The sequence below is a fragment of the Halogranum rubrum genome, assembly GCF_900114455.1.
GTDB lineage: Archaea > Halobacteriota > Halobacteria > Halobacteriales > Haloferacaceae > Halogranum > Halogranum rubrum.
Map to the genome: position 1 here is coordinate 396,336 of NZ_FOTC01000001.1, position 57,671 is coordinate 454,006.

The following is a 57,671-nucleotide window of genomic DNA, read 5'->3' on the forward strand; positions in this document are numbered from 1 at the left end:
ACGTTAGAAGTCGACGGTGAGCGGCTGATCGAACAACGTCCGCGTATCGAAGGAGTCGTCGAAGACTTCACTCGGGATCTCTCGCTCGATAACGAACTGCAGGTCCGAATCACCAACGGCCCGGTCGATACCCAACTTATGGAGACCACGGTAGGGTCATGGGTATATGCTGATGCCGTCGACGACCGGAATGGCGCCTACGAGATTGTCGGTGTCGATAACGTCACTTCGACTAGTGCAACGCTCAAACTCGGCGATCAGACAACGGTCAAAGAGTATCGTGACCCGAGTGACCTCAACGCTGGCTACGAGTACATCCTCGAAGAGAATGGCGAGTTTGTTATCCCTCTCAGTACTGAATTCGAGTAGTAGGGAACTCTTCACTTCCACTGTTGAGTGAACTATAATCCGATGAAAAGTGGCCATGCAAGGACGCAGACCCACATTACGAGTCCAACTTTCGTTGACTGGGACCACGGGTTCTCGACTGTCTGATTCGATGCGCTCGCTGCAACGAATCCGATGACCCCGAGCACCACGAGCCGATGCAAGACGACCGCAATCGGTAACACCTCGATCCCGATCGATTGGTAATCAAGGACGAAGCCAAGTCCTAATCCAAGAATCGCGATTCCAGCCCAGTCGAATGGTTCACCGCCATGAGAGAAGAGAATAGTAACGACCGGAATCCCGACAGCAAAAACGAGATAGCCCATCCCAGCGACGAGTTTTACCGGGACGTTCGGAACCGTCGTCTCGGCGAGAATACTAGCGCTTCGGACGATAAGTGGTAACGATAACAGCGACACCAACAAGAGCGCACTCCGTTGGTGAACCTCATCGGAGAACCCTTCCGATACTTGTTCAACTGTCGTCTGCCAGTTGTTTCGCCCTTGGATGGATCCAAAGAGCAGCAGTCCAGCTGAGAGCATACCCACGGTGGAGAGCGGCCGCAGATCAATAACTGATGCCCAGCCGTCAGCGTCGGAGGCGCCACCGTTCGCAAACCGTTCACGGCTGATGTCGGCAGTGTACGACGCACCGAGATATTCCGTTTCGAGATGATGCTGCGCTATTGATAACGACCCAACCGTGTGTCGAAGCCGAAACCAGTCCCAATGTTCGTGATGCGCCTGAATCGCCGTCCACCGCGCACCCTCGCTACCCCCTTCATAGAGACGGAGATGGTGGCGTGAACCGAAGTACGTCCCGTCGTGAAGCTGGGCTGTCTCGGTCATCCAGCCCCCTGCGGGGCCAGGTGCTGCAATATAGGTGTATCGCGTCGCACCAGTCGTGTCACGCCACCTGATGTCTCCTCCGTTGACCACGACGGGCTCGCTTTCATCACCGATTCCTTGCCAGTCGTTGGTCATTGGTTCTAACTCTTTGTCCCCGTGGCCACTGAGCTGTGTGATTACGCGTGAACTTTCACCGCGAACAACGGCGTTGATTGGCAATGTGAGTGACTCAAATGACTGCTGTCGACTGGTGAACGGCCAGAGTTTCACATCGCTCTCTTCGGAGACGGAGACGAGTTTTACGTCGTCTGGTCCCTTCATGTCCATCTCTTCTGCGGAATGGGGTGCAACGAGACTTGGGTCGACGGTGAGAAGGACAAGAAGAACGATTACAGTACTGACCACAGCTAATCGACGACGGGAGTGAGGACGCGAGCCGTGCATCTCTATGTCAACATTCGGTTCTAAAATTATTAATTTAACTACAAATATACACTACATCTCCATACTCAAGGAGCGACCGAAGGGAGCGAGTAGGGAGGGGATACAGCGGCGTCATCGAAACAGGAAGCTCACCACTCAAGTACGAGTCATACGACGAGCGGTAGGGTGGGGTAGTTCACCAGACACATCTGTGTGCTTGTTGTACTTTTCCAGAAATTCTCGAATAACGTATGAATATGCCTTTGTAGGCGCTGATTACTTACCATACTTGGTTGCATGAGTGTTCTCATGCCAAGAACTGCGTACTGTTCCTTCTGTGACCAAGAACAGGATGTCGTCGCTACAGTCCCCTGGCAGTCGGATTCATGTGCGACATGTGGAAACGACATTGAGAAGTCAACACAGTCAGCGACCGAAACGTGAGCTTGTGTGGGCCATGCCACTGAGGACTCAGTTCTTCGGGATTGCTTCTACGATGAATTCGAAGCGTGCTCCACCACTTGCACTCTCTGTCACCTGCAGGTCCCATCCATGCGCGCGCACAATCGCCGCGACGATAGCGAGGCCAAACCCGGTTCCGGAACCTAACGAAACGCCGTGTTTGAGTACCTCCTCGCGCTGGTCGACAGGGATACCAGTGCCATCGTCTTCAACGTAGAATCCCTGCTCGACCGAGAGTGGACCGACTGTAATTGTGACGTCCTCACCACCATGTTCAATGGCATTTCCATAGAGATTCTCAAAGAGCTGTGTCACACGACTCCTATCGCCCATAACAATTGGAAGGCTCTCACCAATGTGCACCGTCGCAGTGTCTGTCTCCACGAACGTCCAAGCCTCGCGTGCTGCTTCGGCCACAGCAATTTCGTCCCCCTCAGTGACGGTTGTTCCCCGCTGTGCTAGCGTCAAAAGGTTCTCAAGTAGTTGGCTGATTCGGTCATGTGCTCTTTCAACTCTCTCGAAATGTGCTGGTTCAGGGTCTTCTTTGGCAATCTCCAGAAAGCCTTCAGCGACGCTCAATGGACTTCGAAGGTCATGTGAAACCCCATGGGCAAACTCGGTCAGCCGGTCATTTTGTTCTCGAAGCGTTGCTTCACGCTCAGCGCGCACCATCGCCGCTTTTACTGACGCCCCCAAAATCCGAAAGAGATCAACCTCTCGGTCAGAGAACTCTTTGTATTGGTTCGATCCAGTCATCAAGATTCCATAGTGGCCAAGTGGGACGATGATTTCACTGCGAATCGCTGTATCAGGATTGTATCGCGCTGTGTGCTGAGTAACGTCGTCATACACACGCACGTCTCCTGACACAAACACCTCCCACGCAAGCCCCTCACCAGCTGCAAACGCTGGGGCATGACCGAGGGTTTCGAGGGAAGACTCACATTGTGCAACCGGAACCAACGCGTGCTGTGTCCGATCGTACTTCCAGAGCCCGGTCATATCCAATTCTAAGACACGGTCTGAAGCAGCCACAGCAATTTCTCCGATCTCGTCGAGTGAAGATGCAACAGTCAGCTGCTGTGCTGTCTGCTGTAACGCTCGCAACTGCCGCTCGTGGGTTTTCTGCGCAGAGATGTCCTCAATGACGACAATGATACTACTTACAGTCCCATCAGGCCCTTCGATTGGTGCTGTCGATAAGAGTATATCTAGTTCAGTGCCATCTTTCGTCTGGCGAGTAAGTTCTTCTCCGTAGATTCGCTTCCCAGCCAAGGCCTGATCCCGATGTTTCATGAACGTCTCAACTTCTGCGTTCGAAGCGGACGGAACAAGCTCCCCAACGACCTCATCCGCAGTCCATCCAAATATTTCCTCGGCACCTCGGTTCCATCGTACGATGGTTCCTTCTGGATCAATTTCGAAAATCGCGGATGGTGCGGCTTCGATAAGCGACTCTAGTCGTGTGTTTGTCTCCTTGAGCTGTTGTTGATCCTGTTCTCGCGTCAACTCGGCACCGATCAACTCTGAAAGTAGCTTGACGAAGGTCCGTTCGGCCTCATAAAACTCCTGCACCGGTGACGCGACACTTGCGAATGAGAGCGTCCCATAGCGTTCGTCATTGACCGAGAGAGGGACACCAATGTAGGATGCAGGTTCAAACGTATTCGTCTCGGGGGTGAGTTGATGCCCCGAATTTTCAGCTGTCTCTACAAATGAGTAGACATCGTTGCGAGCGAGCACCTCTGCACAGGGAGTTGTCGCAAGGTCAAATTGATCCCCCACAGCAATCGCTGTCGTTGGTGCGTGGACTGCACGGACGCGATACTCAGTCTCTTCGACGGCTGAGACGAGCCCAACTTCGAGATTCAGCGTATCGCACCCGAGTGCAAGCATTCGAGATAATTGTGTTGCTGTCGTGGCCTCAGTGTCCGCCATTATCTCCTGTAGCACTCGAAGTGCGTCTCGTTCAGCCTTCAGTTGGTCGCGGGTTTCGTGTTGTTCTGTGATGTCACGGGCGACGACAAGTGTCTCAGTTGGGGATTTTACACACGACTTCAGTCGCACATCGAAATGCCGGGTACCGAATGCTGTCTCAAAGTCGATCTGAAGGTCTGCATCGGAGAATACTGCACTCTCGCTGTCGCCGGGTGTCTCACGCACCTCAGAGACAGCTGTCTGGAACGCATCAACTGCTTCATCTGCCACTAGTCCCTCGATGAGGTCAGCGAGCGTTCGTCCCTCTAGTGCAGCTGGATTCGAGTGGCCAGCGATCCGAGCGGCTGTCGGATTCGCAAACTGGATCTCGTATGTTTCGTCGATTACGAAGACGGCGTCGTGAATATTGTCGAGGATGGCTTTTGCTCGGGTGAGACTCTGCGTTTGCTCTTGTTTGGCCGTCCGGCGCCAAAAGACCGTGAGGCCATTGCCATCGGGAAAGACATGGGACTCGATCCAAGAGTCGAATGGAGGGCCAACGTATGAGTCGCCCGAGACAGCAGTAGCACTGGACATTGCATCTCGGTAGACCGCTTCAAGCTCAGAGCCAACCAGTGAGGGAAACGCCTCCCAGAGATCCTGTCCAATGAGCTCTGACTGAGTGGCACTAAGCCCGTCTGCCATCGTTTGATTGACGTACTGAATCTGCCACTCACTGTCGACCGCATAGATGCCATCTGTGGCCCGATCTACCATCTGCTCAAACTGTCCGAAAGTCGCCTTCGTCCGCTGTTTTTGGCGAGCAGTCTCAACCAGCGTCTGAATCCGCACCGAAAGTCGAGCGGCAAAGTGCTCTATCGGTAAAATCGAAACATGGTCTATCAGTTCACCGGTCGGGATCTGCTGTTGCTGGTTGTCAAAATCGAGTACGTAGATGATGGGACAATAGCGGTTGTCAACACTGTCCAGTAGTTCGCCTTTGAGTTCATCCGAGAGTGATGGACCGACAACAACGCAGTCAACTGCAGACGTAGCGAGAACGTGCTGTGCTGTCGAGATCTTTTCAGCAACAGTCAGCTCAATGTGGTCGCTGACAGCCGCCAGGAGCGTCTGGACCCTTTGTGCGGACTCTTGGTCCCCGCTCACATACAGAGCACGTATTGGGGGTCTGTCATCACTACGTTCCGGATCCATATATTCCACTCTATTCATTCAGGATGTTTAACTATTCTCCTAAAACAGATTGTTTGTTAACCACACTACGTTTGGTGGTTTTTCAGCTGAAGAGATGTCTGAGTTAGCGCAGTGACCTTCACTGATGGAGGGCAGATTCTGTACTCAACTTCCCCACCGAAGACCGAACTCCTCAAAGAATATGTTGAGATACAATCACACTGGATCTCTCACATAAATGTTTCTGGGCACATGATTACTATACACCAGTTACAATACTAGTATTGGCAAGTATTGCTCAAGGGATACATACCAAACACTGCTATACTGCCTCATAAATTTTGCCCTGAAATATGCAGATAGATACACACCTCATAATCGAATAATAAACGATTCACACTTCGAGATGCGTCACTCTACAGTCACGCTTTTGGCAAGATTCCGCGGCTTATCGATCGATCGACCCAGTCGATTGGCCATGTGGTACGCCACAAGCTGCAGTTGGACGTTCGCGAGTAGCGGTGCCATCTGTTCGTGTGTCTCGGGGATTTCGAGGACAGCATCCGCATAGCGCGCTGCGTCCGATTGGCCATCAGTAACGACGACGACGGGCGCATCGCGTGCTTCGACCTCTTTGATGTTGCTGATGGTCTTGTGAGCATTCTCGCCGTTGCCAGTGACGACCGCAAACACCGGTGTGTGCTCTGTGACGAGTGCAAGTGGGCCGTGTTTTAACTCGCCTGCGGCAAACCCCTCGGCATGCTCGTAGGTGATCTCCTTGAACTTCAGGGCGCCCTCTAAAGCGACTGGGAAATGTGTGCCACGGCCGATGAAGAAAAACGCGTTTGACTCAAGGAAGTCATCGACAACTGCTTCAGCGTTCGAATTATCCAAGATTGCTTGCACATTGCTCGGGAGGTCTCGAAGTGCCCCAATGAGCTCACGGTCAGCCGTCTCCTCAAGCAGGTTCTCGACGAGGAGGGTTGCACCGATTAGTTGCGAGGAGAACGTCTTGGTGGCGGCGACGCCGATCTCGGGACCGGCGCGAATGTAGAGGACGTGATCGCACTCTCGAGCCGCACTACTGCCGACGACGTTTGTGAGTGCCAGCGTTTCGGCCCCACGAGAGTTCGCATCTCTAAGTGCACTCATCGTGTCTGCAGTCTCCCCGCTTTGCGTGATTCCGACGACGAGGGTATCGTCCGGAATGGGTGGGTTGGCAGTCGCATATTCACTTGCGAGATAGGCGGTAGCAGGGATGCCCCCATCACGAAGCAAGGCTGCTGCATACATGGCTGCATGATAAGAGGTTCCACAGGCGACGAACTGAACCGAGCGTGGCGTTTCGAGATCAGTGAGTTCCTCGACAGTAATGTGTCCGGCGAGCTCGTCGACGCGCCCGCTGAGACACTGGCGGAGGGACGTGGGTTGCTCGTGAATCTCCTTGAGCATGAAGTGGTCATACCCGCTCTTCCCTGTCTGTTCGGCACTCCACTCAACAGTCTTGACGTCTTTCTCGACTCTGTGGCCATCCTTGCTGACGATGTAGTCGTCTTCGGTGAGCGTGACGAACTCTCCATCGTCAAGATAGACGACATCACGCGTGTACTCCAAGAAGGCTGGGACGTCCGAGGCGAGGTAATAGCCCTCTTCGCCAATGCCCAAGACGAGTGGTGAATCTTCGCGAGCCGCGAAAATCGCGTCCTCACCTTCGATGACACAGGCAAGGGCGTAGGACCCTTCAAGACGGTCGACCGCTCGCTGGAAGGCACGCTCGGGGTCGTCGCCGGCTTTGAGGTTCTTCGCGACTAAGTGCGGGACGACTTCGGAGTCAGTATCACTCGAGAAGATAACGCCCTCTGTCTGCAGTTCATCGCGCAGTTCTTGGTAGTTCTCGATGATGCCGTTGTGGACAACAGCCACCGAATTGGACTCGTCCGTGTGTGGGTGGGAATTGCGGTCCGAAGGTGGGCCGTGGGTACTCCAACGGGTGTGACCGATACCGACACTGCCACTGAATGATTTCGTAGAGACAGCCTTCTCGAGAGCCTCGAGTTCGCCTTCGCGTTTCTCAATTTGGAGCGAACCATTCCCGACGGCAATCCCCGCAGAATCGTAGCCACGGTATTCGAGCGTTGAGAGCCCCGCCATGAGAACCTCAGAGGGATCACCGCGCGAACCAACATAGCCGATGATGCCACACATCAGTTGGACACCTCCGCGTCTTCGCCAATATTCGTCTTCACACGACTGCCGGGATGGATTGTCGCATTCGGTCCAATGAGCACGCCTGAAGTGAGAGTTGTCCCTCCACCGAGATGGGTACGGTCGGCGACGACACCGCCGAGTGAGACGTCTTCGTGGACCGTCGTGTTGATTCGGACGTCGGCGGTGCCGCCAGGAATCGTCGTGCCTGCATCGATCGAGACACCTTGCCCAGTGACGCATTCGACGAGCGTTGCGTTCGGACCGATTCGAGTGTCGTCGTCGACGACTGACGTGGAGACGACCGCTCCCGCGTCGATAGAGACGTTCTGTCCGATTGCTGTATCAGGACCGACGACTGCTTGTGGGCCAATGACGCTGTCGGCGCCGACCACAACTGGGCCATGAAGTGTCGCATCGTCGTGGACGATGGCATCCTCATTGACGTACACGTTCTCATCAACGACGGGGGCGGCGATTGACCCTGGTCTGACGAGCAGCGTTTTAGCCAGGGAGATGAGGTCCCACGGATACGTTGCATCACGCCAGATCCCCTCTGTCCTGACGCCCCGTACAAGCTCATTCTGTTCGATGAGGTTGCTGAGGGTGTCTGTGAGCGACAATTCACCATCAAACCGTGCTGTGTCCTCAACCTCAGCGAAAAACGAGGGTGCGAAGGCATAGATACCCGCATTGAGTAGCCGGTACTCACTTGAGTGTGGTTTCTCGACGAGTTCGATGATGTGGTCGTCCTGCATGCGGACGCCTCCGTATTGCGGGGCGTCGTCGCTCTCGACGACCGCGAGTGTCGCCACATCCGCCACTGAGTGGGCGTCGACAACCTCCGAGACCGTGTGATGACTGATGAGTTGGTCACCGTTGACGACGAGGAAATCCGCGTCGATTGCACTCTCAGCTTGCAGAAGGGCGTGGCCACTCCCGAGTTGTTTGTGCTGGTGGTGATACGTGAGGCTGTGACCGCGGTAGGTCGCTCCGAAGTAATCTTGCACACGCTCGTGTTTGTACCCGACGACGAGATGGAGGTCGGTGATGCCGGCGTCGATAATCGCATCAAGGACGTGTTCGAGGATCGGGCGACCAGCCGCCGGGAGCATCGGCTTCGGGCGGTGCTTCGTGAGCGGTCGAAGCCGCTGTCCTTCGCCCGCTGCGAGCACGACGGCGGATGTGACGTTCATGTAACAACCCTGTCCAGACTACTACTACAATATTTCTGTCCCACAGGAAATAGTCTGGAAATATTGATTGTTTGTGGCGGGCTGTTCATATTTGTTCTAGTTATACAAATGGCGAAGTAATCCGCATCCACCGCTCATAATAGAGAGTCCCAAGAAATTGGAGTTACAACACTAGTGGTGGCAAATATTGCACATTCAGAATCTACGTGTTTGTGTAGTCTCTCCAAATATAGTTGTTCTGGAGGATACATTGACCTCTACTCAGAATGCGGAGTTGGGGATAGGGTCGTCGACGCCGAATCGGCGATTGAGGGTATTGATCTGAGCGGGGCGGTCGTCGGCGCAGACACGAAACTGTGACAGCACTAGGTACTCTCTTTTCAGAGTCTCGAAAACAGGTAGTGCAAGAAGACAGAACTCAGATTCATGACTAGAGAATCAAGAGTGCGAGGATTGGGTGTACTCCTACACCACTAGTGCTATCGACGACTCGAAACTCCTGCAACGAGGTTACTGAACCGGAGCCAGTTCCTCATGTTTGTGCTCGACGAGAGCCTTGAGACCCTCCTCAAGTGAGAGCGTCGGCTCGTAGCCCAATCCTGTGCGAGCTTTCGAAAGATCAGCGAGGCTGCGGTCGATATCTCCTGTTCGGCCTTCAGTGTGAACGATTTCAGAGTCAGAGTCAGTTACGTCGCGAATCGTCTCTGCTAGCTCACGAATGCTTACCTCGCTCCCAGTACCAACGTTGTACGCCTCACCGACGTGCTCTGTGGTTGCGGCTTTCAGGTTTGCCTGCACGACATCGTCAATGTGGACGAAATCACGAGTTTGAGAGCCATCTCCGTGAACCGTAATCGGCTCGTTGTTGAGTGCTTGTTTGAGGAAGATACTGATTACACCACTGTAGTCACCAGCTGTCTGTCGAGGTCCATAGATGTTGAAATAGCGGAGGGGGACTGCTTCGACGTCGTAGAGGTTACTGTAGACTCGAGCATGGTGATCCAGACACATCTTGTCGATACCATACGGGGACGATGGTTTCTTCGATTCCGATTCGGGTGTCGGGATCTCTTCGGCATCGCCGTAAATCGCTGTGCTGGAGGCGAGCACAATCCGAGCGTCGACGTCCCGTGCATACTCCAAGGCGTTAATTGTCCCAGTGACGTTGACTGCATTCGAACGCTCGGGTTCTTCGATAGATTGAGGGACGCTGACGAGTGCCGCCTCGTGGAAAATGATGTCTGCAGGAGGACACTGGTCGAATGCATTCGCGTTCCGAATATCGTCGTCGATTACGGTAACCTCATTAGGGAGGTTCGAACGCTTTCCAGTTGAGAAATTATCCAGAACGTAGACATCGTTTTGCTCAACAAGTGCATCCGCGAGGTGACTTCCCACGAAGCCGGCACCACCAGTAATGAGCACTGTTTTGCCGTGTATCATGTTAGGATATAGTCACTGATGAGAACATATATAACCTCGGATTTAAGAGATATTCGGCACCGAACAGAACAGTTCCATGAGAGAATAATGGTTATTTCCTCGTATTCAGCAGTCGTGGTACGGGCATTCGTCTTGTGGCTTCGAACTGTCCATCAAGAAAATGTTTTATCGGTCGAACAAGTTGGGCCAACTAATGGAACGGGTGATGAGCTTGGAACGTTCACAATCACAACAGGAGGTGGTAGAAAACCCTGCAATCGGTATCGTCGCAACCGAATCGAACAGCGATGTCATTGCTCGCACGATTCTGCGGGCACGAGAACACGCACAGCAAGTATTCGTCGCCCACGACGGCGATACCGATCTCGAGGCGGTACAGTTCGCCGAACAGCTTGATGCGAATATTGTTCGACCACACGAACCAGGGATTGGTTCGGACGAGTTTCGAGCAGAACTTGCGGCGGGTGCACGTGCACATTCACATCCTGGAATTATCCTTGCACCAGCGAACGGTGAACGAGTCGATTTCGAGCGAAGCCTTGAGAAACTCGACGAGGACACCTTCGCAGTTGATGCAACCCTCGAGTCATCGTACGACTCCGACGATGGCGTCTCATCAACGCTCGTCGCGATCCCGGCATATAACGAGGGCAAGGCGATTGCCGATGTCGTGACGACGGCAAAGCAGTACGCTACTGAAGTTGTTGTCGTCGACGACGCGAGTTCAGATGGTACCGCAGAGCGAGCACGTGAGGCTGGAGCGACGATTATCCAACACGCAGACAATCGTGGCTATGGCGGCGCGCTCAAAACTTCGTTTAATGCCGCGGAGCGTCGTAACGCAAGCCACCTCGTGATCCTTGATGGAGACGGACAGCACGACGGACACGATATTCCCAAACTCGTCGAGACCCAACAGGAGACGGGTGCAGAGGTTGTTATCGGCAGTAGATTTGCAGAGGGCTCAGAGACGGAGATTCCCCTGTATCGACGCTTTGGTCTCTGGGTCGTTAATCAGTTGACCAATCTGAGTATGGGTGTTGTTCGACCTCGCTCTCGTGTCGCTGATACACAGAGCGGGTTTCGAGCCTACAACCGCGATGCGATTAACTCGCTGGCAGCAGACGAGACTGTCGGTGATCACATGAGCGCCAGTACGGATATCCTCTATCACGCTCATAATCATAACTACGAGATTGAGGAAGTGGGGACGACGATTTCCTACGACGTCGAGGATGCGAGTACGCATAACCCGATCTCGCACGGGCTTTCGCTAGTCGGGAACATCCTCAAGACGATTGAGCATGAACGACCAGTTACTGTCTTGGGTATTCCGGGGTTCATCAGCTCGTTCGTCGGGTTGGGATTCGGATATGCAACCTTCTCAAACTACATTAACACGGGCATCTTCCCACTGGGTCTTGCGGTTACTGCGAGTTTCTTCACCTTGGTTGGGATCTTCGCTTGCTTCACCGCAATTATTCTTCATTCGCTGAACACTCATCTGTAAGTCGTCGTTTGGTTTTCGTGATGGGTTGAACTGAATCTGAACTAAGCTGTCAGCGCCGCGTGTGCGAACTGTAATATGGACACGTCGTTGGCATAGTTGTCTTGTGAATGATTGTCGCTCGTGTAATTCATGGGACCACTTTTACCGGAGTAATCTGCTACATTCGTGTATGCAAAACAGCCGCGTTCTTGTGACCGGTGGTGCCGGGTTCATCGGCTCGAATCTCGCGAATGCGCTTGCTGAACAGAATGATGTCATCGCTGTCGACGATGGCTATCTCGGAACGCCTGAGAATCTCGAAGAGAATGTGAGGTTTGTTGAGGCAAGCGTGCTTGAAGAGGACCTACCCACTGATGTTGACGTTGTGTTCCATCTTGCGGCGCTTTCCTCCTACGCAATGCATGAAGAAGATCCAACAAAAGGAGCTCGTGTGAATGTTGAAGGCTTCGTCAACACTGTTGATCAGGCTCGACAGGACGGATGTGACACGGTTGTGTACGCGACGACGTCGTCCATCTATGGGAACCGGACTGAGCCCTCGCCAGAGTCCATGGATGTGAAAGCACGAACGGGCTACGAAGCGTCCAAGTTGGCTCGCGAACGCTATGGTGAATATTTCCACAACCACTACGACATGTCGATGGCCGGGATGCGCTTTTTCTCGGTGTATCAGGGCTATGGTGGCGCTGAGGAACATAAAGGCGAATATGCGAACATCATCGCGCAGTTCGCAGATGACTTAGCGAATGGTGAGTCTCCGGAGATTTACGGTGATGGAACCCAGACACGGGACTTCACGCACGTCGACGACATTGTCCGTGGGTTAATTGCGGCTGCTGAGGAGGAGCTGAACGGCGTCTACAATCTCGGAACGGGCAACAGCTACGACTTCAATACGGTTGTTGAGCTGCTGAACGACGAACTTGGGACCGAAATTGAGCCAACACATATCGAGAACCCGATTCGAGACGATATCTACGTCCACGACACCATGGCCGATATCTCAAATATTACTGAGAAGACAGGGTGGGAACCACAGATTAGGTTTAAACAAGGAGTCGAAAGAGTCTGTCAGCAATATCAAACGTGAAATAATCTTCAAAATGGTCATATTTCGTCAGCTGTCCCGATAAACTCTCTAGACATCTGATGAATGTCCATAGGATTGTCTCCGTTGCTATTGTCATCTGTTGTGACAAGCTCTGAATTTATTATTCTTTGAATAACTTCAGCTAACCTATCTGGGTCATCCGGTGGGACAACATTTTCTTCAGGAATGAGCATTTTACTTCCAGCCGCCGTTGTAGTAACCACTGGCAAGTTTCGAGACAGCGCTTCGTTTACTACAAGACCCCATGGTTCATGTCGAGACGGTAATATAAATAGATCCGATCTGTCGTAGTATTCCCATTTTTGATCACCCCGGACATAGCCTACAAACTTTATTTGTGGAACCAAAGCTGCCTGGTCTCGGAGTGTCTCATTGAGAGGACCGTCGCCAGCAATGAATAACTCAACTTCATTTTCTTCAAAGCTTCTAACAGCCTCAATTAGAGTACCGATTCCTTTTTCTTCAATAAATCTACCCACAAATAGAATAGTGGGTTTTTCGCTTGAAGGCTTAGGGTCCAACTTCTTCACCTTTGGATTTTCAGGTCCCAAGCACTCCCGGGGCATTACTTGTGGAGTTATACTAACCTTTTCGCTATTTATACCTCTTGCTCTTGTATATTCTTTGGCGAGTTCAGATAGACCCACTACCTTATCCGCTACCTGGAACAGTGTTTTCTCATATATGTTTATCATACTATCAAAGTGGAATTTAGAAACCATCTTACTTCTATTGCTTAGATTAGAGCTCCAGTCTGTATCTATTAATTCACTCCAAATAACTAGATTAGCGTCAGTAAGAAATATTATTGGAAGACTCATCAAATTGTTAATAATCATGTCTCTCCCCATATTTAATACAATTGTGTCATAATCTTTTTTCAGAAGATGATATGGTAGAGTATAATTAAAGAGAGCCCCAAAGAGCTCTATATTTGGTAAAAATGTTGCTGTATGGTTTTTAGGATCGTAGGTCGTGTCCCAGTCTCGCTCAGGAGAGGAACGCTGACAATAGTAGACATCTAAGGAAGCTTCCTCTCCAATCGCATCAAAGACGGGTGTGCGGTACGGTGCAACTAAGTTATGAACTAGCGCCACGGATTCTTCGGTCATATTTGTATTTAGGCGTATCCAAGTTTTTCAAGTTGAGTCTTTACATCCTCACTCACCGACTCGTTTTCAGTTACGGTTCGGTGCTCAATCTGAGCGGCTGCCTTCCGGAGATACTGTTTTGGATTCTCTATTTTAGAGTTAGGTCCGGTTTGAATGTCTCCATCGCTTGATTCATAGATATAACCATTATTTTCTGTATAGAGCCCATATTTCCAGTTGGAAAGTTCATCTAGTTCGAGTTCGTCTATTCCTTGTTCAACAAATTGGTCTCGCATCCAAGGAGTGAATCCATGAAACTCGGTCAGAAATTCCTGTTTAGAATCTAATTCTAGAAGATTCCGTCCTCGAGAGTCAAGTTCGGTATCGGATAGTTCTCCGATAGTCTTATGAACGTCAAGAATACTCACAGGATGACTGATCTCTTTATTATCTGTATTAGGTCCCGAAACCACTAAAGGAATATGAGTAAGTTCCGGGAACAAGCCATAACAATGATCGTAGAGATCGTATTCACCAAGTAGCTCGCCGTGGTCTGACAGTGTCAATATAAAATCAAATTCGTCTTCAAGAAGCGAATAGAGGTTTCTGAATTCGTCTGATAGATAGCGAACTGAATCCCGGTATGCAGTTTGAACTTGTTGTTTGTTTGGTGGACTGCCCGTAGTTTTCGAAGGAATACGCCAAGGTTCTGTATTGACTTGTTCCTCTATTGTACGGTATTCTTCAGGTGGTCGATAAGGAACGTGTGCATCCATCAGGTTGATGAATACAAATGAAGGTGCTGTAAAGTCCTCATTTTTCAAGTACTGTTGTACCGTTCTTACACCCCCCTTGGAGTAGTCTTGGCGAAATTCCTGAAAACCAGTTTTTAATGACTCTAACGTTGAGACATCTGGCGAAAAGCACTCTTTAATAGCTTTTATATAAATTTCCCCCCGACTCCCGTTAACTTCTGACAAAAATTTTGTCCAGTTCACTGCGTTTGAATTTGGGAATTTAAGATCGTCTGGAGATATATCAATATCAAACCCACGGCCCCAGCCACCCCATTGAGAAACGTTTAAATTTGCAGAATATTTGTGTGTGGAATATCCATTTGAAGAGAGTTCTTCTGCAAGTGTTGGCTCTTTACAATCTAATTGGACGGATTGGCTATGAACACCCACTTCGCTTGGATATTTACCAGTAAAAAGCGAGGCATGGGCAGGGACAGTCCAGTGAGAGGTAGTATATGCGTTTTTGAACTTACATCCCGGAAGCCAATTAAAGTATTTTGTGAAAAAATCGTATCGAAGTGTATCCAATACTACTACTGCAATATTTGGTTTCCCGCTCATCATCTTGACCATCTGATATTCTTGTATAAAACTACTTTGCTTTTCTAAGAAGATATATAGTACTCTCCGTCAACTAAACAGTGCTATTCTATCGTAGGCTTCATCTCAGAATATCTTCGTAGATCGAGATTATCTCGTCGATATGATTGCTAATACAGTATGACTTAGTTTCTTCTACCTGTGTTTGGATTTCGTCATAGGGGAGAGAGGCGGCCCGTTCAAGAGCACCTTGTAATGAATCAACATCATTTGGCGCAAATAGAATTCCAGTCTCGCCATCAGTAATAAGTTCGGGTATGCCACCGATATTCGCACCAATTACAGGTGTACCGCGATTATAACTTTCATAAATAACCATCGGAGAATTGTCGTACCACCGAGAAGGAACCACCGTGAAATGAGACGCAGCGTAGGCATCTTGGAGTTCTTCGTCATCAACGAACCCATGAAAAGTAATGCGTGGCTCATCGGATGCGAGGTCCTCAAGCTTAGATGATTCTGGACCCTTCCCGTAGATATTCAAATGAAGGTTTTCTAAAGAGGATTTCCGCACTGCCTTAATGAGAATATCAATTCCTTTCTGGTGAGTGTGTTGTCCAGCAAACATAAGCTGTAGTTGATCTGAATTGGAAGGTCGACTTGAGACTGAATCGGTAGATTTAGACGAAATCCCTAGTGGTACACGAGAGCACGGAACAGTTGAATAAACTCCCTCTGAGTGATGTTTCTCAAGGACAAACTGAGAAGGAGACACTACATAATCAAGATGAGGCTCTACTAGTTGTCGGTAGATTTTCTGGTAGGGTTTCATTCCTATCCCTGGGTCCGAAATCTTTTCTCCATCAAAGAGATTCGTTCGCACATGAAGAGCCTCGTAATCGTGTAGAGTGTGAACAACCGGGATCTCATGACTGGAGACTGCTGCAAATACTGATGGAGAAAGACCACTATGGTTATGTATGTGAACTATATCTGGGGATATCTGGCACAGTTTTTTCTTCACAAGTAGATATACATGAGGATTCCAGATGTCTACTACATGTTGGATTGGTTTCTTCCAAGCTGAAACAGATTGGTGTTCAATAGGGGAGTAAGCATTCAAAGGAGTAAATCGATAGACTGTTGCCCCACCAAGTTCGGATTCCTCAAAGGAAAAATAGGTTCCTCCACTAGAGGAGCGTGTAGTAATGACACTCACATCATGGCCTCGGTTGACAAGTTCGTTTACATCAGCTTTTGCATGCTTTTCAGCACCACCTACAACTTCTGGAGGAAAGAGGTTTGAGATGACGCAGATGTCCATTTATTTTGCCTCCTTCTCAACAAGATTTTGATAGACTTCTTCCATCTTTTTGCTTTGTCTCCTCCACGAGTAATTTTCAGCACAGAATGTGTGCCCTCTTTCATTAACCGAGCGTTGGTGATTAATAACGGATCGGATACCAGCTGCTAATGCTTCTGGGTCGTGACGATTAACGACTTCGCCTAAGTTAGCCGCACGAACATCATCGGCAACTCCAACAACATCAGTCGTAACTACTGGTGTCCCACAAGCAAGAGCTTCCAACAGAACTAACCCAAACCCTTCCTGATCAGAAGAGAGTGATGGAAGAGCAAAAACGTCTGACGAGCTATAAATTGCAGGCAGTTCCTCATCTGGGATGTAACCCTTGAAATTCACGCTATTCTCGATCCCCAATTTTGCAGCTATCTTTTCATATTTTGATCGTGCTTCGCCATCACCGCCAACTATTAATTGAACGCTCCGGCCATCATGTTCATTCAATAACTTTATTGCCTGAAGAAGAACGTCTAATCCTTTGTAATCGTGAGACCTATTTAACACACTCAAGAAGAAAATCGTTGGAGTATCGGGGTTAATCCCGTGAGAACGTTGCGACTCTTGAGATAGAGACTGGGGCTGAAATCGCTCAATATCCACTCCATTACCAACCACAGTTATCTTGTCCTTGTATTGACTCAGCTGTTTAGATGATTCAATATAATTTTCTTGTGTGATGATTATTTGATCCGCCGAACGTAGAGTTGCTCGGAGAACTGTAGAGTTGTATGCTTGGGATATGTAATCTGCAATTCCGTCGCCGATAATGTCGTTATGATAAGTTATTACCGTCGGCGTATTAGTGAGTTCACCAACTAGGGTAGAGATGTCCGCTGACCAGGGTGTAGGGAGGTGAGTATGGAGGATGTCTGCGTTTTTAACTTCCTGTAAAAGGGCAACTGGCAGCATAGGCGTTAGCTCCGTGTATGCAATCTGTCCGACGCTAGTCAGGCGTCGAGTAGTGATTCCACCGGGAAAATCATCGATATGTTCCTCACTCGGGTGATTAGGACAGACAACTTTAGATGTATGTCCCAATTCTGAAAGGCGTTTAGATAAGTCGTGGACATATGTTTCGACTCCTCCGGTATGGGGATAAAAACGACCAGGTGTCTGAATGATTTTCATGGATGTCACACCTTAGAATCAATATTTATATCTGTCGCTTTCTTCCTTCACTAATTTTTTGTAGACTGACTCGGATTTTATAGCCACCTTATCCCAGGAATAATTTTTAGCTACCTTTTGCCCTCTTAAGGATAGCTGAGCTTGTTTCGTTTCGTCGTCATATATCCTACTTAGGCTACTTGCAAAGGAAGATGAACAATCTGCGTCTACAAATTCAACAGATGACGACGGAATCCAACTCCGAAAAATTGGGAGATCATTTGCAACAACTGGGATCCCCGCAGCCAGTGCTTCCAATACTACAATCCCAAACCCTTCCTGTCTAGAAGGCGAAACAAAGACGTCCGATTGCTTTAGAAGTCCAGCTTTGGTTGATTCTTCGACGTATCCAAGAAATTCAACATTATCCTCAATGTTCAGTAGTTGACATTTCTCGATATACTGATCTCTTTTTGGACCTTTTCCTGCAATTGCAAGCGTAGCGTCTGGGCACTTAGTCACAACCTCAGCGAATGAATCTAGTAAGCGATCTATTCCTTTTCTGTGTACTAAGCGAGATATTGCCACAAAGTCGTACTTCAGATCATCCGAATATACTGGATTCGTAGCATATTCGTCGAGGTGAATACCATTCGGAATAACGGTGACCGGTGAGCGAACACCAAAATCTTTGAGCTCCTGTTTTGTAACTTCATTTGGGACAACCACAGCATCGTAAATCCCTATACGAAGTGAGTTCTGAGCTATTAATTGAATTAACCCAATTATTGGGTTGTATTTGCGCAACGCAGTTTGGTCATGGAATTCGTGGACAATCGCAGTCGCTGGTATGCCGAGGATGGGAGCAATTAGACCAGCCAGTGACGGGTGGGGTGTTAGATTATCTATAGCAATATCAGTCTCTTTTATACCACCATCTAATAAGTATACAAGTGAAAAAAGAGCAAAAAGAGAGCGAGAAAGGTAGAAATACGCCGATTCAAATCGTGCGAGCCAGTCTGGCACGGTCTTTATCGTCCGTACTGTTACCCCTTCATCACGACGAACTGGTGGGAGATTTGGGTCTGATCGACCACAGACAAGCGTCACATTATGACCCTCTTGAGCGAGAAAAGTTGCTTCCTCCCACATTCGCACCTCACCACCACCAGCAGCATCTGTCGATGGATCTTCATTATTAAAATAAGTGATAGCGAGCGATTCCGACTCTGGGTCAACTGACGAAGTAGTGCTTTGACTTCTCATTAGAAAATTTCTTTCTGGTTTGGGTTATGAATAAATCTGTGGCTACGGTGAAGCAAGTTATTCTTCTGTTCTGACTGCCGAGAATCATTTTGAAACATACACCAACTGACCCTTATTTGTGCGCAGAGAATCTATTCTCAAATACTTTTCTATCAAAACCACTGTTCAGCAACTTGATGTCGTATATTTGCTTTTCTGTAGAAGATTGTTGATACAGCTCAGCTGCCGCTCTGGAACCACGGAGGGAAACGACACGAATGATTCCGCTGGATCTGTCTTATTTAGACGCGGAAGAACACTAGTATGAGACCTTAACGGCTTGCTTGATGTTTCTGACGGCGGACTTTAGGACGAGCTCTCTGAACTGTCCAAACCACGTTCTATCCCGCAACGTCTCACCAAGCCGATGATTCAACGCGAAGAAAATCGACTCGACGAGTGACCGGCGGTGATAGATTTCCTTATGATGTCGAGCGTTGTGCGCCATATCTAGTGGATAGAACTCACGATGTTTGATTACCGGACGAACCCCAGCGTCCCTGAGTTCGTGGCGTAGAGCATCCCAATCGTAGCCTTTGCCCGCGACGATCGTGTTGAGTCGCTGGAAATTTCTCGTCAGCACTTGCCTGCCGATCGGGGTGTCGTGTGGCTGTTTCATCGAGCAATGAATGTCGAGAATCGCCGTCGAATCGCAGTCAACGAGTGCCGTGGTTTTGATATCGTCAAAGTTGTAGCCGATGCGAATCACGTAGTGCCGACTGGCTTTGTGTCGCTGGAAGCCAGTCGCGTCAATTGCTTGGACTTCGCCGAACTCGTGGAGAGAAGCGGACGACTGCAGCAGGACGCGTCAGATACGCATTTCAAGGTCTTGCTTCCTCGTGCACACGGTAGTGAAGTCGGGAAGCTCATCCACCGCAAGTCCGAGTTTAGCGGTGATTCGAGGCATCTCGTGGAGGATATCGAGCAACCGCCGGTACGGTTGGTCGAGGTACTCACGAAGACAGTGAATCGCGACAATGACCCAGTCAGCGTAGCCACACGACCCTTCTACAGCGGCGGCTGAGGCTCACCAATGACCGCTTTTTGAGATAAATCGACACAATTGTCCGTGAAGCGGGCGAGTTGGGTGGGCATACTCAACTCATTCCCGCTTCATTCACTCATAATCCTCGGCAGCCTGCCTCTCGCTAGCGTCTAAACACGGCCCGCTGGATGCATTTAGCACGAAATTGCTCACAGTAGACCTGCTGGAACAGGTTCGCTGGTGTGACGGTGGCTCTCGCCACACCGAGGCATCTCAAAGACAAACTGACACAGTATCTCGGTGCTTTCCAGCTACACAGCGAACGCTTCAGAAAACCCGGTTGAGAAGCACTCAAAAAACGCTGATAAGCGACTCTCCAAAATCAACAATATGCTACTATGAGCGTTTGAGTATAGATAAGTTGATTAGATAGGGCTAAAGTAACATTCTCAAAGATGAATCCTATCAAGATACTCGAGAAGTTGAAAGGTGCGAAATACCACGAGATCGCGACTACTATCAACTCACGCTTCTATGGTAGGATTGGTGCTGACACATCAGTAGATGTGATGGCCGAAGACTGGGATAGCCTTGTCATTCTGGATGCGTGTCGGTATGATATGATGGTTGATCTGGCTCCTTCTAACTGGAATGTACAGTCACGCCGGTCTCCAGGTAGCGACTCTTCTGAATTCATAGAACGCTCATATGTTGGTCGCGAACTCCACGATGTCGTCTATGTGACATCAAATCCTCATGCAACTAACATCCCGGAGGGAACTTTCCATGCCGTTGAGTATCTTCTCGACGAATTTTGGGATTCAGACTACCAAACTGTGATGCCGGACACAATGGTGGAACAAACTCTCAAATCCCATCAGAAGTACCCTAACAAACGAATTATTTCACACTGGATGCAGCCGCACTTCCCATTCATCAGTGACTTTGGGCAGAAACTTCGGACCACAGGCATCGGCGAAAAAAGCAACAAGGCAGAATATAGTGAGGCACCACATCCTTGGGTTGCGCTCATGGAGGGTGAAGATATCGAGTCTGATGATGTAGTCCGAGCATATATCGAGAATCTTCGAGAGGCGATGGGACCGCTCCGTGAGCTAATCGACAAAATGCCTGGCAAGACGATAGTGACCGCCGATCATGCGAATCTAACCGGCGAACTTACTCTTCCCGTTCCGCTCCGGACGTATGGGCACCCCTCCAATTTCCACAAGAAAGAACTCGTCACTATCCCCTGGATTGAATTTGAAAGTGACTCAAGGCGAGACATTCGGTCTGACGAACCACAAACGACGGCCGACCTTTCAGATGATGTGGTATCTGACCGCTTGGAGAGTCTGGGCTACGTCTAACAGATGTCAGATGACAACGCTGCCCAGACTATTTTCAGCGGCGCTGCAATCGTCGTTATCGGGTTGCTCATCAGTGCTGTCGTCGGCTTCGGGATTCGGTTGGTTGTGGCACGCAGTCTGTCCACTACTGACTACGGTCAGTTTGCGTTGGGACGAAGTCTCCTTCTGAGCCTTGGCATCTTCACCGTTATGGGTCTGCATGACGGTCTCGGACGATACCTCCCGCGGACCTCGTCCGCGAACGAGGAACGTGGGTACATTGTCTCGGCGGTGACGATGGCACTGGGCGTCTCGCTGACGGTGGCTACCGTCGGCATCATATTCGCCAATCAAATCGCCATGTTACTCAACCAGCCCGACGCAGCGACTATGCTCCGAGTGTTCCTTATTGGCCTTCCAGGACTGGCGGCTGTGCGCTTGGCGATGGGTGGGATGCAAGGCAACGAACGTGCCTTCCCTCGCATCTTCATGGAGCAGATTACGCTCCCGCTCTCGCAGTTGGGGTTAGCCGCTCTAACAATATGGCTCGGCGTCGAGGCATGGCTCATCGGACTCGGGGTTTCCGCAGGCTACCTCATCGCCGGTGCGTTCGGTCTCGGGTGGCTACTGTACCGAACGAATCTCGCCGACCGTGCGATCGTTCCAGAGTTAAAATACAGGACACTGCTGGCGTTCTCACTTCCTCTCGTCCTCTCGGGGATGATGTTCCAAGTGCTCACCCGGATGGACATCTTCCTGCTGAGTTACTTCACGGGCGACTCGGGGCTGGTCGGGACGTACGACGTCGTCTACCCACTCGCAACACAACTCACACTGTTGCTCACTGCCGCGGGTTTCCTGACGATGCCCGTCTTATCGCGGCTTGACAACGAGGGAGATCACCGAACGATGCGTGAGACCTACTCGCTCATCACGAAGTGGATTCTCCTGGTCACGCTCCCTGTCGCGGGCGTGTTCATCGCCTTCCCCGATACGATTATCCGCTACACGTTCGGGGCAAAGTACCTCTCGGGCGCAGTCGCGTTGCAGATTCTCGCGCTGGGATTCGTCACACACACTATTGTCGGCCCTAACGGAAACGTCCTCAAGGCTCTCGGCAAGCCCCGCTTGCTACTGGTGTGCACGGTTGTGACGGCGGCTATAAACACCGTGTTGAACGTTCTGCTCATTCCACGATATCAGTTGATTGGGGCGGCTCTCGCGACAACCCTCAGCTATGGGGTGTTCAATTTCACCGTGAGTGGGATGCTATACCGCGAAGCACGACTGCTCCCGCTCTCACGGCGAACACTCGCAGTGGGGGCGGTCGGCGCAGGCACATTCGTGGGAGTGTATCTTTCGACCAAGTGGCTGGCGGTCGACGGCTGGCAGGCAATATTGACCGTTTGTTTGCTGTTTGCACCAGTCTATTTGACTTCCTTACTGCTGTTTGGAGTCACAGAAGCGGAGATTGACTTACTCAACCAAGTCGAGAAGTCAATCGGGCGAGACCTTGGATTTGTCAGACGACCGCTTGAGCGAGTCACACGGTGAATAGAGGTATGAACAATACACTGGGAATATCTGGCGACGCACCGCCGAGGCGGACGTCTCCTCTGAGAGTGGTCGTTCAAGGAGTTCATCGACATGATCTGACGGGCAACGTGGACGACCCTTGCTATACATCGGGCCGTCCCCGTAAACCGACCACCGGACGACCGGTTTAACCGGTAATCACTGACCAGGCTAGCCTTCGGCAGGAGTGGTGCCGCTGTCGGCGGCAGCCGCCGTCGACAGCGACAGCGCTCCTTCGGTTCATCCAAGATTCTATCGTTGAGGTCTTCAGTGCAACCGCTCCACCACAGAACTCAGGCTTCAGAAACAGCTAGCCGAGGGTGCTTTGTGAGATATTGATGCTGTAATTACCATTAAAACAAGCACTGGCTTTTTGACCTCTATTCTTCTTATTATACTCTCTATGATCATTCTATCTGTTGGTTCTGAGTTGGTTCCTTATAAAGACTGTTCAAACAAAACCTATATCATGGCGCGTACAAGGTTGTCGATAGTGACTGGTAGTTCTTATCTAAACAAGACTTCAAAACTCGTGGCGACGCTTGGGTTCTTGGGTATTTCGTTGTCTGTGATTTCCGCCCGACTTAGACCAACAACGGGCTATGAAACAAATATCTATTTAGATGCAGGGGTAATCTTTTGGATTGGGTTAGTATTCGTATTGCTCTCTGCAGTATGGTTATTATTCTACTCTAATCATCCCAGTGTTGGGGCGTTTTTTGCACTCTGTGCGCCGATACTCATCGCAGGGATACCTATTTTTAGAGGCATGGAATATGTCGGCTATTTTGACGCAATGGTGCATCTCGGCTGGGTTCAAGATCTCATCGCTGGCGAGCAAATCTTATCTTGGACTCTTTATCCTGCATACCCCATTCTGGTACTAGCTTGGACTCGTGTTCTGGAGGTTTCACCTCAATATGCACTTTTGTTAACAGTTTCTGTTGGCTATCTTGTGTACGCAACAAGTACAATCTCTATCTCAAAACGGCTTGTGAACGCAAATATTCCAATACGAGGTGTGTACTTTTTGCCCATGCTATTTTTGCCAATTATTCCAATAAATCTCCCGCGGTTGGCGCCTCTACCGACTGTTTTCGGCCTATTATTTGGGAGTTCAATCGTCCTCTATGGGATGATTCACACACAATCTGTGTCAAACAAACATGCTCCTGGTCTGCTTGTATTGCTAATTGCGTTGTCTCTCATACATCCACAGCAAGCACTCGTTGGATTCGGCCTACTTGCGGGCATTGCAACCGTATGGGGGCACCGATCCACACGCAGGTATTCAATTATATTTGCTGCTGCAATTTTCTTAACTTGGTTTTTGCTCGGTCGTCCGGGGTTTATTGGCGCGACACAGAGCTTAGTAGGTGCGATTGTGACTACATCAAGTACCACTGTTGGCCCTGGTGCAGGAGCGACCACCGCGCTTGGGGCACTCGGAGGTAGCCTAGTCGAGATTGGTGTCAAAGTGCTCGGCGTGTCGGTGGTTGTTGCAATAGTTGCCCTCACAACACTCAAGACGGATGTTTTGCCAGTTATTTTGAACAATCAGGACCCCTACAAGAGGCTGATAACCGGCATAGCAATCGGATTGATCCCCACATTTGGACTGTTTGCAGTGACTCTTGTTGTAGAGGGAGACCTCGCCCAGGCACTCCGATACGTCGGCGTGATGTTGGCCTATGGAGGCTGTCTAGCTATTGTTCAACTCGCCCGATTTAGGCAATGGGCAAATGAGCGAATCTCAAAGCGTCATCTAAGAGTGATTGGAACTATTGTCGTTGTAATTGCAATAGTCGTCAGCGTACCCGTCGCTTACAAATCTCCGTATATGTATAAGCCCTCACCAGAAAACAGCGAGTCGCAGTTTAAAGGCTACGAAACTGCATTTAAGTACCAATCAGAGCGGCCGATGGTATCCACTGCAACAAATGTATATCGTTATCAGACAGCCATCTACGGCGCGTCAAGATCGAGATACGGCCATGGCGGTGTGCGGCCCATCTCTTCGAGAGTTAATCCTCCGGACATATCAAAAAATAGCGGCGGATTTTTTAAGTCTTATGTGCCAAACCATTACCGTAATCTCTCATCAGTGTTACCAGAATCAAGCTATCTCGTTGTGACCGAATATGCTCGGGGCCGGCACGTTGAATTGTATCAGGGTCTTCGGTATTCGAAGTCCGATTTCGACTCGTTAGAACGCCACGACAAAGTCGTCTCTACTGGAGAGTTTGAGCTATATCTCGTTGATACACATAATTCTACGTCACGTCGGTCTATCTGATTGTAGTTACCGGTAACGGTGCTAGATATACCCGAATTTTATTCTCCTGTAACAGATTAATTCAAAATTGACAAGGTTATCCCATGGACAGTATGAGGAGATAGAAGTCGGGTGGCACTGTCTAGTAACCACATGAGCTGGCGTTCGACCGTCGAGTGACTGATGCGGTCGTTGAAAATTAGAGTAATGGACTAATACTGCAAGCCACTGGCGGACGCTCAGTCGACTACCTGCCCATATGTTGGGGAACTGTCAGCTCTCATCTTGAATGTGTGAACCATTTTTCCCATCTGGTTCCGCTCTGTGTAGTTGACCCGACCGTTTACTCCTAATCGAGAGGAGGCAGTCCCCGAAAGCATCGGCCAGAAACACCGCGTCTGAGCAGTCGTGTTTCTTGCAGACTCCGTGTAGAAACGTAGCTGCCGGACCAGTCCCGCGACGTTCGAACAACGCAACGTCAAGAATTACTTTTGTGTCGAGGCCTATTGCAGCGTACAACCAAGACCGCTTGCCGTTGATTTTGACAGCTGTCTCGTCAACCGGGACCCGCCTCGGCTGCGCCGTCGGCGGGTCTATAAAGATGTCAGCCAGCCGACGTACCTGCTGGAAGATCGCTTGGAACGAGGGTTCTACGCCGAGGAGACGGAGAATCGATTCTGTCTCTCTGATTGAAAGACCGGCAGCATGGAGCCGGACGGCGAACGCCCTAAGGGGCGCCGCCGTCCGCTCGCGCCGCCAACATTCAAGCGTAGCGGTGTCTAAGCTCTCTGTGAGCAGGTTTGAGAGTAGCATGAATCACTAGCTCTTCGACCTGCTCGTTCCTTATCTAGACAGTGCCCTCTGTTTGGGTTCCTGCTGGGGTGACCAATTAGTCTCGGCCACAAAAAGTAGTGAAGAGCCTGGAAAATAGAGCGGTGGAGAGAATGAATCAACACATAGCCGTCAAAGAATGGTCTTGATGTGTTCTAATCGCCTTCCGATGACCTCCATCTTTGTGTCACGTAATATCTATCTAAAATAGAAATTTAATGGGGAAACAGCTCTTTTCGGTTCAATCTACCCTACACTTGTGGAGTTCAATCCGTTCTGGAAGTCCTACTTTACCACACGCCGGACATTCAATGAGCGGTGTCGAAGAGAGCTCTGCACACGATTCCAGTGCAGCATGCAGATGCGCTTGCACGTCAGGATCGTCAGTCCGCGAGAGCGCTTGTGAGAGATGCATCTGTAGCTCCTCGCGAGCGCTCATTGGTGATTCTCCTGTAGATAACGACGAATGTTCTGTACGATAGAACTCAAGGGGCTCTGCGAAATAAATCGAGTTAACAAACGGAGATGCAGATTCGGGTGAGGTATCCTCAAAATCATATATCCTCCTTCGGTTTCTCGATATCGGCTGTTGCCAACATCCCCAAGAGCATATCGCCGTTTACCAATTGTACAAGTCCATTGCTCGCTTTCTCACTCTTTCGTGCTGAAGGTGAAAATTCAGACGTTGTAACGACAATAGCTTGGTCCGCACGAAACTGCGGAATGGTACCGATCGTTCGTTGTACCACTCGACTCGTAACTTGACTAGAGGGCCGGTTCCGTTTCGTCTGAATGACAACCCGCTGCTCTTCTGCTGTTGCAATTACGTCAACCCCATCGTCTCCGCTCCGTTTAGTTACGGTTGTTTTGTACCCTAGTTCATCCCATAGCCTTGCGACGAGATGTTCAAATTGTCGTGGATGAAGTGTAAGTAACGTCTCAAGCTTCCAAAATCTACTATCGGAGGTCGGAGGAGAAAGTAGCTCTCCAGAAGGTAACTGAGAAAGAGCTTGTTCACCAAAGCTAGACTCGGTGCTGAAGATTTCTGAAACCGAGTACGTGCTTGGAATATGTACGTGAAGACAGTGCTTGCTTTGACCAGTGGTAGCCGTATCCGTTAGCCACACAGCCTCGCCCCCGATTTCAGCGAGCTTGTCCAGTGTACGATGAACTTGACGGTAAGAGAGCTGTTGATCACAGGCCTGTTCGAGCTTTCTTTTTAGTTTTTGTGTCGATTCCAGGCGTAGAACGACCCCATCCGAATCACGAATTGACGTCCCCCACTTGGGGAAACTAACTGCCAGTTCATGAGCTCGGTAATATACGGCATAGGTTTGATTAGTGACGGCTGAGGGCCCGTACCGAATAAATCGAGATAGTCGCTCAAGCGAACGGACAACATCGGTTTGAGGGGGCGAACGATTCAGTTGTTTATCATCAGTTTCATCACTGATGCGAGTGCTATCTTTCATTGCCTTGGTGTTCCTGAGGCACTGGTCGCGTGTCCTCGCACGCGGCCATTTCACTGGCTAAGTACCTCATCAAACAGTTGGTATCACAATATCATATAGTTTGGGATACAAACTTGAGATTGAAATTGAAGAATTACAAGAGCGCCAAAACGATAGATACACACGATGACGCTGGACACAGGAGACCTCAATGAGATTGATGTAGCCCTTTTAGAGATACTTCAAGAGGGACGTATTACACCACGCCTTGCACAGAAATTAATTGTTGAAAAAGGAATCAGAAAGTCACTTACGTCACAATACGTTGGCCAACGACTCAAGCGTCTCGAAGAACATGGGTACACCGAGAATTTACTAAATACTGGAGTATATGAGTTAAACGAAGATCCGAGATCAGATTCGAAATAACGATTTCATTATGGATCTTGTTGGTCTACACGTACTCGTACAACGTCAGAACTGAGTCAGAAAACCATCACTGACGCAGAAACCCGAAGCTCTGCTGACGCCATCACAAAAGAGTGCGTTTACCGAAAGAGTCGGGACTGCTGGCGCTCGTACTGAGACGGTAGTCGATGCCGAACAGATTCTCTAGAGCTGAAAAGTGGCGCGAAGCTCTCCTACCCATCGCACTCCACGACGGCGACGTCGGACTCTTGGCCAGACAGGTCGTCGTCAGTGGGCTCTTCCTCGCGTTCGGTGTCGCGCTGTACCGTAACTGGAACATGATTGGGACCTGGACGGACGACCAACACACACAGCGTCGCATGCGGTTCCAGCGGATCGCGAGTGCCAGCTGTCGTCGTCGTGCCCGTCCCCGCAGCGTCGGGTCAATTTGGCTTGGAAAGTGAGAGTTGTTCAAGGATAACTCCATAGTTTGCAGACTAATGCTGCTGTAGCCAATCTGGATATTAACCAACAACGTCCACGACATCGACGGTCTGTTGGTTAAGATACATCGAATCTACCAATTGGTTTGACGGACTGTGTGAGAATCGCCGCGGCGAACATGACTGACTCAGCGGAAGTATAGAACCAAGACAATCAAGAAGAACAGCGCGAATGGGACGGCCCCGAGAACAGCCTCAGTCGGGCCAATTAGCAAGACAACTGCCGACATGGCCACGAACTCGAGCGCCACCAACACACTGGCTACTGTTGCTGGACGCGCCATTGGTTCGAATACCGCATCAGTTGCAGTTGGTTCTTTTGCATACTCACGACTGAGAGCGGAAGTTGGACCGAAGCAGCAGGACTAGAGACGAACTTCGGTGGGCAAGGCCGGAAAGTAACTGCCGAGCAGTTCCGAGCCGAACTCCGACGGCTCGCAGACGAACTGGGTCGGCGACCAACGGCCAAGGAGATGAACAAACAAGGCAACTACTCGGTGCCAACCTATATTCGGGTGTTCAGCTCGTGGACAGCAGCCTGCGAAGAATGTCTTAAGTGAGGACACCGAAGAGAGCCCACGAAGACCGACACAATTCCAGTGTCGTGAACTCACAACCAGTATTTCGACAGCTTCTCGTTTGAGCAGATGGTCAATGTTGGCGACGCGAATGAGAGAACGGTACTGCTCCGACTCAACAATCTCTGTCTAATCTTAAGCACGCACAGACATTCATCTTCGACTCCTCTGACAGCTCCGAACCACAACTCAACGTTGGACCTAGAACATCTCCAAACCCTGTATGAGTAGTCTTCTCCGTGGAAATCTGACGACTGTCATGTGGGACTAACGAAGAAACTCACCAGAAAACAAACACAAATTCGGATAGACATATCGAAGAAAATATAATGGGCCACAGGAGAATACCGAGTGCGATATCGACGTAATCTCTGCCCGGGGTTATGCTGTATCGCAACCAAAGAAATCCCACCCTCTCTCCCAATCCCAGGGTGGGGTGTCTTTCCTCAACAATTCTGTCTCATCGAAGAGCGTAGTCAGAGTCACCGACTACACACAAACCATTTAGCAGACACTTCCAAAGAGAGACTGATGCCCTCCAGACGGACCGTTCTTACAGCAGGCGTCGCTGCGCTCACAACCGGCGTCGCCGGCTGTAGTCGCTCGACGACACCGACGTCTGTGTCGACTACCCTGGACCACCCATGGCCCACCGCAGGACACGATCCGGGTGGAACTGGACACGCCGCCGCTGGTCCAACGAACCCCGATGTCGAATGGACATGGAGTCGAGAGTCGGTTTCACCACCGTTTTACAAGCGGTACAAGGCGAGTTCCTCGGGGTCAAGCCCCGAGGCAGTTCACGGCTTTCTGAGCACACCCGTCGTTGGAAACGGACTAGTGTATGTCGCAGGGATGATTTGGGACTACGGCGACGCCGACGATTTTACCAGCCAGCTACTTGCGTTGGACATTGACGGCGGATCGACGAGCTGGAAACAGACCTTCGACGACGGCGCGAGTGGAACCTTCGTCGAACGTGGGGGCCGTAAAGCCCGCCGCTGAAGACGCACTGGTGCGTAGTAGTGGGCTCACCGATGGCTCACCGAGAACAGACTACGCCGTCAATACCGCACGGGCAGCGAACACGAGGTTCTCTTTGCGTTCTCTGATGCGTCTGTAGAAATAGGACATCCACTTATCACCATACGGAATATACTGGTTGACCTCGTAACCGGCTTGCGCAAGCTCACGTTGGGCATCCTCGCGAACGCCCATCAACATCTGAATCTCGAAGTCCGTCCCGTGGACTTCGTGGAGGTCTTTGGCGTACTCGATCATCTCGGGGTCGTGACTGCCGACGGCGATGCCTCCATCAAAGTGCTCGAACATATACTCGAGATACTGTTTGTACGCCTGGTTCACGTGCGCTTTCTGTTTGTAAGCGACCGCAGATGGTTCATCGTAGGCACCTTTCACGAGTCGAACCTTGCCAGGAACGTCGGCGAGTCGTGGGAGATCCTCTGCGGTGCGCTTGAGGTTCGCTTGGATACAGAGGCCAACATCACCGTCGTACTGCGTTGCGAATTTCGTGTATGCGTCGAGTGTCACATCGGTTGTCGTCCGATCTTCCATATCTACCCAGACAAAGACGTCGTGTTCATCAGCATGGTCGATAATACGGCCAAGGTTGGCGGTGAACACGTCGTCGCCCGCATCAAGCCCAATCTGTGACGGTTTGACCGAAATACAGGCTTTCAATTCAGTCGTTCCGATTTGCGTGATAAGATCAAGGTAGGCGCTCACGTCTTCTTCCGCTGCCGCTTGTGTCTCATAGTGCTCTCCGAGGAGATTCAGTATACCACCGATGCCGTCGCGGTTGAGCTTGGCTACGTGATCGAGGGACTCGGTTGCTGTCTCTGCAGCAACGAACCGACTCGCAATAGGTGGGATCATCTCTTTTAAGAACGAGGCATAGATGGACCTAAATCAATCACCTACCAAATATTGCAAGCATAAGGGTGGGGAAATAATCTTGCTTACTCGTGGACGCCGTTAGCTATTCGCTCTGTATGCACCACTATGGTTGCCGACACCGACCATAGGAGGGGACAGGTATAATTGCCTCCTTCCAAGTGGTTTGAGTGACATTATCATGGGTGACTCAGAGGCAAGAACGGCAAGAGAAGAATGGGGAAGTCGATTTGGCTTTCTGATGGCGATGCTCGGGGCCATGGTCGGTGCGGGGAACATCTGGCGGATGCCATTCACCACGGGCGAGAACGGTGGTGGCGCGTTCCTCATCGCATACGTCCTGTTGTTGTACCTCATTGCAGTCCCCGGGTTGATGGCCGAGACGATGATCGGTCGGTACACGAACAACGGGGTTATTGGGGCATTCAGAGAGATCGTTGGGAGCAAACGTGGCCAGGGACTCGGACTCGTCGTCCTCATCGTCAACGTGGCGTTAATGTCCTACTACGCACCCATCATCGGGTGGGCGCTGTACTATGCTGGCCACTCCATGTTGATGACGTTCACACAGCCTGGATTCGAACCACAAGCGTTCTGGGACGGATTCATCTCTAACCCAGCGCTCGTCATCGGGATGCACACACTCACGATGGCGGGGCTCGCTGGCGTTCTTGTCTTCGGGATTCGTCGTGGCATCGAGCGTGTCGTCAAGTGGATGATTCCGCTTCTCGTCGTCGCATTGTTGGCAGTCGCGATTCGGGGGGTGACACTGCCCGGGGGGATGGAGGGCCTCGCGTTCGTTTTCACTCCCAATTGGGATTATCTCACGCGTGGGAGTACGTGGGTTGCGGCACTCAGTCAGGCACTTTTCTCGACCGGACTGGGATGGGGAATCGCGCTCACCTATGGGAGTTACCTCAGTCGCTATGACGACGTCCCGCTCGGTGGGGGACTGTTCACTGCCATTGGAAACACGAGTATCGGACTACTGGCCGTCTTCGCGACGTTCCCTGTCGTCTTTGCGTTCGGTCTTGAGCCGAGCGCTGGGTCGAACCTGCTTTTCATCTCACTTGCAGAAGTCTTCCCAGAACTCGCCGGTGGCTTCCTGTGGGCAATCGTGTTCTTCGTGTCGTTTTTCTTCGCGACGTTCACCTCCGGGCTCGGTATTACGGAGGTCGGCGTGACGACCGTCTCTGAGGAAACACGGCTTTCTCGAAGCAAGTCGGTGATTGCAGTCTGTGGCGCAATCTGGCTGCTCGGGCTGCCGAGTGCGTACTCGTCGTCGTTCCTCGGCCAGATGGACTTCATGTTTGGCAGCTTCGGGCTCCCGTTGGCGACGCTGTCAATCATCGCACTTGTCGCTTGGAAGTTCGGTCCCGAGCGTGCTCGCGTCATTGACCTGAATCGGAACGCCGGCATCTACGTCGGTAAATGGTGGAATCCGGTCGTTAAATACGTCATCCCCGTTGTGATGGTGTTCATCCTTGGCTACGGTGTCGTCAGCAGTATCGGCACGGAAAACCAGACGCTGATGATACTCGGTGTTGCGCTGATGGCCGGGCTCGTCGTCGTCAGTACCGTTGTGATGGGTGCGATCGGCAATGCACCTGAAGCGACGTCAGAAACGGTTCCCGAGGGAGGTGACTAAAATGGCACTCACAGCCGTCGCGTGGATGTCGATGCTGCTCGCAATCATCCTGTTACCTGGTGTTGCGATTGTCGTTCTCGTGAAATCGATGCGCTCAGAGGAACGAAAACTTGAGCTCCTGCAAGAACAAGGGAGTATCGACAGTTACTCACCACGTGCGCTCACTGAACTCCGTGAGTGGGTTCAAGCGAATCCAAACGATCCCTATGCGTCGATTGCCAGAGAGCGACACAACGAATGTGTGCGGACGCTCAAAGACATCGACGAACCGTACTACGAGTGGTCTGCTGAGGAGATCGAGCAACTCGAAGAACTCCAACCATGAACACCAAGCGATGCATCGACGAAATCGACACAGACGCGTCGTTCACGACAGTCGACACCCACACCGAGGGAGAGCCGACGCGTATCGTCCTTGATGGACTCGACACATCGGGACTAACGGGTGACAGTGTTCGCGAAAAGCGTGATACATTCGCCGACACTCACGATTGGGTTCGCGAGCTGTTGATGAAAGAGCCGCGTGGTCACGACGATATGTTCGGTGCAGTGCTCGTCGACTCACAGCACGACGCTGCCGACCTCGGCGTCTTCTTCATGGACAGCCAGGGCTATTTGGATATGTGTGGTCACGGGACCATTGGTGTCGTCTCCGCGCTTCTCGAGTTAGGCCAGCTGTCTCCAGAACCGTCCATTCACGTCGAGACTCCTGCTGGTATCGTCGAAGCACGGCCACAGTATGCTGAGACCGGTGTCGATAGCGTTACCATCCAAAATGTCCAGTCGTTCGTCTACGAGAAGGTGCGAGTCGACGTCTCCTTCCGTGAAACACCGTTGGACGTCGACATCGTCTATGCAGGGAATTTCTTCGCGATGGTCGACAGCGAGCAACTCGACGTGCCGGTCGAGACCGCTCACACGGACGAGTTCGTCGAGTGGGGTCTCGAAATCCGGGATGCCGTCAACGACGAACTGGATATCGTCCATCCCCTGACTGGCGATCCTGGCACGGTTACGATCACGGAAATCTATGGCTCGCCGACAAACGTCGACCGGAGTATCGTTGTCTTCGGTGATGGGCAAGTCGATCGGTCACCGTGTGGTACCGGCACGTGTGCAAAAATGACCCTGCTTCACGATGCCGGAGTACTCGACATCGAAGAACCGTATCTCCACGAAAGTATCGTCGGAACACAGTTCGAGGGCCGACTGATAGCAACTGAAGAACGCGACGGTATTACGGTGACCACGCCGCTCATCACGGGCAGTGCTCGAATCACAGGACAGCACACGTTCGTCAAAGACCCGAAAGATTCGATAACGGGCTTCAGTATCTCCTCGCGCTGAGTGAAACCTCAGTCACTCACCTCGATCCTCAGTTCAAAATCGATCGCAAGCAAAGCGATCTATTGGATGGTCGGTCTCCCCCTCAACTGCTAAGTCGGCAAGAATCTCGCCAACGACACTCGAGAACTTGAATCCGTGTCCGCTGAACCCACAGGCGACGACGACATTGTCGTACGTGGGGTGGTGATCGATGATGAATTCTTTGTCGGGCGTATTCGTGTACAAGCAGGTCGACAGTGCCATCGAGGGGCCATTCGCAGATGAAAGGCCCTGGGCCACCCACTCTCGGAGGGCGGCTTCGTCTTTGTTTCGAGGTTCGCGTGCCATCTCGTCTGGATCGACATCTTCTCCAAAGTGATAGTGTTTCCCGACTTTCACGCCCGGCACGTGGAACTGCGGGAAGCCGTAATAGAGGTCGTCCTCGTCGCGTTCGACGATATAGACGGGGAACGACTCGGGCTGAAAGTTTCTCGGAGTCGTCGGCTGGAACCAGCCGAGCACCTGCCGCTGTGGTTGAAGTACGTCAGCGAGTTCAGGCAGCATTGTTGGTGCCCACGCTCCTGCGGCGACAACTAACTTCTCGGCCGTGTAGGTATCTCGATCCGTTACGACGCGCACCAACTCATCGGTGGCTTCCCAATCAGTTACCCGCTCGCGAGCGTGGATTGTTCCACCCTCGCGATGGGTCGCATTGACGTGCGCGACGATGCATTGCTCTGACCACAGCAAGCCACCCTCCGATTGGTACACGCCTACGAAATCATCGGGAAGGTCGAACCCCGGGAATCGCTCGTTGACTTCGGCTGCATCCAACCCTTCGTATTCGAGACTGTGGGTCTGACATGCCTCTTTGGCACCAGTAACGGTCTCTGAATCTGGACGGCCGAGCGCGAGCGATCCGTGGCTGTAGAGCAATTGCTGGTCGTGTTGTCTTTCGAGGTCTCTCCAAAGCTCGTAGGCCCGCTCAAGTAAGGGCACATAGTCGGGATGCTCGTGGTACGCTTTTCGGATAATACGGGTCACGCCGTGTGAAGACCCCATCGTGTGTGGAATGTCGTATCGTTCGAGACCAAGGACGTCAACACCTCGTGACGCTAGATAATGCGTTGCGGCGCTTCCCATCCCTCCAACACCGACGACGATTACGTCGTACTCTGCATGGTTTGCGGAGTCGTGTTTGGTCATGACGACACCATTGAATCAAACTCCCCTGAAGTTAGGGGTGCGAACGATCCTTTTGACAGAGATGCAACGCAGCCCTGAAGACTAGCACCGATTGTTGCTGTCAACAACCCAGAATCGCTCACTCATATTGGTTCAGGAGCTTCGCTTCTGCCTTCCTGAGATGCTCGAGTAACGTTGTCTTCGAGATGTCCAACTCGTCGGCGAGTTCGCGAGTAGTGGTCTCTCTCGGCCACGCGTAGTAGTTGTGCTCGCACGCGAGTTCGAACACTTCGCGCTGTCGATTCGAGAGTTTATCCTGTTGATGTTCAATCTGATTCGTCGTGTTCGAGATCGACGCAACCTTGGTCACCTCGATTTCAGCGCCCTTCTCGTCTTCCAATGCAGCGAGCCGTTCTTCGAGTTCGTCACGTTGATTGGTGTCGATGAGGGGCCAGTACTCCCACCCGTTGTCGACCCGCACTGGGGCGTCATGAACGAACCCATACGCAAGCAGTGAGTCGGTCATACTGTTCTCGGGATTATACTCGACCATGATTTCACGAGTCGTATTCCCGGCGTTCGAGACATTTTTATCGAACTCATGACGTGGACTCAGCTCCGATACCGAATCGGTCAACCGGGACTCTCTCGTCCTCTCGATGAACTCGTCGATCTGATCGACCTGATCAGCGTAGACCGTAAAATGACCCGTCACCGTGTCTGCAGGTTTGTTGTACACGGTGTGTGCAATCATACCCGCATCCGTCGAATCAGTCACTTCGAGCGTCCAACAGTCGGGATGCCAGATTTTGAGTGTGAGTCGAGTTGTTCCGGTGACTCCGCTCTGATGGGCATCGACTTTCGACATGTTTTATCATCCTGCTTTGGTCCCATATAAACACTGCCTCCCATAGTCGGGGTCGATCCCCCTATTCACGTAACTACATACTCTGAACCCAGCGAGAACAGCTTCTCGAACCATACAGATTGTCAATCCAGAGACAATAGCACTCTCGCGGCCCACCATGGGAGGGAATCGTTATTACAGGCTCGTGGTCCCAGAGTGACGCATGTCTTCCCAGCAAACCGAGCAGACGTACAAACACTACATCGGTGGCGAGTGGACAAGCGGTGACGGGACAGAGACGTTCGAGAGTACGAACCCAGCAACGGGTGAGGTACTCGGTGAATTCAGCCGCGGCACCGAGAGCGACATCGACGCCGCACTCGCCGAGGCCGACGACGCCGAAGAAGAGTGGCGCGAACTGTCGCACATCGACCGCGCAGAGTACCTCTGGGACATCTACCACGAACTTCGTGAGCGCACCGACGAACTCGCCGAAGTCGTCACCAAAGAGTGCGGCAAAGAGATTTCGGAGGGTCGTGCGGACGTCATCGAAGCGTACCACATGGTCGAGTGGGCCGCAGCCGATGCTCGCCACCCGAAGGGCGACGTCGTTCCGAGCGAGATTCCAAGCAAGGACGCGTACATGCGCCGCAAGCCACGCGGCGTCGTCGGCTGTATCACGCCGTGGAACTTCCCAGTCGCCATTCCCTTTTGGCACATGGCCGTCGCACTCGTCGAGGGTAATACGGTTGTCTGGAAGCCCGCCGAACAGACGCCGTGGTGTGGTCAGATCATCGCCGAGATGTTCGAGGAGGCAGGCATCCCCGACGGCGTGTTCAACATGGTCCAAGGCTTCGGCGACGTCGGCGCCTCTATTGTCGAAGACGAGCGTGTCGACACCGTCCTCTTTACGGGGAGTGCAGAGGTTGGCCACGAGGTCGCCGAGAAGGTCGCTCAACAACCCGGCAAACTCGCCGCCTGTGAGATGGGCGGGAAGAACAACGTCGTCATCACCGAAGAAGCGGACCTCGACGTTGCCGTCCACTCGGCGCTCATGAGTTCGTTCAAGACGACCGGCCAGCGCTGTGTCTCTTCTGAGCGACTGGTCGTCCACGAAGACGTCTACGACGAGTTCAAAGCGCGCTTCGTCGAACTCGCCGAGAACGTCTCGGTTGGTGACCCTCTTGAAGAGGACACCTTCATGGGACCGCTCATCGAGGCCGACCACAAAGAGAAGGTCACGAAGTACAACCAACTGGCGAAAGACGAGGACGTGAACGTGCTCGTCGACCGCACCGAGTTAGCCGACGACGAGATTCCTGAGGGTCACGAAGCGGGCCACTGGGTTGGGCCGTTCGTCTACGAGGCCGACGCGTGGGAGGACCTGCGTTGTACCCACGAGGAAGTGTTCGGCCCCCACGTTGCGCTACTGAAGTACTCCGGTGATATCGAGGAGGGCGTTGCCATCCAGAACGATACCGACTACGGGCTGGCTGGTGCTATCATCTCCGAGAACTACCGCCAGATCAACTACTTCCGCGATAACGCTGAGGTTGGTCTCGCCTACGGCAATCTCCCGTGCATTGGTGCAGAGGTTCATCTGCCGTTCGGCGGCGTCAAGAAGTCCGGCAACGGCTACCCCTCCGCGCGTGAAGTCATCGAAGCTGTGACCGAGCGCACTGCGTGGACGTTGAACAACTCGAAGGACATCCAGATGGCCCAAGGGCTCTCTGCAGACATCAAGACGAGGTCCGAATAATTCGCAGTATACCCAATCCATGCATCCGCACTAGTGACGGGCAGAGTTCGAAGTGGACCAATTCTCGTGGGGGGTATACGGACGTCGACGGGTCAGAAAGACAGAATCTCTCAACCGACTGGATTCGAATTAGCCTATTTTGAAATAGCCTATTTTGGATTAGCCTATTTCAAAATAGGCTGCTCGGAAGTATTATACTGATATCCAAACACTGGACTGTATGGACCGCTTCGTGGACCGGGAGAGCGAACTCTCGCGGCTTCAGCACGCGGTAGCGCGGAGCCTCCTTCCTCAACGAGCGTCGAAGACGCGAGTAGGGAGGAGAGGAAGCGCGTTCGCATAGGGTTAATACACTCCGCGACGTACCCCGTGTCACTGTCACCCTCGCACAAGTCGGGGACGATAGAAGCCACCAGTAAACTGGCTTCTGTGGTGCGATTCCAACGCACCCTATACTCGGGGACGCACGCCTTTGCGTGCAACCACCGAGAATTAAATCGACGGGACAATCCACACAACGGGTCTGATAAGTGTGGGTCGCAGCAACAACTCCGACCTGCTGCCCATTCTGTGGACGGTAAGAGGAAGTCGGGCCGTGTCCATGCACGGGGCACAGGGTACAATCGCGGTGCGGGAAAAGCCCTGTCCTCAAGGAGTGACCGACCGTCGCAAGGCGGGAGGGAGCGAGTAGGGCAGGGTAGTTTACGATTGCTACGACTCAGATGACGCCGAGATGATCATCATCTTCGGTCGTCGTCGCCTTGGCAAGACCGAACTGGTTCGACAGTCGCTGTCAGACCGTGACGACACTGTACTGTACCAAGCGACCGAGACGACGCCGCAGGTGCAACTGGACGAGTTTGTTGATGTCGCCTCAGAGTCGTTTCCTGGAATCAGCCGAATCAAAGCGGAGTGGGAATCACTCCTCGGGTACCTTACAGAGCAGGATGCGATTGTCGTGCTCGACGAGTTCCCGTATCTCATCGACGCCGATGGAAGTCTCCCCTCTGTCATCCAGCGACTGTGGGATCAAGAGCTCAGAGACACCGCGGCGACGCTCATCTTGATCGGTTCGTCAATCAGTATGATGGAAGAGGCGACACTGCTCGGGAACAGCCCGCTGTACGGTCGATTCACCGAAAAAATTGATCTCCAACAACTAGATTTCGATGCTGCATGCGAGTTCTTCCCAGACACCTATACACCTGAAGAACAGGTACTTGTGTGGAGTGTGTTCGGCGGCACGCCATACTATCTTGACAGCATCGCACGTGACTCGGATCTCGGAACGGTCATCCAACAGTCGCTTCTCTCACAGCAGGGATTTCTTCACAACGAACCCGAGTACGTCCTCCGCACGGAACTGACGGAACCAAATCGATACTTTGCTATCCTGAAAGCAATTGCCGCCGGGAATACGACCTCCAACGAGATTGCGCAGACAATCGGAATCGATGGGAAGCAGATTTCGACATACACGCAGAAGCTAGCGCGGCTCAGATTGATCGAACGTGAGGTCCCAGTCACCGAGGACAAGACAAAATCACGTCGGGGTCGATACCGGATTCTCGACCCGCTGTTTCGCTTCTGGTTCCGATTTGTCTACGGGAACGAAGACCGGTATGACCGACTGGGCAGCGCTGCCTACGAGGCCGTTATTGAACCGGAGCTGGCCGATTTCGTGAGCCAAGAGTTCGAGATACTTTGTCAAGACGCCCTCCCTGAGCTGTATCCTGCGGAGACGTTCGTCGATATCGGCCGGTGGTGGTACCACGAGCACGAAGTCGATGTGATCGGGCTGACGAACAATGGCACAATGGTCACAGGCGAGTGCAAGTTCACGAATTCCTCGCTCGATTACAGCGCGCTTGCGTCGCTCGAAACCCACACCGACGAGATTCGATGGTCACCAAGCGGTGAGCCAGTAACGCATGAATATGCGCTTTTTGCCCGAAATGGGTTCACGGAGTCGGTACGAGAGGCTGCCGCCGACCGCGACGACCTTCAGTTATTCGACCTCACCAAGGTCGTTGAGAGCGTCTCAATGGTGTGAGGTGAAGTGGTGTCTTGTTGAGGCGGGGCTTCCTGCTTCGACGACGCGCTTCGTGGACCTGAATGAGTGTCCGTAGGGAGCGCAATCTCCACAGGCGTTGACGAGAGCAACACTCTCGTTTGCACATCAGAACCGTGGAGCGATTCTGAGAACGTTGATTCGGCGAGACTGTCAGCCTTCAATTCACGCTTCTTCGTTTGGGTCACCGCCTGGGTGCGGAACAGACATCGACTAGCTGCCTGCCTCGGCGGGCTCTGTCGTGGGTGCCAAGAAGTCCCACTCACGGATGGCAAAGCCGACAATTTCAATGCGGCGCTGCAGACGCTCCCACTCACGTGCAATCTCACGGCGGCGATCCTCCTCATCAGCTTCGAGCGTCTCATCAACGAGAGTCCCACGAAGTAGGTTCGGTGACTCGACGTCAAACTCATCCTCCCAGTCACGGATTTGGGTCTTCATCTCGGCGAGGCGATCGGTAAGTTCCTCGACAGTGTGTCCGCTGTCTCGAAGGCGCATCGCCTCTTGCATTGCTTGACGGCGGTAATCTGGGTAGTACGTGGTGTGGGTCCCGCTGTCGTCACGGTGGAGAATCCCGTCGTTGACGAGTCGCCCGAGGACACGTTTGGTAGGCTCATGTGACCAGCCCGCTTCGGACGCAATCCAGTTTGCTGTTCGTGGCTCAGAGAGCTGCCGCGTGACCATCCGAACCCGATCTTCGCCAGTCGTCTGGCGGGCCATGAGCCCGCTCTCGGGATTCGATTCTTCTTCCGCCATGAAACACGGTTCGCGCCCTATCTTGATATCGGTTGAGGAGGTTCGCTCTATATTGAATCTCGATGGGCTATCGGGTTTGGTTAGTTGTCCCTTTTCGGTTCCAACCCACACCGGGAGGGACCGGCGACACCACCGTTGTCGTCTCGGCTTGGCTACGTGGTGTCTAAAAGGCCTCGGGAGGCAACGCTGACGTGAATTTCTAATCAAAATAGGGTTGGCCCTCATAGAGGTTCGTTAAACCCATAGTCGCATATTTGGGTGTTTCAAGTCGCTCAAACGCTGACTTACACTCGAAACGACCCCTCTCTCTGTTATCGGTTGCTCAAGTTTTGCTCAAGGGTACCACTCTTACCCATCCTAACCTCTCTGTACACTCGAAACGACCCCGCATTAGCGTTCAGCTACCACCGACTCGCCGCCAACTGTTCTACTCACGAACACTGCGTGATGCGTCCCTGAGAACAGAGCTCTCTGTTCGGTGACGCGCTTTGAGACGTAGTGTCTCTGGATGAACGATAGAACGCTCGCCGGTGCAATTTCGTAGGCTGCAGCCGCCGTCGAGAGCACGAAGAATCCAACCAGTAGCCCAAGTGTTTCGAAACGAGAGGTATGGGCGTTCACAGTGTGTTTGTCCGTGGTTCTCAGAGCGGTCCCAAACCGTTTGTCGTCTGTGCAGCCGGCTCAGTCTCCACTTGACGAGTCATCGTCATTCGTACGTCGATTCGAAAGACTCTCTCACTCCTGAAGACTCATCGTTCTGACTGAGAACCAGTTGCAACTTGAGTCGCGCTTTGTGTGTCGGAAGGTCATCCGCGTGCACGGCGCCGTGTGAGGCGAGTGTCTGGCCACCGCCAGCCGTTCCATACACAGGTGCTGTCGACCCAGCGTAGCAGCGAGAGGTAACGACGACTGAGATTCCCTCAGCAAGCGCCTGCTCGACAGCGTCTCCGAGCGACGACGTCGTGTTTCCCAGTCCCGTTCCCTCGAGGACAATTCCGTCGACGCCTGCTTCGATGGCCTCCTCAAGTTGCACAGGTCCCACACCAAGCCCGGATTGGACGGTGCGGACGGTTGCAGACACTGCGAACTCCTCGAACGTCGCTGAGTAGCTACCGGGGGAGCGATACAGTCGAACGGCATCACGAGTGAGGACTGCGATTGGGCCTTTATCCGGTGAAGAGAATGTATCAAGGGCGTGTGTGTGGCGCTTCGTCACATCACGAGCTGAATGGAGTTCTTCGTCGAAAGCGATGTAGACACCACCGCTCTCGCGAATCCGTTCGTCGGTGAGCACTCGCACTGCTGTAAGGAGGTTTGCAGGTCCATCGGCACTCACTTCGTCAGCGGAGCGTTGTGCACCGGTGAAGACTACCGGAGTATCACTATCGAGCGTCATATCGAGGAGGTACGCAGACTCTTCCATCGTATCCGTCCCATGGGTCACGACGATACCGTCTGCACCGCCCTCCACTTCATCGTGGACAGCATTACGAAGCTTCTCTATAGCTTCAAGGTCCATGGTGAAACTTGGTCGTTGAATCACCTCTCGTACCGTCAACTCGGCGTACTCTTCTAGCTGCGGGACCGCTGTGACCAGTTCTTCACTCTGTTTACTCGGCGCTGTCCCGGTCGCATCTTGTGTGCTTGCAATCGTCCCACCAGTACCTAGCACCGAAATACTCGGTCTCATTGACCGAAAGTCACAGCAATATCCCAATAGTCTGTGGCCCACGGCAGGATACTGAGCCGAGTCCGTGTACTCTCCAACCTCACTATCAACTCAAGTACGAGCAAGGCTTTCTGGCTCAACTACAATTATGATTTTGCTCAGAGAAGAATCAATTGAGTATCATGAGCAAAATTGACGTAGCAATCGGCGTCGATGCAGACTGTGTTGCTGGCTGGCTCGGATCGTATGGTGGGGCGGATTCACCCGCAGATCTCTCGCGAGGACTTTCTGCGGGGAAAGAAGGGATCCCTCGACTAGTACAGTTGTTCGAAGACCAAGACATCGATACGTCGTGGTTTATCCCTGGCCATACAATCGAGACGTTCCGCGATGAAGTTGATTCTGTCGCCGCGGGTGGTCACGAAATCGGCGTGCACGGTTACTCACACGAAAACCCAACAGATCTCGCACGTGAACAAGAAGACGAGATTATCGAGGCGTCGATCGATCTCATCGAAGACGTCACCGGCGAAAAACCAGTTGGCCACCGGGCTAGTTGGTGGGAGTTCAGCGAAAATACCCCCGACCTCGTCGAGAAACACGGGTTTCTCTACGACAGCAGTCTCATGGAGACGGAGTTCGAGCCAACGTGGATGCGAAAAGGTGACTCGTGGAAAAAGATCGAGTACGAAGAGGACGCCCAAACCTGGATGGAGCCCTACCAGTACGGCGAAGAGACCGATATCGTCGAGATTCCGATCAGTTGGTACCGTGATGATATCCCGCCGATGTTGTTCATCAAACAGCCCCTGTACCACGCTGGATACAAAGACCCTGCAATGATGTATGAACAATACTACAAGCGCCAGTTCGAGTATCTGTACAATCGCCGCGGGGCTGGCGTCTACACCTTCACCATCCACCCTGACCTACACGGCCTCCCACACATGATCTCCCACCTCGAGGAGTTTATCCAGTACGTCAAAGGTCACGAACATGCGGAGTTCAAGACGTTAGAAGAGATTGCACACACGTTCAAGGACGATCCATCGGTGTACGAAGCCGAAGGGAACTACGTATAGCCGTTTCGAGCGTTGGGAATAGCTCGCACCTATGCAGTCGTCTTGGACGGTTCTTCTACCCGCTCACGGCTAACACTGTTTGGTGAAGTATCTAAATGGCGTATTTTGAGAATATTTGGCTCGAGAAACGCTAAGAGTCACGCGCCCGAATTCTCGAATACGATGGCAACGAACCATGGACACGCGGTCGACAATCAGGTCCCGGAAGATCCGGCGGACCTCCTCCCGGAAGACAGCGTGCTCACACTCGATGAATATCTTGCAATGCACGCTGCCGTCGGCCATCGCACTCGCTACGAGATTTTGTATCGCCTCGTCCACGGCGGCGAGATGAGCCCCAAAGAACTCGAGGCTGCCCTCGACATCGACGACAGCACGCTTCACTATCATCTTAACAAGCTTGTCGAGGTTGGACTCGTCGAGAAACGACAGCAAACTGAACGCGGCCAAGATGGGCTGTATACCTATTACCGAGCGACTATCTTCGGTGAGGTGACGCTCACGGAGGGCGTTGATGAACTAATCCGTGGCGAGCAAGACTTCGAAGCGTTGTACGACAGCTCGAGCGAAGCTTGAACAAGCCGCACGTCCAGCCGTGACGCTCCCACTCGCGTGCAATCTCACCGGCGGTCGAAGCACCAGTTCGTGTGTCAGAAGTGCGAGTGCGAACTGAACGCGGACTACAGCGCGAGCAAGAAGATTGCTCGAAAACTTCTCAAGAAACTCCACTCGGGGCAGAAGTCTTCGGGTGGAGACGCACTCTGTGAGTGCGCGCTACCGTCAGGGACGCTGAACCTGAATGGCGATTTCCACGTCTCCGTCAATTCGACGGCAGAAGAGGAGTCCACTGACAACCCCACGAGTTCACTCGTGGGTTACTGATTCCGAAACGACGATGTCGAGCGTCATCTCTTCTGGTGATGAATCGCCGTTCTGAGAAAGCACCACGTCACCTGCACGAGCATATTCGGCGACGATTCGGTACGTTCCGCTGTCGAGCTCATCTCCTACCCTGAGGAGGACGCCTGTACCGTCATGTGCTCGCGAGAGTGTCACTCCCCGACAGGTGCTAAATGCACTATCTGGAATGACCATCCGTTCGTGTCGCACGCCGTCGGGTCCCACAATTCGGAGCTCGGCGCCGGTCGGTGGGAGACGAGGAGATTCACCGACGACGATTGGTCGAATCCCGGCCCCTGTTACGTTCGGTGTACTCCCTGTGTGGAGGCGAAGTTGAGTTCCAACAAGAGTTGGTGTAGCGGTGTCGAAGGTGTGGTACGGAATCCACTGCTCTGCAGCCGCGGTCACACGAACGTCGTGGAACTTGGCGGCGACATTCGCACGGCAGTAGAGTGCAATCGACCCAGCTTCGAGGGTGTCGTCCTGCACGCGGAAGAGTTCGACGCCGTCGAGATATCCTGTGAACTGGTCACCGTCACACTCCAGTGTGAAGACGTACTCGTGGCCAACCTCGAAGGCGACGTCGTCTTGCCACAGTGGCTGCGTAATCCCGTCGACTTGCCGGTCGAACCGACGGTACGCACGCTCTGCGTCCATCGAGAACCGGTAGTAGTTATCGTCGTCGACGCAGCGAACCATCACACCGATGGCGTCATTGTCGTCAGACCGGAATCGGACGGTGACGCGCCCGTCTGCAAACGATTCCTCGGTGTGGATGAACGTCCCGGGTTCACCGTACGGTTCCCCGTGGAAGCCATAGATGTTACTGTCCTGTTCGAGTGTGCCGTCGGCAACGCGCCACTGAGAGCGTCGAGTCGTTTCCGGTGGTTCATCGACCACGGTCCAGCCAGCGAGTGTGGAGTCGTCGAACTCCTCAGCGAATAGGGTTGGACGCCATACGTGCTCGTGAGCCGAGACGTTACGTACTACAACTGGCTCGGTGCCATCCACGAAGGGACCGAACGACCCCTGACGCCCACCCGGATCCGCGATGGCACAGACCAACGTCTCGTCAACGAACACTGACAGTGTCTCATCGAAGGCTTCGACTCGAATCGTCATCGCGTCCGCAGTCGGCTGGACCGTCCCATCCTCCCAGTGGATCGTTTCTGTGCTCCCGTCGTATTGGAAGAGACGACGACCAGCGGGACCGACAGTAAACCGGTAACCTTCGTCGCCATCGATGCGGAAGTCGATCCCAACGGTGTTCGTCGCCGGTGAGTCGAACGTGACGCTCCAGACTCCAGTGACACTGAACGAGTCGTCTACTGGAAGCGTGGTCGCTACACCGTCTGGGATACACCGAATCAGGCTTCCAGCACGTTCCCAAGAGTCGTTGTTGGGGACTCGATAGGCGCTAAGAGCAGCGGTGTCTGTGTCGACGAACGCAGCATCTGTGAGAACGGGTCCGTACCCCGACCCACCCTGTCGGAACTCAACCCGATGGTTGGTGTAGTCGCCCTCTGCAGAAACGAGGACACCGACCTCCTCGTTAGTGCCGTACGAAACGTCCGTCACCTTCAGCCCGTCTGGTGGCGTGATGACCTGCGACGCCGTCTCGGTATGTGAGACACCGAGTGTGGTCCGTTCCCAGTCAATCGGTTCAGGACTTTCAATGAGGAGTCCTCGGTTCGTCCCCTCGTGGCGAATAAGGGTTGTCTCAATGCGTGAGGATGCACCGCCACTCGACCGATCGAGGGCACCGACAGTCGCCTCATAGGCGCGTGCTTCATCGAGGGAGGGAATCGCATCGGCCGCAGCAAGTGCAACGGAGGGCGTCGGTTCGACCGCGGCCGTCGCAGTAGCCGTCCACGTCTCCTCTGTGTAGCTTCCGAGGTGGTGTGCAACGTTCGCAAACTGTGAGGTGGTGAATCCGAACTGGTAGGCAATCGGAGCCTCAGCGGAGACATCGTCGACACGGAGTGCTCCAAACTCGACAGACCCGCGTGCAAACAGCGCCACACCACCGACGGGTGGGGTTGTGACGGTGTACTCGAAGACACAGACATCGTCCTCGTAGACCTTAAGCGTGCCAGCGACCGTTTCGAAGGCGATCTCGTACGGGTGTCCGCTGACGACTGGGGTCTCGCTGTCTCGTTCTAAAACGTGAGACTGACTCCCATCGTCGAAGACGAGTTGCCGTTCGTCGGTCGCACCATCAATGACGTATCGAACGTGCGCGTGAGTCTCGTGGTCGTAATGGACAGCAACGCCAGCAGATGCTCTCGGAGCGTCGAGTGTCATTGTCGTCGTGACACAGTAGTCGGACCACGTCGAAGCGTCCGGGGCTCCCGCAACTGCGTCTCGAATCCAGAGACTTGCCGTGTCGTCACCGTCTGCGCGTTGACGGAGCGTCCCTCGTCCTGGGATCGTCCATCGTGACTGGTCAAACGACGGATTGCCATCAACCTCGATCGTGGATGAAGCGACGTCGACTGCAGTAATTCGAGACACCGCAGTCCCGCTTGCGGCGGCAAACCGGATGACGTCCACACCAGCTTCGATAGCCGAGAGGTCTGCAGAGGCGAACCCTGATGGGGCCGACGACTCACGTTGCTGGAGGTAGAATCCATCTCCGGATGGAGTTGCCCGTGCGCCGGACAGCGTTGCATGCCCAACCACCGACCAATCGGGGCTGGAATCTCCCAGACTGTGGACAGTCCACGGGTCAGTCCCATCGTCGTACGAAGGTGTCCTGAAAGTCTCTCCTAAGAGACGGGCCAGGAGACGAGCGTCGTAGACTTCGTCGGGTGCAAGGACACCGAGGCCGATAGGTGTCTCAAGAAGGTCCGCTCGAGCGAGCAGCGCTTCGGTGGCGCTGACGCAGTTGCCCTCACCAATCGCTCGCAACCACTGTCGTTCTGCAACATCGTGGAGAACCGTTTCTTGTTTCCCCCATTGATTCGGTGCAGTATGGAGGCGACCATCTGCCGACCGTACAGGCTCGTTGTTTCGGTCAAAGAGCACAAGCGTGAGGTCACGATTACCAGCCCAGTACAGTCGGTCGACGTAACTCCGGTTGAAGCGGGCTCCAACGTCGTACGCTCGATACACTGGGCGTGGCAGTTTCGGGTGGTCCCCACGAGCAGGGATTGTCTCTGGTGTGGTCCCTCGAACGTATCGAGTGAGGTCAGAGAGCCCACTGTCAAACTGTGTTGGGTCGCTTCCGGCGGGGACTGACAGCTCCGCCAGTGCAGGTGGCCCATCTGTCCGGAAGTACGCGTAGTCAGTGGTCTGCCACTCGTCGCTGTACCACTCGAAGTCGTCGACGCCGTGTGCCTGAACCGTCGTTTCGACGACGATGCGGTACGTCGAGTAGGGGTCGAACACTTCTCCCTCATCGCCGAGGCGCGTCACCTGCTCACGGAGGGTCTGTTCACGGACCTGCTCGAATGCCGTCACTCCTGTGAGATCTCTCGTCGCCGCACAGACCGACACGAGGCTGAGGTCGCCCATATTCGGAGCCAGGATAGCCACATCGTACAGCGTGAGAATTGCGACCTCATCGAGCGTTCCATCGGTGCTCGTCACTGTGAATGTCTGGTCAAGTCCGCTATTGCTTGCGGAGTCGAAAACCATCTGCCCCTCAGAGTCAGTCCCGATGAGGAACACGCCGTCGCAGTGTTTATCGACGCGTACCGTAACCGAAACAGACCGATACGCCTGTGGTAACGTAATACCGAGCAACTGAACGATGGTTGTCTCTTCTTTCGGCTCGAACCCGACGCTGAGCCCCTGTCGGACGCCATCGTTTGTAGTGACCGTGGTCAGGTCCCATGGATCCGTCTCTACATCGATTGCTTGTGATTCCGCTCCGTCCTGTGGCTTGGTCCAGCCTTGGACGATGTGGCTAAACGTTGGCCATGCTGGTTTATCCTGCCGAGTGATCTCCGTGATCTCAAATCCGTGCTCTTCGGCCGTTCTGGCGGAAAACTCCGTCTGTGTCACCTCCTCGAAATCGAAACAGACGCGGTCGTCGAGACACGGATAGGCGCCTGCTCGGTCAGCGAGAGTGTCGCCCCACGTCCCACCGGTGTGGCGTACGTACTCGAAGGGGTTTGGCGTGAATAGCGTGAGTTTCGTATTCGCCATTGGTGGGGCACCGCCTTCGATTCGCTCGCCTTCAGGGAGCGTCGGAACGGGTGCCCACGACCCATAGACATCGGCCATCGCTTCCCAGCCAGTGGCGGTCTGTCTTTCAACGCGGACGTCGCTAAGTCCGTATCGAACGTTGACCGGCCCCTCGTTCGCAGCCGGGTCGCCGATACGGACGTACTCCGGGTCGACAGGATGGGCATTCTCACCAATCGGAGCTGGAGTGCCGTCTGTGACCGACAGGACGTCGTAACCGTCGTCGTGCACAGACGCCGAGAACGTCACCTCGGGGCGACCGTCGAGTGGGACGACTGGAAGCTCGCCGCTCGGCGGGGACGCGCCGTCTGCTTCGAGTGGCCACGTCGTCGTCGTGAGCTCGTGACTGATAGCGATGTCCTTGAGGGGGTCGGGGAGGTCTGGAACTTCCTTGCGTGGGCCCCATTCTAAGGAAACCGTCGCACTTGGGTCCGGGAGGAACCCTGGTAGTTCGAGTGCGACCCGGAACGACCCACGTAAGTGGAACGGGTCAAAGACTTCAGCGGAAATCGATGCATCAAGGCTCACCCCGGCTGTGAATCCGAATGCCCTGAGTCGGACTGCACCACGCGCAGCAAGTGCTGCCGAGAAGTGTGCAGGCTGGAAGCTTACGAGCGCATCGCCTGCAATCCACGCTTCGATGTCGACACCGAGTGGGCCGAACGAAACGCTCTCGTCGTAACCGTACCAGGCACCGAGCGCGAGCTGTCGTGGGTCCAGCATGACGTAGCTATTTGCCTCAAATAGCGAGAACAGCGTCGAGCGGATTCGTTTCTCCTTCGGTTGCTTTCGGCCAATATAGATGTGCCACGCAGTGGGATCGTTGAGGGCGAAGAAGGCCTCGATACTGGCTCCGATGTCGATGAGCTCTCCGCCGTCTCCGTATCGGTACTGTGCATCAAGCCCGAACGAAAACGTCCCGGCACGACTGTCCAACACGGCCAACGACGAGAAGTTCGGCTCCCCGCCGTCGAGTTCCGAGCGCTCGGAGAGGATTGTCGACTCACCGTTGAGCATCACGACTGGTCCCGGGAACGCGATTACTAACAGGAGGTTCCCCGAGAACGAATAGCCGTTATCCGAGGCCGTGCCGAGCGTTACCCCAGCGCCAAATGCGAATGCACCCCGTTCAGCTGGCCACTTCGGTGGGCTCCCCCCAAAGCCGGTCGCTCCCGCTGGCGAGCGGTGATACCAACTGTCCACATCTTGCTCTCGGCTGAACCATGACTCGTCTTCTTGTAGTGCCGGAGCCATATTCTGTGCGTACAGCCCCGAGAAGCCGTACAACGAGAGTCCAGTCGAGAACAGCGGAATTCCCGTTGGGAGTTCGGCATCGAGATAGACTGCACAATACGGGTACGTTCCCGATGGTTCACTTCGGGTTCCGACAACGAGTTTGCCGTCGACTGAGAGATCAAGCGCCAACAACTCGAGGCTGATCGCTCCCTCGAAGCGGTGGTCCGTCTCGCCATTCGGGAGTGTGCTTTCAGTGTAGGAGACGGCTCCCTTGAACCGAACCGCGTCAGGAATCTCTAGTTCGACTCCAACGCCGTTGAACGAGACACTCGGCGGCGCACCCGCATTGGGTCCCTCATCGAACCACGTCACCTGGAGTCCATCGACACTCGCACCGGCACTGAGTTCGTCGACGAATGTAATGCCGCCGTTCAACCCAATCCATTTACTGCCGTCGTCGTTGCGACCGAGTCCGAACGCAGTAATCTCGAAGGAGAACCCGTGGAAGTCGATACTGTACTGATCCGGAACGGCGAGCCAGCCGCCGTCGACGTGGACGTTTCCGTTAGCATCGAGACGAACTTCTTCGATGCGGAGTCCGGGTGCATCCGGAATGAGTTTCGGTGTCAGCGTCCCACTGAGTGAGACCGCCGGAACCCCCTCGGAGGAAAATTCCAGCCCATCGACGTCAAGGGTGAACGCGTCGTGGTCGACAGTGACGAGTCCGTCTGCATCGTCGAGAGCCGCAGTGACGGTTCCGTCCCCGGCGATGCCGAGCGTGAGAGCAACTGGGCCGTCGAAGAAGGGAAGCGTGAGTGTCCCATGTGCGGACGCACCCACGAGGGCAGTCTCTTTGAATTCGATATCGACTGCTCGAAGCTCGAACTCCATCCCAAAGAGGTCGCCTGCAAGCCCCGACTCCCACACACCAGAAACGGTCCCAGTGAGACCGCCACCACCGATATGGAAATTCTCAAACTCCAATCCCGAAGGCGCTCCGGGGACGTCGAGGTCGTCCGGGAGATGGAGTTCGAGCGATTTGAACACGACACCGCGCCAGGTCGGGTCAAGTCCCATCGCCGCTGATTCTGGAAGCCCGGTCGACTCTGAGAGGTCGACGGCGACGATTCCTTCGATGACGAGGCCAGTCTCACCGATCATCGCTGGTCCGAGGACGAACTCGTTGGTACCCTCGAACGAAAATTCGAAGTCTTGAGTCACGGTGACGCCGCCGCCGAAATCCAGTTCGACGAATTCACGGGTGGGGTCGGCTTCCCAGCCGTCGGCGCCTCGAGTTACCGGTGTGAGCCACTCACGTGGGAACCGAAGCGCGACACCCCCACCGAACGTCGCAGTCGCCGTGTCCGGGGTGGAGATGACTTCGACGTCCAGAAGCGCGGACTCACCACCGGCGACGACTGTCATCCCACCCAGTCCGGGTAGCTCGAACGTTGCTTCGGGCTCGACGACGAAGTCAAACTCGAGTGTCGTCGTCTGTGTATCGGGCTCGTATGCGGTCTCGCCAGTCCGGAAGTGCAATCGTTCGAGGAAACGGTCTGGGTCTTCTACCGGGAACACCCGAGAAAAGGGCAGGTCATCGCTCGAAACCAATCGCGTCGCCGGGTAGTCGCTGTCGTATTGCGTCATTATTCTTCAGCCTCCGGTGTTCTGTCGTCCGGGCCGCCGTAGTGGTCCCAAATGTTGATTCCTGCGAGTTGATTGACTGGCTCACCCGGCAACTCATCCGGAATCGGCAGCTGCCGTAGTCGTCCCCGTGCCGTGGCGACGCGGTGAGCGAACGTTGTCTTCGCCGTCGACAGGTCTCCGAGCGACGACGCCGAGACGTCGAGATGCTCCGCCCAGATGTCCGTTCGAAGATCTGTGACCAGTTGTCCATCCCCGTCAACGATACCGAGTTGGAGCTCAGTGTCATTCGTCATTGAGCGTCGGTTGAAGTTTGCCGACCCGAGTGAGACGTACTCGTCGTCACACAGCAGCAGCTTCGAGTGTGTACTCCTCGTCTCCCCGTTGACCTCCATTGTCGCTACGACAAAGCGGCCAGCCCCTTGCGTCTGTGCTGCATCTCGAAGCTCGATAAGACCCTCCGTTCGAGCGTGTGAAGCAGTATTAGCGAATGTCCCGCCAAGTGTCGGGTTCGTCACGACAAACACATCAACGCCAGCTTCGAGTTTCTCTCGAAGGTGCGTGAACGGAGCCCACTTGTAACCCGCTCCGTTGGTTCCTGTCTTCATCGCCAGTTCGTACTCTGGGACAAGCATGACAGACGCCCCGGGGTCAGCAAAGGGGACGAAATACTGGTCTTCGATGTAGATGTAGTCAGTTGCTTTCGAGAGTGCGCGGAGTCGAGCAGCCCAGGCTGTGAACTCACCACCAGAGCCGTTCGCCCACGAGTAACTTTCGTCGTCGTGGTCGATGCCGAACGTCTCCAGTACCTGAACGGCGTGTGTACCAGTTGTCTGTGTCTGAATCGAGTTTGCGCTGAGTTTAGGGACCTTCTTGGACACCAACTGCTGGTGGCTTGCGTTCTTGCCCTGTTGCGTCTGTGTCTTCCAGTGCCGGAGACGGCCCTTGACATCGTCTCTCGTCGAGTCATTATACCGATGGATGAACGACCGCTGGACGTCTTCAACGGCGGGCCCGTAGAGTAACGCACTGACCTCGTGTTGTCGGTCATATTGATGTGACCGTTGGGACCGAGCGGGCATCCAGAGGTCGGCCGACCCAACGAGTGCTCGGTCATCGCTGCCATCTTGAAAGACGGTGGACTTTACGTGTGCTGACCCCCAGTCTGGATAGCGTGAATCGGTTGCTGCTGTGTCGACGCCGATGAGGTCGGTCATCTGTCGATTGCCGCCCTTATTGAACCAGTGGTCAGAAAGCGCGACATACACCTCATCAGTCTGTTTGAGGAGCGCATCGAGCAACGGGACGACCTGCTTGCCACCTTTGACAGGGATGTTTCCCATCGCCCATCCACTATGGAGGAGTTGTGCATTCGAGTGGTTCTGCGTCAGATGCACGACGCCGTCGTGCCACGCAGGCATGATGTTCTCGCCGTCGATGAGTGGGGTGACATCGTTATCGACAGTGTAGTCCGATAGCGTCGACCCATCGTGACGGGTCTGTGGGGGGAGCCAGTGGTTCTTCAGTTCATCTCGCGAAAGGTCAAGGAGTGGTTCTTGACCCGATGTATCGATGAACCACTTGTTCGCCAAGATATGTTGGTTCATGATGACCCTCCCCCTGGGGCAACGACCGACACTGGTGTTCCTGTTGTCTGTCGCCCACGCTCGTCGAGTACCCGAAGCCGAACATGATAGTCCAGTGTCTCATCGTCAAGCGGAGCAATGTACGAATCCTCACCAGTGAGCCACTCTGAGACTCGAACGAAATCGGACGACGGACGCTCAACCGCCATCTCGACGAGAACGCGCAGGTCATCGGGCGTGTCCCACGTGAGACTGATCGCCGATTGCCACCGTTCTCCGGTGGGTGTCGGGTCAGCGTAGGGCTGGGTCGTTCCATCGGGACCAAGACGGACCCACTCAGCAGTGGTACCCGTCGGTGGCGTCGGTGGTGTCGTATCGAACGAGCGACTCCCGACTGACGAGGACGCCGCAGACACGCTCCCAGCATCGTCTTTCGCGACAATACGGTAGTACCACTCGACACCTGGATCACGATCGTCATCCGTCCACAGAACGCCTGCCCCATCGCGTTTGCCTGTCGTAAGCGGGTCTCCGTCAACAGGGAGGGGCACAGTGAGCGTCGCCGCGTCCGTCATGAGGCGAATGTCTCGCGTCGCATCTGGGTCGTCTGTGCGATAGACGTGGTAGCTGGAGAGCTGTGGGCTCTGTACGGAGTTCCAACGGAGTGTGATCTGGCGGTCGCCTGGCTCCGTTGTATCCGGATGGCCGGCATTCACGCTGGTGATCACGGGGGGTTCGGGTGGTACGCCATCGCGAGCCTGTACCGGTGGTGTCGGATCACCGAATGCCGTCCCACGGTTGTGGGCGTCGTCGACCGTTGCGACACGGTAGAGATACCGGTTGCGCGAGCGGCCGTCGAAGCCATCGACGTACGCACATAGGGCATCACCGACCGGCATCGTGTCAGGGACGCCGTCGACTCCAGGTTGGGTTCCGGGGCCAGGGTCACCTGCCTCGAAATCCGGCCCACGAACGTTTGGTGTAGCTGCGCCGCTCACGGGGTTGGTTGTCAGTTGCGTGAACGCGACCTCGTTTCCGGGCAGTGCAGCGAGCGTCTGCAGTTCGTCGGGTTCGAGCGTCTCATACACAGACTCAGCGTCTGCGAATGAACCTACAGTGAGGTTGTCACCGAGTCGCCTCACAATCTCCTCGCGCCGCTGGACCAACCCTGCATCGTCACCACGGAGCGAGACCGGGAAATACGTGGATTGCTCAGCACTGAGAACGAACGCATCGTCGTTGTGACGGCGCTCCCAGTCGACACGGAAGAGCGTCCGGTCCATCGTGCGGTAGATGTGGGCATTGACGCCACTAGGTGGGCGCTCCCAGCGAATCGTGTAATACGACGTGTCTGAATAATCCGGCCGAGTCGCCCAGTCGAGTTCGGATGCGAGCGGTGGGACAACAGGAGGTGCTGGCGGGTCACGATGGACACGAGTGACCGGCGCAGGCCCACCGACGTCACCACGCAACGGACCATCGACGGTGTCAACCCGTGCACTCACGCCGACATTCGCATGGACGACTGGTCGTTCGTCGGGTCCAACTCCCGGATCAAACGCACCACCGGTCGCACCAGGTGCGGGTACCGTCGTCTCATACCTCCGGTCGCCACCTGAACGAGCGGACGGACGATCAGCGCTCTTTGAAACATCGTCGACGTGGTGTGTCCATTCAGTAGGTTCACTGTAGTCCGTGCTTGCAGGGTGGTCGATGGCATACGCGACCGCCTCACGGTCATCGCGGTTCGGTGGCGCCACATACGGTCGGTCAAGTCGGAGTCGCGTTGGAGATTCGACGGCTGCCACCGTGTAGATATCTCCAGTTACCGCGAGCCGGAATGACTGACCGTCGAATGCCGTGACCCAGTCGGTCTCACTCCCTCTCACGACGTCAGTGCCATCGACGACGGTTGCCGTTCCACGGGTGTACACTGGCGGAACGGCAATCGAGCACTCGATGTCCGACGCTGGGACGAGCGGACCGTCCGGCCCAGCACGGGTTCGGATATCGACCCACAGATCAGCTCCGCCACCGCTATCGACAATGGTGAACTGGGAACCAGCGACGTGAAGCGCTGCACCGGCGAACGCCCCCGGTGGCAGTGCTTGAGTGGTCTCGACCGCCGGATTACGCGTGTGTGCGAGTGAGGTCTCGATGCGAGAGATATCGGCACTCTGGGTTACAGTATTCACACGACCTGCGTGGCTGTTGAGCGATCCCAGTTCCACGTAACAATCGAATGCATCTGTGTCCGGAGCTTGTGCGTCGAACGCTGCAGGCCACTCCCAGTTGATGCGCAACGCGACCTGCTCGCCGTTGGCGTCCCACCACGCCCTCGCTGCCTCGTCTATGGACGACGGGTCTTGTGGGTCGAGCACAGTCGCGGTAACGCCAGTGGGTGGCGGTGGTGGGAGTCGTGTACGAAGTTCCACTGCGTAGGCCGTCGCCGCGGGATGCACTGCATGGGTCGTCCGTGCGCCGGTCTCGTGGTCGAACCATGTTGCAGGGTTGCTGACAGGGCTATGCCGGCCGAATATGTCTGATCCATTGAGGCGGTAGCTGTACCACCCTGCAGGACGGTGTCCGTCGACGGCATAGATGGCTTCTGTCGGCCAACTAGGTACTGTCTCTGTCGTTGCATCGTCGGTGACGAGAATCGGGTCAACAGCGTCGAGGAAGTTCGACGCTGACTCCGCACCTCCGACTGGCGTATACGTGGCTTCGGGTGGGGAGCTCTCACCGGGCGTCTCGCCGAGAGCAGTCCGCCAGAGGTAGTACGCAGCGGGAGCGTCGACGGGAAGACGACCATCGACGTGGGGGAGAGCCCACGTTAGACCGGCGGCATACCGGTCACGGTTCGTCCCCGTCGCAGTCGACTCTGGGAGGTCGTACACCTGGACACCCTTCGGCGCTGACGGCGGCGATGGATCAGTGTCGCCTTTGACGAGTTCGGACACGAGGAAGGCGTCGGCGTAGTCGTACTCTGCGGCAGCCACGAGGCCCCTAACGAACCGTTGGAACGTAGCGACGTCGTTGTCATCACCCGTAATGCCCCACGCGTCGATGAACAAGTGGACAATCCCCGTGAAATCAGCAACGAGCAAGTAGTCGTACTCCCGTCCTGTCTCGACAGTGTCGTCGATCCAGTACATGCCCAGCAGTTGGCTCAACGCAGGGTCGATACTTCCCACGGAGAGTAGTTCATAGGGATACTGAACCGGAAGACGCACAGAGCCACCGCCTGTCGGTTGGTCGCCGTCGCCCATTGCCCCGAGAATTCGATACGAGCGGTCAGACGTGTCATCGACACCGCTGTAGGTGTGAGCCAACTCCAGTTCCGTTGTGCTGTGTACACGTTCGATTCGTGTGACCGCCCGTTCGTACGTCGTGTAGCCACTCCCACCGGTGCTACGAGCTGCCTGTGGGCCGACATAGGGTCGGTCAAGTTCGAGTTCAGCTGAATCCGTGACTGCTGCGATCTCGTATCGGGTACGCTGACCATCGACGATGAATATCGCCCCCTCAAGTGCAGCCGTCCACGCAGTTCCGATTCCTTCGACAGTCGTCTCCCCGTCTGTGAGCACAACGGTTCCCGTCGTCGGGTGTGCCACTTGCAAGCTGAGTCCCTCGAGTGAGTCAGCCCACGCTGTTCCCTGTCCAGTCACCGTCGCACTCCCGCTCGTCCGGCTGATGGTTCCGGTCTCCTCGATCGACTGTGGGACGGCGCGTGCAGCCATCCCTCCATCTGCTGAACCGCCGCTAACGAGACTGGTGAGGCTATCGTGGATTGAGGCGAAAGTATCCGGTCGAATCACATACGGTTGAGCGGTTGCGTCACTACCGGCATACGGTCGAGTGAGAACCAACCGGTCGTCCGCAATCACTGTGAGAATGGTGTACGCATCGACGTCCCCGTCAAGCTGCAGTGATTCGCCAATCAACTCTGCGGTCCACGATGTGTTCGTGCCTGTGACGAGAGACGAATCAGTAGTTACCGCCACGGTCCCATCGGCCGTCGTCGTCGCTTCCGGAGCAACGAACCTGCTGGCCGAGCCATAGGCAATGCGATTGCGAGCCATCGTCCGTGCTGCAGAGAGCGACGACGGTGCCGACGTCGCTGGATAGTCGTCGTGTGCGACTGGCAGCGACAGTGGTTGGTCGACGCCTGGGACGAACTCCCACCCTTTGTCGAGGGTGTCTGCCCGTGAGGAAAGCCGGACGTCAGTGATGAGGTCAACGTCGCCCTCAATTCGGAGTGTCGATATGTAGGGTCCAGGAGTAGACACAGAAATTGTCTGCCGGCTGATTGTTCCAGGGCTGACCGTCGACTCGTCGACAATCTCGCCATCTGCTTGCGCTGTAATCGTTGTTCCAGACGTCGTTCCGGCAGTGAACAATACATCGACTTGCCGGATGTAGCTTCGATCAGTGAACTCGAACTCAAACCAGTTCGACGCCTGACTCTCGTTGGTATCGGCTGTGGACATTCGGAGCCGAGTCGTATCTGTCGTTGTCGACGTGATGAGGGCTTGACCCTGGTCAGTAGCGATTGAAATCGGTTTTGACGCCCCCACCCTGCTCGGCCGCCGAAGCAGGTAATGGCCGAATCGAGGATATCCACGAATCGAAGTATTTGCCCACCGAAGGTGTATCCCAGAATCGAGGTTCGGTGGCCCCTCAACTGGCTGCGTTCCATTCGCAATCCCGATACCAACCCCGGCAAATACTGTGGTGTTTTGGAACATAGTGCGTTCGCCAGCCACGAGTGCACATCGTTCCTAAAGGAATATCGACATGTAACCGGTGGTGACAGATGATGTCACTAGTCAAAATTGAAATGCAATAAACACAGACTGTTTAAACTATTCATTCAGCGAGAGTTTGCAAAGCCGCGAGAGTCGTCTCTCTGAGAGGACCGAAAAAGTGGTTCTGGCGTCTGGCTGTGCGCTACAAACGTCTTTCGTCGGCATGAGTCCCATGCCAATAAGACACACGCA

34 protein-coding genes and 6 pseudogenes (1 of these 40 only partly in view) are annotated in these 57,671 nt (G+C 53.8%); 18 read left to right on the forward strand and 22 right to left on the reverse strand.

Annotated elements, in window-relative coordinates; genetic code table 11:
• Positions 1-369: the 3' portion of a heparinase II/III domain-containing protein gene (locus BM083_RS01945; protein WP_089865045.1), read on the forward strand. The gene continues 3,531 nt to the left of window position 1, outside the view; 369 of the gene's 3,900 nt are visible here — the last part of the coding sequence; the start codon falls outside the window, past its left edge; its stop codon occupies positions 367-369.
• A 32-nt stretch (positions 370-401) separates the two neighbouring features.
• On the opposite strand, the gene BM083_RS01950 is transcribed toward BM083_RS01945, so the two are convergent.
• The 5 genes from BM083_RS01950 to BM083_RS01970 all read right to left on the reverse strand — a co-directional run bounded on the left by BM083_RS01950 (position 402) and on the right by BM083_RS01970 (position 10,078).
• Positions 402-1,643: a hypothetical protein gene (locus BM083_RS01950; protein ID WP_245756822.1), complete on the reverse strand. Its 1,242-nt coding sequence runs from the start codon at positions 1,641-1,643 to the stop codon at positions 402-404.
• 489 nt (positions 1,644-2,132) lie between these two features.
• Positions 2,133-5,255: a PAS domain S-box protein gene (locus BM083_RS01955; RefSeq protein WP_177197509.1), complete on the reverse strand. Its 3,123-nt coding sequence runs from the start codon at positions 5,253-5,255 to the stop codon at positions 2,133-2,135.
• A gap of 390 nt (positions 5,256-5,645) precedes the next feature.
• Positions 5,646-7,439: a glutamine--fructose-6-phosphate transaminase (isomerizing) gene (gene glmS / locus BM083_RS01960; protein ID WP_089865053.1), complete on the reverse strand. Its 1,794-nt coding sequence runs from the start codon at positions 7,437-7,439 to the stop codon at positions 5,646-5,648.
• Positions 7,439-8,635, reverse strand: coding sequence for a bifunctional sugar-1-phosphate nucleotidylyltransferase/acetyltransferase (gene glmU, locus BM083_RS01965; RefSeq protein WP_089865057.1), 1,197 nt, complete (start codon positions 8,633-8,635; stop codon positions 7,439-7,441). The genes glmS and glmU overlap by 1 nt, the downstream gene beginning before the upstream one ends.
• Positions 8,636-9,145: 510 nt before the next feature.
• The gene (locus BM083_RS01970; protein ID WP_089865060.1) at positions 9,146-10,078 is read right to left on the reverse strand and encodes an NAD-dependent epimerase/dehydratase family protein; all 933 of its coding nucleotides are present in this window, start codon (positions 10,076-10,078) and stop codon (positions 9,146-9,148) included.
• A 193-nt stretch (positions 10,079-10,271) separates the two neighbouring features.
• Between BM083_RS01970 and BM083_RS01975 the strand changes: the two genes are divergently transcribed.
• Together BM083_RS01975 and BM083_RS01980 are read left to right on the forward strand one after the other, a co-directional pair.
• The gene (locus BM083_RS01975; RefSeq protein ID WP_177197510.1) at positions 10,272-11,588 is read left to right on the forward strand and encodes a glycosyltransferase family 2 protein; all 1,317 of its coding nucleotides are present in this window, start codon (positions 10,272-10,274) and stop codon (positions 11,586-11,588) included.
• Positions 11,589-11,757: 169 nt separating this feature from the next.
• Positions 11,758-12,678: an NAD-dependent epimerase/dehydratase family protein gene (locus BM083_RS01980; RefSeq protein ID WP_089865063.1), complete on the forward strand. Its 921-nt coding sequence runs from the start codon at positions 11,758-11,760 to the stop codon at positions 12,676-12,678.
• Between the two features lie 17 nt (positions 12,679-12,695).
• Here the strand turns inward: BM083_RS01980 and BM083_RS01985 are convergent, their stop codons facing one another.
• The 6 genes and pseudogenes from BM083_RS01985 to BM083_RS02010 form a co-directional block, all read right to left on the reverse strand.
• Positions 12,696-13,811, reverse strand: coding sequence for a glycosyltransferase family 4 protein (locus tag BM083_RS01985; RefSeq protein WP_089865066.1), 1,116 nt, complete (start codon positions 13,809-13,811; stop codon positions 12,696-12,698).
• A gap of 8 nt (positions 13,812-13,819) precedes the next feature.
• On the reverse strand, positions 13,820-15,148 hold the full coding sequence (locus tag BM083_RS01990; RefSeq protein ID WP_177197511.1) for a sulfatase-like hydrolase/transferase: 1,329 nt from the start codon (positions 15,146-15,148) through the stop codon (positions 13,820-13,822).
• Positions 15,149-15,248: 100 nt separating this feature from the next.
• Positions 15,249-16,451, reverse strand: coding sequence for a glycosyltransferase family 4 protein (locus BM083_RS01995; protein ID WP_089865071.1), 1,203 nt, complete (start codon positions 16,449-16,451; stop codon positions 15,249-15,251).
• Complete coding sequence (locus tag BM083_RS02000; protein ID WP_089865072.1) at positions 16,452-17,618, reverse strand: glycosyltransferase family 4 protein; 1,167 nt, start codon at positions 17,616-17,618, stop codon at positions 16,452-16,454. It lies immediately after the preceding gene.
• An 18-nt stretch (positions 17,619-17,636) separates the two neighbouring features.
• The gene (locus tag BM083_RS02005; protein WP_089865075.1) at positions 17,637-18,863 is read right to left on the reverse strand and encodes a glycosyltransferase family 4 protein; all 1,227 of its coding nucleotides are present in this window, start codon (positions 18,861-18,863) and stop codon (positions 17,637-17,639) included.
• 298 nt (positions 18,864-19,161) lie between these two features.
• Positions 19,162-19,997 (reverse strand): annotated as a pseudogene (locus tag BM083_RS02010) (IS5 family transposase).
• A gap of 136 nt (positions 19,998-20,133) precedes the next feature.
• Here BM083_RS02010 and BM083_RS22690 point away from each other — a divergent pair.
• From BM083_RS22690 to BM083_RS22700, 4 genes and pseudogenes are all read left to right on the forward strand, one after another.
• Positions 20,134-20,231 (forward strand): annotated as a pseudogene (locus tag BM083_RS22690) (IS1595 family transposase); the annotation flags it as partial.
• A 111-nt stretch (positions 20,232-20,342) separates the two neighbouring features.
• On the forward strand, positions 20,343-21,257 hold the full coding sequence (locus BM083_RS02015) for a hypothetical protein (protein ID WP_089865078.1): 915 nt from the start codon (positions 20,343-20,345) through the stop codon (positions 21,255-21,257).
• Between the two features lie 3 nt (positions 21,258-21,260).
• Positions 21,261-22,790 carry a flippase gene (locus BM083_RS02020; protein ID WP_089865081.1) on the forward strand — a complete coding sequence of 510 codons (1,530 nt, stop codon included), beginning with the start codon at positions 21,261-21,263 and terminating at the stop codon, positions 22,788-22,790.
• Between the two features lie 424 nt (positions 22,791-23,214).
• Positions 23,215-25,107, forward strand: coding sequence for a hypothetical protein (locus tag BM083_RS22700; protein WP_143085656.1), 1,893 nt, complete (start codon positions 23,215-23,217; stop codon positions 25,105-25,107).
• A 126-nt stretch (positions 25,108-25,233) separates the two neighbouring features.
• On the opposite strand, the pseudogene BM083_RS02025 reads toward BM083_RS22700, so the two are convergent.
• Both BM083_RS02025 and BM083_RS02035 read right to left on the reverse strand, forming a co-directional pair.
• Positions 25,234-25,899: pseudogene (locus BM083_RS02025) on the reverse strand (IS6 family transposase); the annotation flags it as partial.
• Positions 25,900-26,471: 572 nt separating this feature from the next.
• A complete protein-coding gene (locus BM083_RS02035) occupies positions 26,472-27,389 on the reverse strand; it encodes a restriction endonuclease (protein WP_143085657.1) in 918 nt (305 codons plus the stop codon).
• 165 nt (positions 27,390-27,554) lie between these two features.
• On the opposite strand from BM083_RS02035, the gene BM083_RS02040 reads away from it, so the two are divergent.
• From BM083_RS02040 to BM083_RS22705, 3 genes are all read left to right on the forward strand, one after another.
• A complete protein-coding gene (locus BM083_RS02040) occupies positions 27,555-27,797 on the forward strand; it encodes a hypothetical protein (protein WP_089865089.1) in 243 nt (80 codons plus the stop codon).
• Positions 27,798-28,602: 805 nt separating this feature from the next.
• Positions 28,603-28,839, forward strand: a complete 237-nt coding sequence (locus BM083_RS24100) for a homing endonuclease associated repeat-containing protein (protein WP_394327588.1) — start codon at positions 28,603-28,605, stop codon at positions 28,837-28,839.
• 549 nt (positions 28,840-29,388) lie between these two features.
• The gene (locus BM083_RS22705; RefSeq protein ID WP_143085658.1) at positions 29,389-29,862 is read left to right on the forward strand and encodes a hypothetical protein; all 474 of its coding nucleotides are present in this window, start codon (positions 29,389-29,391) and stop codon (positions 29,860-29,862) included.
• A 51-nt stretch (positions 29,863-29,913) separates the two neighbouring features.
• Here the strand turns inward: BM083_RS22705 and BM083_RS02050 are convergent, their stop codons facing one another.
• On the reverse strand, positions 29,914-30,753 hold the full coding sequence (locus tag BM083_RS02050; RefSeq protein WP_089865095.1) for a proline dehydrogenase family protein: 840 nt from the start codon (positions 30,751-30,753) through the stop codon (positions 29,914-29,916).
• 199 nt (positions 30,754-30,952) lie between these two features.
• On the opposite strand from BM083_RS02050, the gene BM083_RS02055 reads away from it, so the two are divergent.
• From BM083_RS02055 to BM083_RS02065, 3 genes are read left to right on the forward strand one after another with little or no spacing between them, the layout of a single operon-like run.
• On the forward strand, positions 30,953-32,419 hold the full coding sequence (locus BM083_RS02055) for a sodium-dependent transporter (RefSeq protein WP_089865098.1): 1,467 nt from the start codon (positions 30,953-30,955) through the stop codon (positions 32,417-32,419).
• Position 32,420: 1 nt separating this feature from the next.
• The gene (locus tag BM083_RS02060) at positions 32,421-32,744 is read left to right on the forward strand and encodes a DUF8026 family protein (RefSeq protein ID WP_089865101.1); all 324 of its coding nucleotides are present in this window, start codon (positions 32,421-32,423) and stop codon (positions 32,742-32,744) included.
• The gene (locus BM083_RS02065; protein WP_089865104.1) at positions 32,741-33,766 is read left to right on the forward strand and encodes a proline racemase family protein; all 1,026 of its coding nucleotides are present in this window, start codon (positions 32,741-32,743) and stop codon (positions 33,764-33,766) included. Before BM083_RS02060 ends, BM083_RS02065 begins: the two co-directional genes overlap by 4 nt.
• 33 nt (positions 33,767-33,799) lie before the next feature.
• Here BM083_RS02065 and solA read toward each other — a convergent pair whose 3' ends face one another.
• Together solA and BM083_RS02075 are read right to left on the reverse strand one after the other, a co-directional pair.
• The gene (solA, locus tag BM083_RS02070) at positions 33,800-34,951 is read right to left on the reverse strand and encodes an N-methyl-L-tryptophan oxidase (RefSeq protein ID WP_089865109.1); all 1,152 of its coding nucleotides are present in this window, start codon (positions 34,949-34,951) and stop codon (positions 33,800-33,802) included.
• 118 nt (positions 34,952-35,069) lie between these two features.
• Positions 35,070-35,798 (reverse strand): helix-turn-helix domain-containing protein, encoded by a 729-nt coding sequence (locus BM083_RS02075; RefSeq protein ID WP_089865110.1) that lies wholly within the window; start codon positions 35,796-35,798, stop codon positions 35,070-35,072.
• Positions 35,799-36,000: 202 nt separating this feature from the next.
• Between BM083_RS02075 and BM083_RS02080 the strand changes: the two genes are divergently transcribed.
• Positions 36,001-37,536, forward strand: coding sequence for an aldehyde dehydrogenase family protein (locus BM083_RS02080; protein ID WP_089865113.1), 1,536 nt, complete (start codon positions 36,001-36,003; stop codon positions 37,534-37,536).
• Between the two features lie 709 nt (positions 37,537-38,245).
• Positions 38,246-39,589, forward strand: a pseudogene (locus tag BM083_RS02085) (ATP-binding protein); the annotation flags it as partial.
• A 231-nt stretch (positions 39,590-39,820) separates the two neighbouring features.
• Here BM083_RS02085 and BM083_RS02090 read toward each other — a convergent pair.
• From BM083_RS02090 to BM083_RS02095, 3 genes and pseudogenes are all read right to left on the reverse strand, one after another.
• A complete protein-coding gene (locus BM083_RS02090) occupies positions 39,821-40,363 on the reverse strand; it encodes a DUF7342 family protein (protein WP_089865119.1) in 543 nt (180 codons plus the stop codon).
• A 504-nt stretch (positions 40,364-40,867) separates the two neighbouring features.
• A pseudogene (locus tag BM083_RS24105) lies at positions 40,868-41,008 on the reverse strand (MFS transporter); the annotation flags it as partial.
• 61 nt (positions 41,009-41,069) lie between these two features.
• Complete coding sequence (locus BM083_RS02095; RefSeq protein ID WP_089865122.1) at positions 41,070-42,053, reverse strand: asparaginase; 984 nt, start codon at positions 42,051-42,053, stop codon at positions 41,070-41,072.
• A 161-nt stretch (positions 42,054-42,214) separates the two neighbouring features.
• On the opposite strand from BM083_RS02095, the gene BM083_RS02100 reads away from it, so the two are divergent.
• The 3 genes and pseudogenes from BM083_RS02100 to BM083_RS23725 form a co-directional block, all read left to right on the forward strand.
• Positions 42,215-43,114, forward strand: coding sequence for a polysaccharide deacetylase family protein (locus tag BM083_RS02100; protein ID WP_089865128.1), 900 nt, complete (start codon positions 42,215-42,217; stop codon positions 43,112-43,114).
• 162 nt (positions 43,115-43,276) lie between these two features.
• Positions 43,277-43,690, forward strand: a complete 414-nt coding sequence (locus tag BM083_RS02105; RefSeq protein ID WP_089865131.1) for an ArsR/SmtB family transcription factor — start codon at positions 43,277-43,279, stop codon at positions 43,688-43,690.
• Positions 43,691-43,729: 39 nt separating this feature from the next.
• Positions 43,730-43,996, forward strand: a pseudogene (locus BM083_RS23725) (RNA-guided endonuclease InsQ/TnpB family protein); the annotation flags it as partial.
• On the opposite strand, the gene BM083_RS02115 reads toward BM083_RS23725, so the two are convergent.
• Genes BM083_RS02115 through BM083_RS02125 form a run of 3 tightly spaced genes read right to left on the reverse strand, consistent with a single transcriptional unit; the run spans position 43,979 to position 56,411 of the window.
• Positions 43,979-51,088, reverse strand: coding sequence for a 3-keto-alpha-glucoside-1,2-lyase-like domain-containing protein (locus BM083_RS02115; protein ID WP_089865137.1), 7,110 nt, complete (start codon positions 51,086-51,088; stop codon positions 43,979-43,981). The pseudogene BM083_RS23725 and the gene BM083_RS02115 overlap by 18 nt on opposite strands.
• A complete protein-coding gene (locus BM083_RS02120; protein ID WP_089865139.1) occupies positions 51,088-52,692 on the reverse strand; it encodes a phospholipase D-like domain-containing protein in 1,605 nt (534 codons plus the stop codon). The genes BM083_RS02115 and BM083_RS02120 overlap by 1 nt, the downstream gene beginning before the upstream one ends.
• On the reverse strand, positions 52,689-56,411 hold the full coding sequence (locus tag BM083_RS02125) for a hypothetical protein (protein ID WP_089865142.1): 3,723 nt from the start codon (positions 56,409-56,411) through the stop codon (positions 52,689-52,691). The genes BM083_RS02120 and BM083_RS02125 overlap by 4 nt, the downstream gene beginning before the upstream one ends.
• Positions 56,412-57,671 lie beyond the last annotated feature (1,260 nt).

Excerpts from the sequence above, each read along its gene's own strand:
- BM083_RS01985 (WP_089865066.1), bottom strand. The coding sequence starts at position 13,811 with ATGACCGAAGAATCCGTGGCGCTAGTTCATAACTTAGTTGCACCGTAC.
- BM083_RS02075 (WP_089865110.1), bottom strand. The coding sequence starts at position 35,798 with ATGTCGAAAGTCGATGCCCATCAGAGCGGAGTCACCGGAACAACTCGA.
- BM083_RS02065 (WP_089865104.1), top strand. The coding sequence starts at position 32,741 with ATGAACACCAAGCGATGCATCGACGAAATCGACACAGACGCGTCGTTC.
- BM083_RS02005 (WP_089865075.1), bottom strand. The coding sequence starts at position 18,863 with ATGAGAAGTCAAAGCACTACTTCGTCAGTTGACCCAGAGTCGGAATCG.
- BM083_RS01975 (WP_177197510.1), top strand. The coding sequence starts at position 10,272 with ATGGAACGGGTGATGAGCTTGGAACGTTCACAATCACAACAGGAGGTG.
- BM083_RS01995 (WP_089865071.1), bottom strand. The coding sequence starts at position 16,451 with ATGGACATCTGCGTCATCTCAAACCTCTTTCCTCCAGAAGTTGTAGGT.
- BM083_RS02080 (WP_089865113.1), top strand. The coding sequence starts at position 36,001 with ATGTCTTCCCAGCAAACCGAGCAGACGTACAAACACTACATCGGTGGC.
- BM083_RS22705 (WP_143085658.1), top strand. The coding sequence starts at position 29,389 with ATGCCCTCCAGACGGACCGTTCTTACAGCAGGCGTCGCTGCGCTCACA.
- BM083_RS01955 (WP_177197509.1), bottom strand. The coding sequence starts at position 5,255 with ATGGATCCGGAACGTAGTGATGACAGACCCCCAATACGTGCTCTGTAT.
- BM083_RS01990 (WP_177197511.1), bottom strand. The coding sequence starts at position 15,148 with ATGAGCGGGAAACCAAATATTGCAGTAGTAGTATTGGATACACTTCGA.
- BM083_RS02090 (WP_089865119.1), bottom strand. The coding sequence starts at position 40,363 with ATGGCGGAAGAAGAATCGAATCCCGAGAGCGGGCTCATGGCCCGCCAG.
- BM083_RS02035 (WP_143085657.1), bottom strand. The coding sequence starts at position 27,389 with ATGAAAGATAGCACTCGCATCAGTGATGAAACTGATGATAAACAACTG.
- BM083_RS02040 (WP_089865089.1), top strand. The coding sequence starts at position 27,555 with ATGACGCTGGACACAGGAGACCTCAATGAGATTGATGTAGCCCTTTTA.
- BM083_RS02125 (WP_089865142.1), bottom strand. The coding sequence starts at position 56,411 with ATGGCTGCACGCGCCGTCCCACAGTCGATCGAGGAGACCGGAACCATC.
- BM083_RS02015 (WP_089865078.1), top strand. The coding sequence starts at position 20,343 with ATGAATCCTATCAAGATACTCGAGAAGTTGAAAGGTGCGAAATACCAC.
- BM083_RS02105 (WP_089865131.1), top strand. The coding sequence starts at position 43,277 with ATGGCAACGAACCATGGACACGCGGTCGACAATCAGGTCCCGGAAGAT.
- BM083_RS02095 (WP_089865122.1), bottom strand. The coding sequence starts at position 42,053 with ATGAGACCGAGTATTTCGGTGCTAGGTACTGGTGGGACGATTGCAAGC.
- BM083_RS02120 (WP_089865139.1), bottom strand. The coding sequence starts at position 52,692 with ATGAACCAACATATCTTGGCGAACAAGTGGTTCATCGATACATCGGGT.
- BM083_RS22700 (WP_143085656.1), top strand. The coding sequence starts at position 23,215 with ATGATCATTCTATCTGTTGGTTCTGAGTTGGTTCCTTATAAAGACTGT.
- BM083_RS02055 (WP_089865098.1), top strand. The coding sequence starts at position 30,953 with ATGGGTGACTCAGAGGCAAGAACGGCAAGAGAAGAATGGGGAAGTCGA.
- BM083_RS02115 (WP_089865137.1), bottom strand. The coding sequence starts at position 51,088 with ATGACGCAATACGACAGCGACTACCCGGCGACGCGATTGGTTTCGAGC.
- BM083_RS02060 (WP_089865101.1), top strand. The coding sequence starts at position 32,421 with ATGGCACTCACAGCCGTCGCGTGGATGTCGATGCTGCTCGCAATCATC.
- solA (WP_089865109.1), bottom strand. The coding sequence starts at position 34,951 with ATGACCAAACACGACTCCGCAAACCATGCAGAGTACGACGTAATCGTC.
- BM083_RS01970 (WP_089865060.1), bottom strand. The coding sequence starts at position 10,078 with ATGATACACGGCAAAACAGTGCTCATTACTGGTGGTGCCGGCTTCGTG.
- BM083_RS02050 (WP_089865095.1), bottom strand. The coding sequence starts at position 30,753 with ATGATCCCACCTATTGCGAGTCGGTTCGTTGCTGCAGAGACAGCAACC.
- glmU (WP_089865057.1), bottom strand. The coding sequence starts at position 8,635 with ATGAACGTCACATCCGCCGTCGTGCTCGCAGCGGGCGAAGGACAGCGG.
- BM083_RS01980 (WP_089865063.1), top strand. The coding sequence starts at position 11,758 with ATGCAAAACAGCCGCGTTCTTGTGACCGGTGGTGCCGGGTTCATCGGC.
- BM083_RS02020 (WP_089865081.1), top strand. The coding sequence starts at position 21,261 with ATGTCAGATGACAACGCTGCCCAGACTATTTTCAGCGGCGCTGCAATC.
- BM083_RS02000 (WP_089865072.1), bottom strand. The coding sequence starts at position 17,618 with ATGAAAATCATTCAGACACCTGGTCGTTTTTATCCCCATACCGGAGGA.
- glmS (WP_089865053.1), bottom strand. The coding sequence starts at position 7,439 with ATGTGTGGCATCATCGGCTATGTTGGTTCGCGCGGTGATCCCTCTGAG.
- BM083_RS02100 (WP_089865128.1), top strand. The coding sequence starts at position 42,215 with ATGAGCAAAATTGACGTAGCAATCGGCGTCGATGCAGACTGTGTTGCT.